This is a genomic window from Hamadaea sp. (genome assembly GCF_013362815.1).
Taxonomy (GTDB): Bacteria; Actinomycetota; Actinomycetes; order Mycobacteriales; family Micromonosporaceae; genus Hamadaea.
This window is the reverse complement of the sequence record NZ_JABFVK010000058.1, coordinates 1-55953: the sequence shown is the minus strand read 5'-3', so window position 1 is coordinate 55953 and position 55953 is coordinate 1. Positions and strand designations below refer to the sequence as shown.

56 protein-coding genes and 2 pseudogenes (1 of these 58 only partly in view) are annotated in these 55953 nt (G+C 68.7%); 25 read left to right on the top strand and 33 right to left on the bottom strand.

The window, feature by feature from the left end; all coding sequences use genetic code 11:
* The 6 genes from HOV77_RS25140 to HOV77_RS25115 all read left to right on the top strand — a co-directional run.
* Positions 1-3292, top strand: the 3' portion of a protein-coding gene (locus tag HOV77_RS25140; RefSeq protein ID WP_290865750.1) for a S8 family serine peptidase. 1043 nt of this gene lie to the left of the window's left edge; the window shows 3292 of its 4335 coding nt (coding positions 1044-4335); its start codon lies off the left edge, out of view; the stop codon is at positions 3290-3292.
* 248 nt (positions 3293-3540) lie between these two features.
* Positions 3541-5202, top strand: coding sequence for an HNH endonuclease signature motif containing protein (locus HOV77_RS25135; RefSeq protein ID WP_290865748.1), 1662 nt, complete (start codon positions 3541-3543; stop codon positions 5200-5202).
* Positions 5203-5323: 121 nt separating this feature from the next.
* Positions 5324-5866, top strand: a complete 543-nt coding sequence (locus HOV77_RS25130) for an RICIN domain-containing protein (RefSeq protein ID WP_290865746.1) — start codon at positions 5324-5326, stop codon at positions 5864-5866.
* 115 nt (positions 5867-5981) lie between these two features.
* Positions 5982-6413 carry a hypothetical protein gene (locus tag HOV77_RS25125; protein ID WP_290865744.1) on the top strand — a complete coding sequence of 144 codons (432 nt, stop codon included), beginning with the start codon at positions 5982-5984 and terminating at the stop codon, positions 6411-6413.
* 85 nt (positions 6414-6498) lie between these two features.
* Positions 6499-6969 carry a hypothetical protein gene (locus HOV77_RS25120; RefSeq protein ID WP_290865742.1) on the top strand — a complete coding sequence of 157 codons (471 nt, stop codon included), beginning with the start codon at positions 6499-6501 and terminating at the stop codon, positions 6967-6969.
* Positions 6966-7952: a hypothetical protein gene (locus HOV77_RS25115; protein ID WP_290865740.1), complete on the top strand. Its 987-nt coding sequence runs from the start codon at positions 6966-6968 to the stop codon at positions 7950-7952. The genes HOV77_RS25120 and HOV77_RS25115 overlap by 4 nt, the downstream gene beginning before the upstream one ends.
* Before the next feature lie 2 nt (positions 7953-7954).
* Here the strand turns inward: HOV77_RS25115 and HOV77_RS25110 are convergent, their stop codons facing one another.
* Positions 7955-8947 carry a DUF5937 family protein gene (locus HOV77_RS25110; RefSeq protein WP_290865738.1) on the bottom strand — a complete coding sequence of 331 codons (993 nt, stop codon included), beginning with the start codon at positions 8945-8947 and terminating at the stop codon, positions 7955-7957.
* 54 nt (positions 8948-9001) lie between these two features.
* Here HOV77_RS25110 and HOV77_RS25105 point away from each other — a divergent pair, with 54 nt between their 5' ends.
* Positions 9002-10201 (top strand): MFS transporter, encoded by a 1200-nt coding sequence (locus HOV77_RS25105; protein WP_290865736.1) that lies wholly within the window; start codon positions 9002-9004, stop codon positions 10199-10201.
* A 142-nt stretch (positions 10202-10343) separates the two neighbouring features.
* Here the strand turns inward: HOV77_RS25105 and HOV77_RS25100 are convergent, their stop codons facing one another.
* From HOV77_RS25100 to HOV77_RS25080, 5 genes are all read right to left on the bottom strand, one after another.
* Positions 10344-11870 carry an FAD-dependent oxidoreductase gene (locus tag HOV77_RS25100; RefSeq protein ID WP_290865734.1) on the bottom strand — a complete coding sequence of 509 codons (1527 nt, stop codon included), beginning with the start codon at positions 11868-11870 and terminating at the stop codon, positions 10344-10346.
* A gap of 70 nt (positions 11871-11940) precedes the next feature.
* On the bottom strand, positions 11941-12807 hold the full coding sequence (locus HOV77_RS25095; protein ID WP_290865731.1) for a hypothetical protein: 867 nt from the start codon (positions 12805-12807) through the stop codon (positions 11941-11943).
* A 13-nt stretch (positions 12808-12820) separates the two neighbouring features.
* Positions 12821-13669 carry a DNA-formamidopyrimidine glycosylase family protein gene (locus HOV77_RS25090; protein ID WP_290865729.1) on the bottom strand — a complete coding sequence of 283 codons (849 nt, stop codon included), beginning with the start codon at positions 13667-13669 and terminating at the stop codon, positions 12821-12823.
* Between the two features lie 33 nt (positions 13670-13702).
* Complete coding sequence (locus tag HOV77_RS25085) at positions 13703-14296, bottom strand: TIGR03086 family metal-binding protein (protein WP_290865727.1); 594 nt, start codon at positions 14294-14296, stop codon at positions 13703-13705.
* Between the two features lie 5 nt (positions 14297-14301).
* Positions 14302-14910, bottom strand: a complete 609-nt coding sequence (locus HOV77_RS25080) for an MBL fold metallo-hydrolase (RefSeq protein WP_290865725.1) — start codon at positions 14908-14910, stop codon at positions 14302-14304.
* A 221-nt stretch (positions 14911-15131) separates the two neighbouring features.
* Here HOV77_RS25080 and HOV77_RS25075 point away from each other — a divergent pair, with 221 nt between their 5' ends.
* Positions 15132-15356, top strand: a complete 225-nt coding sequence (locus HOV77_RS25075) for a hypothetical protein (RefSeq protein ID WP_290865723.1) — start codon at positions 15132-15134, stop codon at positions 15354-15356.
* 17 nt (positions 15357-15373) lie between these two features.
* Here HOV77_RS25075 and HOV77_RS25070 read toward each other — a convergent pair whose 3' ends face one another.
* Entirely contained in the window at positions 15374-16513 is a 1140-nt protein-coding gene (locus HOV77_RS25070; protein ID WP_290865721.1) for a low temperature requirement protein A, read from the bottom strand.
* Positions 16514-16802: 289 nt separating this feature from the next.
* Here HOV77_RS25070 and HOV77_RS25065 point away from each other — a divergent pair, with 289 nt between their 5' ends.
* Both HOV77_RS25065 and HOV77_RS25060 read left to right on the top strand, forming a co-directional pair.
* Complete coding sequence (locus tag HOV77_RS25065; protein ID WP_290865719.1) at positions 16803-17762, top strand: helix-turn-helix domain-containing protein; 960 nt, start codon at positions 16803-16805, stop codon at positions 17760-17762.
* A gap of 372 nt (positions 17763-18134) precedes the next feature.
* A complete protein-coding gene (locus tag HOV77_RS25060; RefSeq protein ID WP_290865717.1) occupies positions 18135-18647 on the top strand; it encodes a hypothetical protein in 513 nt (170 codons plus the stop codon).
* Positions 18648-18761: 114 nt separating this feature from the next.
* On the opposite strand, the gene HOV77_RS25055 is transcribed toward HOV77_RS25060, so the two are convergent.
* Positions 18762-19484 carry a class I SAM-dependent methyltransferase gene (locus HOV77_RS25055; protein ID WP_290865715.1) on the bottom strand — a complete coding sequence of 241 codons (723 nt, stop codon included), beginning with the start codon at positions 19482-19484 and terminating at the stop codon, positions 18762-18764.
* On the bottom strand, positions 19481-19858 hold the full coding sequence (locus tag HOV77_RS25050; protein WP_290865713.1) for a hypothetical protein: 378 nt from the start codon (positions 19856-19858) through the stop codon (positions 19481-19483). Before HOV77_RS25050 ends, HOV77_RS25055 begins: the two co-directional genes overlap by 4 nt.
* A 111-nt stretch (positions 19859-19969) precedes the next feature.
* Between HOV77_RS25050 and HOV77_RS25045 the strand changes: the two genes are divergently transcribed.
* Together HOV77_RS25045 and HOV77_RS25040 are read left to right on the top strand one after the other, a co-directional pair.
* Entirely contained in the window at positions 19970-22591 is a 2622-nt protein-coding gene (locus HOV77_RS25045; RefSeq protein WP_290865711.1) for a LuxR family transcriptional regulator, read from the top strand.
* Positions 22592-22754: 163 nt separating this feature from the next.
* Positions 22755-23108: a hypothetical protein gene (locus HOV77_RS25040; RefSeq protein WP_290865709.1), complete on the top strand. Its 354-nt coding sequence runs from the start codon at positions 22755-22757 to the stop codon at positions 23106-23108.
* 57 nt (positions 23109-23165) lie between these two features.
* Here the strand turns inward: HOV77_RS25040 and HOV77_RS25035 are convergent.
* From HOV77_RS25035 to HOV77_RS25015, 5 genes and pseudogenes are all read right to left on the bottom strand, one after another.
* A pseudogene (locus HOV77_RS25035) lies at positions 23166-23618 on the bottom strand (NUDIX domain-containing protein); the annotation flags it as partial.
* 24 nt (positions 23619-23642) lie between these two features.
* Positions 23643-24500 (bottom strand): annotated as a pseudogene (locus HOV77_RS25030) (1-phosphofructokinase family hexose kinase); the annotation flags it as partial.
* 79 nt (positions 24501-24579) lie between these two features.
* Positions 24580-25062 (bottom strand): GNAT family N-acetyltransferase, encoded by a 483-nt coding sequence (locus HOV77_RS25025; protein ID WP_290865707.1) that lies wholly within the window; start codon positions 25060-25062, stop codon positions 24580-24582.
* Positions 25063-25083: 21 nt separating this feature from the next.
* Positions 25084-25674: a TetR/AcrR family transcriptional regulator gene (locus HOV77_RS25020; protein ID WP_290865705.1), complete on the bottom strand. Its 591-nt coding sequence runs from the start codon at positions 25672-25674 to the stop codon at positions 25084-25086.
* A 14-nt stretch (positions 25675-25688) separates the two neighbouring features.
* Positions 25689-26930 (bottom strand): Ig-like domain-containing protein, encoded by a 1242-nt coding sequence (locus HOV77_RS25015; RefSeq protein WP_290865702.1) that lies wholly within the window; start codon positions 26928-26930, stop codon positions 25689-25691.
* A 1106-nt stretch (positions 26931-28036) separates the two neighbouring features.
* On the opposite strand from HOV77_RS25015, the gene HOV77_RS25010 reads away from it, so the two are divergent.
* The gene (locus HOV77_RS25010; protein WP_290865700.1) at positions 28037-28798 is read left to right on the top strand and encodes a helix-turn-helix transcriptional regulator; all 762 of its coding nucleotides are present in this window, start codon (positions 28037-28039) and stop codon (positions 28796-28798) included.
* A complete protein-coding gene (locus HOV77_RS25005) occupies positions 28795-29619 on the top strand; it encodes a class I SAM-dependent methyltransferase (protein WP_290865698.1) in 825 nt (274 codons plus the stop codon). Before HOV77_RS25010 ends, HOV77_RS25005 begins: the two co-directional genes overlap by 4 nt.
* 3 nt (positions 29620-29622) lie before the next feature.
* Here the strand turns inward: HOV77_RS25005 and HOV77_RS25000 are convergent, their stop codons facing one another.
* The 3 genes from HOV77_RS25000 to HOV77_RS24990 are packed head-to-tail and all read right to left on the bottom strand — an operon-like array spanning position 29623 to position 31779.
* Positions 29623-30645: a sugar kinase gene (locus HOV77_RS25000; RefSeq protein WP_290865696.1), complete on the bottom strand. Its 1023-nt coding sequence runs from the start codon at positions 30643-30645 to the stop codon at positions 29623-29625.
* On the bottom strand, positions 30642-31262 hold the full coding sequence (gene eda, locus HOV77_RS24995) for a bifunctional 4-hydroxy-2-oxoglutarate aldolase/2-dehydro-3-deoxy-phosphogluconate aldolase (protein ID WP_290865694.1): 621 nt from the start codon (positions 31260-31262) through the stop codon (positions 30642-30644). Before eda ends, HOV77_RS25000 begins: the two co-directional genes overlap by 4 nt.
* 13 nt (positions 31263-31275) lie before the next feature.
* Positions 31276-31779, bottom strand: a complete 504-nt coding sequence (locus HOV77_RS24990; RefSeq protein ID WP_290865692.1) for a CGNR zinc finger domain-containing protein — start codon at positions 31777-31779, stop codon at positions 31276-31278.
* 37 nt (positions 31780-31816) lie between these two features.
* Between HOV77_RS24990 and HOV77_RS24985 the strand changes: the two genes are divergently transcribed.
* Entirely contained in the window at positions 31817-32482 is a 666-nt protein-coding gene (locus HOV77_RS24985) for a hypothetical protein (RefSeq protein ID WP_290865690.1), read from the top strand.
* Positions 32483-32553: 71 nt separating this feature from the next.
* Here HOV77_RS24985 and HOV77_RS24980 read toward each other — a convergent pair whose 3' ends face one another.
* The 3 genes from HOV77_RS24980 to HOV77_RS24970 form a co-directional block, all read right to left on the bottom strand.
* A complete protein-coding gene (locus HOV77_RS24980; protein ID WP_290865688.1) occupies positions 32554-33363 on the bottom strand; it encodes an SWIM zinc finger family protein in 810 nt (269 codons plus the stop codon).
* Positions 33360-36317, bottom strand: coding sequence for a DEAD/DEAH box helicase (locus HOV77_RS24975; protein ID WP_290865686.1), 2958 nt, complete (start codon positions 36315-36317; stop codon positions 33360-33362). The genes HOV77_RS24980 and HOV77_RS24975 overlap by 4 nt, the downstream gene beginning before the upstream one ends.
* 103 nt (positions 36318-36420) lie before the next feature.
* Positions 36421-37659 (bottom strand): sialidase family protein, encoded by a 1239-nt coding sequence (locus HOV77_RS24970; RefSeq protein WP_290865684.1) that lies wholly within the window; start codon positions 37657-37659, stop codon positions 36421-36423.
* Between the two features lie 188 nt (positions 37660-37847).
* On the opposite strand from HOV77_RS24970, the gene HOV77_RS24965 reads away from it, so the two are divergent.
* The gene (locus HOV77_RS24965; protein WP_290865682.1) at positions 37848-39839 is read left to right on the top strand and encodes a family 10 glycosylhydrolase; all 1992 of its coding nucleotides are present in this window, start codon (positions 37848-37850) and stop codon (positions 39837-39839) included.
* Between the two features lie 88 nt (positions 39840-39927).
* Here the strand turns inward: HOV77_RS24965 and HOV77_RS24960 are convergent, their stop codons facing one another.
* From HOV77_RS24960 to HOV77_RS24950, 3 genes are all read right to left on the bottom strand, one after another.
* Positions 39928-40704, bottom strand: coding sequence for a metalloregulator ArsR/SmtB family transcription factor (locus tag HOV77_RS24960; RefSeq protein ID WP_290865679.1), 777 nt, complete (start codon positions 40702-40704; stop codon positions 39928-39930).
* Positions 40705-40954: 250 nt separating this feature from the next.
* On the bottom strand, positions 40955-41176 hold the full coding sequence (locus HOV77_RS24955; protein ID WP_290865677.1) for a hypothetical protein: 222 nt from the start codon (positions 41174-41176) through the stop codon (positions 40955-40957).
* 40 nt (positions 41177-41216) lie between these two features.
* Positions 41217-41864, bottom strand: coding sequence for a pentapeptide repeat-containing protein (locus HOV77_RS24950; protein ID WP_290865675.1), 648 nt, complete (start codon positions 41862-41864; stop codon positions 41217-41219).
* A gap of 161 nt (positions 41865-42025) precedes the next feature.
* On the opposite strand from HOV77_RS24950, the gene HOV77_RS24945 reads away from it, so the two are divergent.
* The 4 genes from HOV77_RS24945 to HOV77_RS24930 are packed head-to-tail and all read left to right on the top strand — an operon-like array spanning position 42026 to position 43766.
* A complete protein-coding gene (locus HOV77_RS24945) occupies positions 42026-42262 on the top strand; it encodes a hypothetical protein (RefSeq protein WP_290865673.1) in 237 nt (78 codons plus the stop codon).
* An 11-nt stretch (positions 42263-42273) separates the two neighbouring features.
* Positions 42274-42669 carry a hypothetical protein gene (locus HOV77_RS24940; protein ID WP_290865671.1) on the top strand — a complete coding sequence of 132 codons (396 nt, stop codon included), beginning with the start codon at positions 42274-42276 and terminating at the stop codon, positions 42667-42669.
* Positions 42670-42720: 51 nt separating this feature from the next.
* Complete coding sequence (locus HOV77_RS24935) at positions 42721-43326, top strand: GNAT family N-acetyltransferase (protein ID WP_290865670.1); 606 nt, start codon at positions 42721-42723, stop codon at positions 43324-43326.
* Positions 43308-43766, top strand: coding sequence for a GNAT family N-acetyltransferase (locus tag HOV77_RS24930; RefSeq protein WP_290865667.1), 459 nt, complete (start codon positions 43308-43310; stop codon positions 43764-43766). The genes HOV77_RS24935 and HOV77_RS24930 overlap by 19 nt, the downstream gene beginning before the upstream one ends.
* On the opposite strand, the gene HOV77_RS24925 is transcribed toward HOV77_RS24930, so the two are convergent.
* Both HOV77_RS24925 and HOV77_RS24920 read right to left on the bottom strand, forming a co-directional pair.
* On the bottom strand, positions 43759-44721 hold the full coding sequence (locus tag HOV77_RS24925; protein WP_290865666.1) for a 2-dehydropantoate 2-reductase: 963 nt from the start codon (positions 44719-44721) through the stop codon (positions 43759-43761). The two genes, HOV77_RS24930 and HOV77_RS24925, sit on opposite strands and share 8 nt — an antisense overlap.
* A gap of 4 nt (positions 44722-44725) precedes the next feature.
* Positions 44726-44917 (bottom strand): hypothetical protein, encoded by a 192-nt coding sequence (locus tag HOV77_RS24920; RefSeq protein ID WP_290865665.1) that lies wholly within the window; start codon positions 44915-44917, stop codon positions 44726-44728.
* Between the two features lie 235 nt (positions 44918-45152).
* Here HOV77_RS24920 and HOV77_RS24915 point away from each other — a divergent pair, with 235 nt between their 5' ends.
* Positions 45153-45794 carry a phosphoribosyltransferase family protein gene (locus tag HOV77_RS24915; RefSeq protein WP_290865664.1) on the top strand — a complete coding sequence of 214 codons (642 nt, stop codon included), beginning with the start codon at positions 45153-45155 and terminating at the stop codon, positions 45792-45794.
* Positions 45795-45821: 27 nt separating this feature from the next.
* Positions 45822-46259 (top strand): NUDIX domain-containing protein, encoded by a 438-nt coding sequence (locus tag HOV77_RS24910; protein ID WP_290865662.1) that lies wholly within the window; start codon positions 45822-45824, stop codon positions 46257-46259.
* Here HOV77_RS24910 and HOV77_RS24905 read toward each other — a convergent pair.
* From HOV77_RS24905 to HOV77_RS24885, 5 genes are all read right to left on the bottom strand, one after another.
* Positions 46240-46971: a protein phosphatase 2C domain-containing protein gene (locus tag HOV77_RS24905; RefSeq protein WP_290865660.1), complete on the bottom strand. Its 732-nt coding sequence runs from the start codon at positions 46969-46971 to the stop codon at positions 46240-46242. The genes HOV77_RS24910 and HOV77_RS24905 overlap by 20 nt on opposite strands.
* On the bottom strand, positions 46972-47361 hold the full coding sequence (locus HOV77_RS24900; protein WP_290865658.1) for a hypothetical protein: 390 nt from the start codon (positions 47359-47361) through the stop codon (positions 46972-46974).
* On the bottom strand, positions 47358-47639 hold the full coding sequence (locus HOV77_RS24895; RefSeq protein ID WP_290865656.1) for a hypothetical protein: 282 nt from the start codon (positions 47637-47639) through the stop codon (positions 47358-47360). Before HOV77_RS24895 ends, HOV77_RS24900 begins: the two co-directional genes overlap by 4 nt.
* A gap of 335 nt (positions 47640-47974) precedes the next feature.
* Entirely contained in the window at positions 47975-48688 is a 714-nt protein-coding gene (locus HOV77_RS24890; RefSeq protein WP_290865654.1) for an acVLRF1 family peptidyl-tRNA hydrolase, read from the bottom strand.
* A complete protein-coding gene (locus HOV77_RS24885) occupies positions 48685-49728 on the bottom strand; it encodes an aminotransferase class V-fold PLP-dependent enzyme (RefSeq protein ID WP_290865652.1) in 1044 nt (347 codons plus the stop codon). Before HOV77_RS24885 ends, HOV77_RS24890 begins: the two co-directional genes overlap by 4 nt.
* Positions 49729-49794: 66 nt before the next feature.
* Between HOV77_RS24885 and HOV77_RS24880 the strand changes: the two genes are divergently transcribed.
* From HOV77_RS24880 to HOV77_RS24870, 3 genes are read left to right on the top strand one after another with little or no spacing between them, the layout of a single operon-like run.
* Positions 49795-50469 (top strand): DNA alkylation repair protein, encoded by a 675-nt coding sequence (locus tag HOV77_RS24880; protein WP_290865650.1) that lies wholly within the window; start codon positions 49795-49797, stop codon positions 50467-50469.
* 20 nt (positions 50470-50489) lie between these two features.
* Positions 50490-51092, top strand: coding sequence for a DUF1349 domain-containing protein (locus HOV77_RS24875; RefSeq protein WP_290865648.1), 603 nt, complete (start codon positions 50490-50492; stop codon positions 51090-51092).
* Complete coding sequence (locus HOV77_RS24870) at positions 51082-52401, top strand: dipeptidase (RefSeq protein ID WP_290865646.1); 1320 nt, start codon at positions 51082-51084, stop codon at positions 52399-52401. The genes HOV77_RS24875 and HOV77_RS24870 overlap by 11 nt, the downstream gene beginning before the upstream one ends.
* A 220-nt stretch (positions 52402-52621) precedes the next feature.
* Here HOV77_RS24870 and HOV77_RS24865 read toward each other — a convergent pair whose 3' ends face one another.
* The 3 genes from HOV77_RS24865 to HOV77_RS24855 are packed head-to-tail and all read right to left on the bottom strand — an operon-like array spanning position 52622 to position 55695.
* A complete protein-coding gene (locus HOV77_RS24865) occupies positions 52622-52984 on the bottom strand; it encodes an STAS/SEC14 domain-containing protein (protein WP_290865644.1) in 363 nt (120 codons plus the stop codon).
* Positions 52985-53034: 50 nt separating this feature from the next.
* Positions 53035-53457, bottom strand: a complete 423-nt coding sequence (locus tag HOV77_RS24860) for a hypothetical protein (RefSeq protein WP_290865642.1) — start codon at positions 53455-53457, stop codon at positions 53035-53037.
* A gap of 36 nt (positions 53458-53493) precedes the next feature.
* Positions 53494-55695 carry a carbohydrate-binding module family 20 domain-containing protein gene (locus tag HOV77_RS24855; RefSeq protein WP_290865640.1) on the bottom strand — a complete coding sequence of 734 codons (2202 nt, stop codon included), beginning with the start codon at positions 55693-55695 and terminating at the stop codon, positions 53494-53496.
* Between the last annotated feature and the right edge of the window lie 258 nt (positions 55696-55953).

The window sequence follows — 55953 nt, the reverse complement described above, 5'->3', positions numbered from 1 at the left end:
GCAGGTCTACTCGGCGGGCGCGTACGACATCAGCGGGAACATCGCCTCGTTCTCCGGCCGCGGCGCGTCCGCGATCGACGGCGGGGTCAAGCCCAACATCTCCGCCCCGGGCGTGAATGTCCGCTCCTCGGTGCCCGGCGGCTACGGCTCCGGCAGCGGCACGTCGATGGCGTCACCGCACGTCTCCGGCACCGTCGCGCTCATGTGGTCCGCCGCCCCCGCCCTGCGCGGTGACGTCGCGGCCACGCGCACGCTACTCGACCAGTCCGGCCGCGACGTAGACGACACCAGCTGCGGGGGCACCGCCGCCGACAACAACGTCTTCGGCGAGGGCCGGCTCGACGCGTACCAGGCGGTCACCCTGGCTCCGCGCGGACCGTCCGGAATCGTGACAGGCATTGTCCGCGACGATTCAACTGGTACGCCGATCGCAGCGGCCACGGTCTCGTCGAGTGGCCGGTCCACCACCACGGCGGCGAATGGCACCTACTCGCTGACCTTGCCCGCCGGAGACCAGTCGGTGACCGCGAGCAAGTACGGATACCACGACGAGACGGTGACCGTCACCGTGCCCGAGAACGGCACCGCGACGCAGGACTTCGCCCTGGTCTCCGCGCCGATGGTGACCGTCAGCGGCAAGGTGACCGACGGGTCGGGCCACGGCTGGCCGCTGTACGCCCGGATCGACATCCCCGGCCGGGACCCGATCTTCACCAACCCGTTCACCGGGGCGTACTCGGTGACGTTGCCGGGCAACACCACCCACTCGCTCGCCACGAGCGCGAAGATCCCGGGTTATCAGACGACCACCACCGCGGTGACGCTGGGCGCCACGGGCAAGACGGTCAACCTGTCGCTGCCGGTCGCTCGGGACTGCACCGCACCCGGGTACAAGGTGAACTTCAGCGACCCGATCCTGTCGGAGTCATTCGACACGACCAGCACCCCAGCGAACTGGACCGTGGTGAACCACCAGGGCACCAACCCGGTCTGGGCGTTCGACGACCCGGGCAAGCGCGGCAACCTGACCGGCGGCACGGGCGGCTTCGCCATCATGGACAGCGACAAGGCCGGCTCGGGCAAGACCGAGGACACCTCGCTGGTGACCCCGGTGCTGGACCTGTCCGGGACGAACCTGCCGTACCTGCGGTTCAACAACGACTACCGGGCGTTCAGCAACTCGTTCGGCGACGTCGACATCAGCACCGACGGCGGAACCACCTGGACCACCGTCCTGCACCAGTCCACGACCGCGGCCCGTGGACCGCGCGTGGAGCAACTCGCCCTGGCCGGTCTGGCCGGTTCAGCCACCGCCCAGATTCGCTTCCACTACAAGGGCACCTTCGCCTGGTGGTGGGAGGTCGACAACGTGCAGCTGGTTGACCGTGGCTGCACGGCGGCCGACGGCGGGCTCGTCACCGGGTTCGTGACCGACGCGAACACCACGACCGGTCTGGTCGGGGCGAAGGTCGCCTCCGTCGACGTCCCGGCCGAAACGGCGACCTCGGTGGCCACGGCCGACGACCCGGCGGTCGGCGACGGCTACTACTGGCTGTTCTCCAGCGCGGTCGGCGCCCACTCGTTCACCGCCACCAAGAGCCCGTACAACGCGCTCACGAAGTCGGTGACGGTGGTGGCCGACGCCAACAAGCGGGCCGACTTCGCGCTGAAGTCGCCGCGGCTGACCGTCACACCCACCACGATCCAGGCGTTCCAGCCCTACGGCACCGTACGCAAGACCACGGTGACGGTGACCAACACCGGCTCGGCGACGGCCACCGTCGACCTGCTGGAACGGGCCGGCACCTTCGAGATCCTCGGCAAGAAGGGCGCCGACCTGCAGACGATCAAGCTGACCGAGAAGGCCAGCACCGCCTTGCGCGGCGTCAAGTCGACCACCGTCCCGGCCCGCGCGAGCGCGCCGAACGCGGCCTGGCAGTCCATCGCGGACTACCCGGACGAGGTGTTCGACAACTCGGCGGCCACACTGAACGGCAAGGTCTACTCGATCGGTGGCGGCATCGACACGGGCCTGGAGAACAAGGCCTTCGTCTACGATCCGAACGACAACACCTGGACGGCGCTGCCGAACATGCCGATCGGGCGAACGAAGCCACAGGTCGCCGCTGCTGGCGGGAAGATCTACGTACTCGGCGGCTGGTCCGGTGACGGTGCTCCGGTGACCACAGTGGACGTCTTCGACCCGGCCACGGGTAGCTGGTCCACCGTCTCCGGCGCGACCAACCCGGCCGCGCGGGCCACGGCCGGCGTCGGCGTCGCCAACGGCAAGATCTATCTTGTCGGCGGTTGCGGCGACGACTCCTGCACGGCCAGCGACGACGTGGTGGTCTTCGACCCCGCGACCGGCACGTTCAGCTCCGGTCCGGCGTACCCGTTGGACGCGTCGTGGATCTCCTGCGGCGGCATCAGCGGAAAGATCTACTGCGCCGGCGGCTCCGGTGACTCGGACTGGTCCAACGGCTTCGCCCTCGACCCGGCCACCGGATGGTCGCCGATCGCGGACGCGCCGCTGGATCTGTGGGGCTCGGCCGGGTCCGCCGCGGGCGGCCTGTTCGTCCTCGCCGGTGGCGTGACGGCGGGCTCGACCGCCATCACCAACCGCACGGTCGCCTACGACCCGGCCACCAACACCTGGTCCGACGGCCCGAACACCCAGTTCACCGTCTACCGCGGCGCCGGAGCCTGCGGCTTCTACAAGATCGGCGGCTCGCCGTCGTCCTTCGTCGGCTCCAAGACCTCGGAGACGCTGCCCGGCCTGGGCGACTGTGACGAGGCCGCGGACGTCCCGTGGCTGAGCGAGACGCCGAGCACCTTCACGCTGGCTGCGGGCAAGTCCCGCACCATCACCGTCACCTTGACGGCGACCGCCGCGGCGGGCGTGGCCCAACCGGGCAAGTACACCGCACAATTCGGGCTGCGAGCCGAAACGCCGTACCCGATCGCGCCGGTGAGCGTCGAGATGAACGTCTCGCCGCCGACGTCCTGGGGCAAAGTCCAGGGCACGGTCGCCGGCCTGTCGTGCTCCGGTACGCACGTCGGTGTGAAGGCAGTCATCCGCCTCAACCTCACGACCGACCCGACCGTCGGCTACACGTTGCACGCCGACGCCTCGGGCGCGTACGCCTGGTGGCTGCCGAAGGGCACCTACCAGGTGATCGTGGCCAAGGACGGCTGGATTCCGCAGGCGATCACGGTGAAGGTCGAGGCCGGCATCGTGCGTACGGCGGACTTCCTGCTGGAATCGGACCCACCTTGCCCGAGCGGCGTCTGACGCTTCTCGGCTCGTCGCTGATCCCCTAACCACAGCGCCCGCGGCCACCCCGGCCGCGGGCGCTGTCGTCCGCACCGCATCGAGGCCTTGGCGACGATCCGAGCCCGAGGCGTCAGACTCACCGCCTAAGGCGTCCTAGGAGACTATCTGATGTGGACGGGTCAAGGGGTTGATCGTTATCGGCATCTTGTGTGCCGGTTTGGGTTTTCCCCCGGTTAGTGGTCCGACAGGCGTTCTAACATTGGGTCATGAGCACGGGGGTGTTGGCGCAGGCAGAGGCGGATGTCGCCGAGCTTGCTGCCGCTCCCCTGTGGACGTTGTCCGACGCGGAGATCACCGACGAAGTCCGGCGCACGTTCGCGTTGATGCAACGGTTGTCGGCCCGAATGCTCGTATTGGTCGGCACCGCTGAGGGCCGGGAGGTTCCGTACACCGCCGGTGCGACGGGTACGGCGAACTGGCTGACGTTTCTGCTGGCGATCCGGCACCGTGACGCCGAACAGTGGGCCAAACTCGCCCGGCAGCTGCCCGCGGTCCCGGCAGCCGAGCAGGCCCTGTCCGCGGATCAGGTCAACGTCGGTCAGGCGCAGGTGATCGCCAAGACCGTGCACGATCTGCCGAGCGCCGTGGGCGACCTGGGCAAGGCCAAAGCGGGCGAGGTATTGACCAAGCTGGCGGTCGAGGAGCGGCTGCGGCCAGAGGTGCTGGAAAAGTACCGGTCGCAGATCCTGGAGCTGGTCGCCCCGGAGATCGCCGAACAACGCCTACGCAAGGAGCTGGAACGGGCTGAACGATCGGCGCACGACCGGCGAGACTTCACCCTCATCCCCTACGGCGAAGGCGAATACCGTATCCGCGGAGTCTTGGACGCGGAGATGGCCGCGATCCTCCGCGCCGCAATAGATCCGCTGTCGGCACCACGCCGCCCAGCACCAACTGCCGTCGCAGACCAAACGCTCAGCGCCGACCGCCCGGATCTGCCGGATCTCAGCGGTGGCCAGTCGGACCTCGGCGCACCGTACGGCGGCAACGGCGATCATTCGGCGTTCGGCGGGTCTGGCCCAGCTCTGGACGCTGGCAGTGGCGCTGCGCCGGACGTATACGCGCCCACTCTCGCCCGGGCGTCAGCCTCGGGACAGGACCCGATCGCAGGCAGCACGACCTCCACCGGCAGCGCGACTATGGCAGGCAGCCCGACCACGGCAGACAGCTCAGGCGTGGCAGGCGGCGGCGCGGTACCCGGCGTGGCGACGGCGGCCGAGGCGGATCCGGCAGGCGAAGCGCATCCGTCGCACGGCGCGAGGGGCCGGACCGGCCGGGTGTTGCCGGGTGATCCGGATCTGCGGTCGGCCGGTGCCCGCCGCGCCGACGCGCTGATCGAGCTGTGCGAGCGGATCCTGCACGCCGGGGAGCTGCCGGACAACGGTGGCGAGAAGCCGCATCTGACGATCACTTTGCCGTGGGAGCAGCTGAAAGCCAAGGTCGGTGCGGGACTACTGGACACCGGCGACCTACTGACGCCCGAGACTGTGCGCCGTCTGGCGTGTGACGCGATCATCATCCCGGCCGTGTTGGGCGGCGAGGGCCAGGTCCTCGACGTCGGCCGCGCCCGCCGCCTCATCGAGGGCCCACTACGACGCGCGCTTGTGTTGCGGGACAACGGATGCGCCTTCCCCGGCTGTGATCGCCCACCGCAGTGGTGCGACGGCCACCACGTCCACGCGTGGGCAGACGGCGGAACCACCTGTTTAGCGAACTCTGTCCTGCTTTGTGGCTTCCACCACCGCGAAATCCACCACGGACACTGGGAAGTACGCATCAGAACCGACGGCTTCCCCGAGTTCATCCCACCAGCCTTCATCGACCCACTACGCCGGCCCGTGCAGAACACCCTCCACCGACGCTGCTGAGAACAGTCACCCGAACATTGGCACGTTACTACGATCATAGCGCGCCGGTACTACGTTTATAGTAGTGCCCATCGCTATACGTCAATGATCGAAAGGCGTGGCCATGAGAATCCTTCGTCGAATGTCGATTGCCCTCACCGTGTGCGTGGGCTTGGCCATCGCGAGTCTCATCCACGCGTCGCCAGCTTCGGCTCTCACCCCGCCTTACCTCCTGCAAAGCCAGGACTCGCGGTACAAGCTCTGCCTGGAAGTGGCCTATGCAAGCACCGACAACGGTGCACGGATCCAGCAGTGGCCCTGCGATTCGGGGCCAGCCCAACTTTGGTATCCCATCGATAAGGTCGTCGTCGACGGCGTCTCCTATTACGGTCTGCTCAACGCCAACTCGTCTGCGGGCCAACCCATGTGCCTTGAGGTGCCCTGGGGAAGCCCGAACGCGGGCCAGGCCCTACAGCTGTGGGACTGTCTGGGGGCGGCGCGACAGCTCTGGTCGATGGACTTCGTGTCGGGCACCGACTATCGGACTCTAGAGAATCTTCAGACCAAGCAATGCGCCGAAATTCCGTGGAACACACCGACCGCCGGGGCCGTCGTGCAGCAGTGGCCGTGCTACGGCGGCGAAGCACAGCACTGGCGCTTCCAGATGCCAGCGCCGATCAGATGACGGACGCGGCCGGTCAGCAGGAGCCCCAGCGCGAATTTCCCGAAACCTCCTAATCATCGCGAAAACGGATGACAGGATCAATCGACTCATCATCCACTGATCAGGAGGAACCTGCATGCGACGCTTGCGGAGGACCGCCGCCATCGCCGCGACTGCCGTCCTGTCCGCCGCTGGGCTGGTGGCGTACGCCGATCCCGCAGCTGCGGACGGCTACGGGTACGGCTGTGCGGGCCGGCTCGTTCATTCGTTCAGCCACTACGACACCCGGGATGGCGAACTCGCTGCCCGCTCCTATGTCTACTGGGACGGCAAAGACAGCTGCGCCCGCCTGGTCAAGGTGAAGGATCGAGGCGCGCCCACGACTCTGCACCTCGACATCTGCGCTGACGGCGAGTGTGGTAACGACTGGGACCAGTATCGCTATCAGGCCGTCGCCGCGGTCAACGGCGATCACTGCGTCAGCGTGGAAGTCGCCGGGTTCACCGCCGCCGAGCAGGAGATCTACCACGATCGGCTGCCCGGCACCGGGTTCGCCCACTGCGACTGAGCGGCAACGGCGTCGATCCACCGCATCGGACGCCACCGTTGGCACATGCCACGGCGGCGTCCGATGTGACAATCGGATGATGTCAATGGATCAGTTTCAGGTCGAACTCGGCAACCTGGCCGAGGTCGCGTACTACCAGCTACCGCCCGCCTCCGATCAAGTCGGCCGGGCCGAGCTTCTGGTCGCGGGCTGCGATGGATTACGCAACAGGCGGCTGTTCATCGAACCCGACCAAGCCTGGGAGGCGTTGCGGGACGATGGTTTGCGCCATTCGTTGCGACAGCTCGCCGAGGTGATCGAGGCCACCGCGCAGGCGTTGCGCACTGTGCACTCCCGCTACGGCGGAGCCGATCAGAGCCAGGCGGCAAATCTGCAGGGGCTCACGGATCAGGCGCGCGGCCGTGCGGCCGAGGAGACTCGGATCGGCCGGCAGCGCGAGCTGGCCGAGGAGAGTTTCGGCAGCCGCGATCGGCGTACCGCCGACGAATTGAGCGACGAGGCCGTCCATGACGCGGTCGCACACGATCGCTTTCTTCCCTGGGAGCCGGACTCATGAGTTTCCATGATGAGCTGTCGCGAAAGGTCTACGAACTCGTCCAGATCGCTTGGGCCGGTCTCGCCTATGACGAGGACGACGAGGAGCTGCGCGACGGCGACGACCTCGCCGAAGCCCGCTTCATCAAGATGCCCCACCGGGACCCGGCCGAAGTCTGGGAGGCCTTCGAGTACTACTTCAACACGGCCAATCCGGAGGACGCCGCTGACGTCAGCAGCGATCTGGTGAAGGCCGGCAGAGAGCTGTACGAGGCGCAGACGCTCTACTTCGCCAAGATCAGCGGCCGGCTCACCGCTTGGGAGGGCACCGCGGCGAACGCCTTCAAACGCCATCTCGACGCCGTATGGTGGTCGGCCACCGTGCATCAGTCAGTCCTCGAGCAGGTGGGTGCGCTGTACGCCGCCTACGTCGACTTGATCGCGAAGGCGCGCCAAGACGCGATCAGCATCGCCGACGCGACCATCGACACACTCAAGGCCTATTGGCGTACCAAGGAACAGGCTCAGCACGACGCGAATCTCATCGCCGCCGGAGTCGTGGCCGGCGTCGCGGCGACCATGCTGACGGCCGGCATCGCCGCACCGGCGGTGGCCGCGGCCGGCACGGCTGCCGCCGAAGCCTCCGCCGAAGTCGTCATCGAAAGCGCCATCATCACCAGCGCCAAGGATGCCGTTGTCGGCCTGATGGCGGCGGACAAAGCGCTGACGGTCTCCGGGTCAAGCCCGGACGAGATCGTCGACGAGCTGCTCAGGCAGCTGGAAAGAGCGAGAACGGACGTCCGGAAACAAGGAAAGGCGATCGCCCGGGGTTTTCGCAAGGCGCTGTCGGTCCTCACCGAGCCGGACTTCGTCCCCCAGCCGCCGCGGGCCGCGTACGAGTCGTTCGATCCGGAACAGTTCCGGGTGATCTCCAGTGTCATGCCCGACAGCCTCGCCGTCGCGGCATCCCACGATCCGCTACTCGTGGCCCAGCCTCATCCATGACGTCAGGCGACGCCCGCCGCCAGCAGCGTGTCGGCGGCGGGCGTACGCATGTTCAGAACGGCGTGGCCGGCTCGGTGTGCGGTGATGAGACCGGCGGCCCGCAGCGCCGTCAGATGCTGGGAGACTCCGCCGGCCGACATTCCCGTCCGGCGAGCTAGGTCTGTTGTGGACAGTGGCGCGGCCAGTTCGACGAGGAGCTGCGCGCGGCTGCGGCCGAGGACTGCCGCGAGCGCGGCTGGTGCGGCGGCGGCGCTCTCCCAGAGCGTTGCGATCCCCCGCGCCGGGTACGCCAACTGCGGGTTCTCGGCCGACGTGACGGTACGCACCGCGGGCCAGACGAACACGGCCGGGACGATGAGCAATCCGTTGCCGGTCAACGGGATCTCGCCCCCGCACATCTTGTGGGCGACCGACAACGTGTCGTCCTGCCAGCCGATGGCATCGTGCAGTCCGTTGAGCAGACCGGCGGCGCCCTCCTGGGCGAGCAGCCGGGCCTGGTGGAAGACCTCCGCTTCCAAGAGCGCCTTCATCCGCGGCCAGTGCTCGGCGAGCGCGATGTCCCAGTACGCCGTGATCTCGTCGGCCAGCCGCCGCAGCCCCGTCGCCGGGTCGTCGTACAGGGCCTGGGCTGCTGCGTTGCGGGGCCACTCAACCAGGTCGAGCTCTGTGCGTACGACATCATGAGGCGTGGCGAGAAGGACCTGGACCTCCTCCGCGATGCTCGGGGCGAGCGTGGCCGAGGGTGGGGTCAGAAAATCGGGCATGTAGCGCGGACCGGGCGGAATGAGAGCGGACAGCAAGCTGCCGGGACCTAGACCCGCCGCCTGTACGCGCGGCTGGACCCGGGCGACCCACGGGCGCTGCACGACATGGTTCTCCGGGGCCTGGAGCACGTGGTAGCTCGACGCGGCCTCCCAGAGGCAGGACAGCGCGAACCGAATCCGGGCCACGTCCCCGGCGGAGAACTCCAGCGTGAGCACCACGACCTCCAACATTCAGCTCGGACTAAAACAGTACTCCAGCCCGGCGGATGGCCCGAGGCTACGATCATGGCAACCAGCACCATCCCCGCCCCCCGCACCAGCCTGTTCGGCGATCTGCCCCGCACATTCTGGATCGTCGCCGCCGGTACGCTCGCCAACCGGATCGGCACTATGGTGGTGCCCTTCCTCGTCTTCTTCCTGGGCTCGAAGGGCGTTTCGACCGCCGCCACCGGCACCATCGTGATCGCTCTCGGGCTCGGCGGCGCTGCCGGTTCGGTGGCGGGCGGCTGGCTCGCGGACCGGATCGGACCACGTTCAGCCCTGATCCTGGGGCTCGTGGCAGCTCCGGCAGCGCTCGGCGCACTTTACGTCGCGCCGACGATCGCCCTGATGACCGCGGCTGCCGTGCTCGTCGGGCTCACCGGCAAGCTGTATCCGCCGGCCGCCAACGCTCTCGTCGCCGGCTCGGTGCAGGGCGAACGGCGTACGCGGGCGTTCAGCCTGATGCATTGGGTCTTCAACATCGGGACGGCGGGCGCGGCCACGATGGCCGGGTTCCTGGCGGCCCACGGGTACGCCCTCCTGTTCGCCATCGACGCGGTCACCTGCCTTGTCTTCGCCGTGATCGCCGCTACGCTGCTGCCGCGGGTCGCCGCCGCCAGGCGCACCAGTGAACGCGGCGGCTATGGCGTACTGCTGGCCGACCGGCTCATGGTGATCTTCATCGGGCTCTCCCTGGCCCAGGAGATCGTCTACAGCCTCACCGAGTACGCCATCCCGCTGTCGATCCGGCTGGACGGCTTGAGCCCGGCGGTGTTCGGTGTAGTCGCGGTCGTCAACGCGGTCCTCGTCGTAGTGCTGCAACCGGTGTTGTATCCGCGACTCGCACGCTTCGGGCGGCTGCACGTGATGGGTTGGTCCTGGGTCGTCGTCGGGGTCGGCATCGGCACCACCGGGCTCGCTCACACTCCGACGGCGTACGCCCTGAGCGCCGTGATCTGGTCGGTCGGGGAAGTCACCGCGGGCATCGTGTCCGGCGGCATCGCCGCCGACCTCGCCCCGGCTCACGCTCAGGGTCGCTACCAGGGCGCGATGATCTGGGCCGGCTCGCTCGGGCGGCTCGCCGCCCCGGTCCTCACCACGTTCCTCTTCGCCACCGTCGGGCCGGCTGCGGTGTGGTGGACCTCTGCGCTCACCGGGATGCTCGGCGCTGTCGCTCTCGTTCGGCTGATGCCGGCGCTTAGGGTTCGGCTCGCCGCCGCGTAGCGCAGGGCGGACGTTAGCTGCAGATCACGGTTACGCAGGCAAAAAGTGCGGTCGGAAGCCTGCGTAACCGTGATCTGCACCCCACCGGGGCGGTCGGAAGCATGCGTAACCGTGATGTGCAGCCGATCGAAAGCCGGGAGAGTCAGGAAACGTCGCGAGACTCCAGCGAGCTCCCAGCGGGACCGTGCAGAACGTTGCCGTCCACATCGAACCGGGACCCGTGACAAGGGCAGTCCCACGTACGCTCGGCGTCGTTGAAGCCGACGGTGCAGCCGAGGTGCGTACAGGTGGCGGAGACGGCGTGCACCTTCCCGTCGTCGTCGCGATAGACGGCGCACCGTTGACCGTGTACGCGCAGCACCGCGCCCTGCCCGGGAGCGACGTCGTCCACACCGTCCACATGAGACGGTCGGAACCGGCCGGCCACGAATTCCTTCGCCACATACGCGCTGTTCTTGACGAATGCGGGCGCTTCGGCGAGGAGGTGCACGCGCTTCGGTGTGTAGAACTCCGCCCACGGCGGCGGCGTGACACCCGTGATGAGGGCCGTGAGCAACCGGGACGCCATCACGCCGTTGCTCATCCCCCAGCCGCCGAACCCGCCCGCGACCCAGGTGTGCGCCGCGCCGAGATGCAGCGGCCCGACGAACGGCACGCCGTCGGTGCTCGTGTTGTCCTGCGCCGCCCAGTGATAGGTGATGTCTTCCACATCGAAGGTCCGGCGCGTCCAGCCGACCAGTTTCCACAGCCGATCGGTGACGCCCGAGCTGCCCAGTGCGAACTTCTCGCCCGTCACGATCACCAACCGGCGCCCGCCGCCCAGCGGTGCCGTGCGTACCGAACGGGTGTCGTCCTCCTGCGTGATGAACATGCCCGCGGGATCGTCACTCTCCGCGATCACCCCGGCCACGACCAGCTCACGCTGCGGAATCAGGCGCGTCACCAGCAGTCCGCGGTCGAACACCGGGTAGTGGGTGGCCACGACCACGTCACGCGCGGTCACGGTGTGGCCGGTCTCCGTGGTCACCCGGCAGGTGTCACGCTCCTCCACGCCCATCACACGGGTACGCTCAAAGATCTGCCCGCCGCTGGCGACGAGGTCGGCGGCGAGCCGGAGCAGGTATTTGCGGGGATGGAACTGGGCTTGCCCGTCCACCCGCACCGCGCCCGCGATCGGGAACGGCAGCGTGCTGGCGGTGACGAACTGAGCCGGCAGCCCGGCGTCGAGCGCCAGCTCGGCTTCCGCCCGGACCGCGTCGACCCCGTCCTCCGAGGTCACATAGGTGTACGCGGGCCGTGTCTCCAGGTCGCAGTCGATCCCCAGTTGTCCGACCACGTCGCGGACGTGCTCGATCGCGTCCTGCTGCGACGACGCGTACAGGCGTGCCGCTTCGGAACCCAGGTCAGCGGTGAGCCGGCTATAGATCAGCGTATGCAGAGAGGTCAGTTTGGCGGTGGTGTAACCGGTGGTGTTCGCGACGATGCGGTCGGCCTCCAGCAGCGCCACCGAGCGACCGGCTTTGGCCAGCTCCCACGCGGTACTGACGCCGACGACGCCGGCCCCCACCACGGCGACGTCGACCTGGATGTCTTCGCTGAGCGCCGGGTAGCCGGTCGCCTCGGTGGAAGCCATCCAGTACGACTCGGCCCGGCCGGGCATGACGGTCATTCCGCCCAACTACCCCGGCCGGGCCCGGCCTACTCCCGCCTCATGCCGAAGATCGGCTCAGTCGTGAAGATCAACCCTTGAGATCGGCGCAGCCGGCCTCGTCCGGCAGCAGTGGCCGGAAGGCGACCGACCAGCGCTTGCCCTCCGACGTCCACGGCGTGGCAGTGTTCGCCTTCCGGGCGGCGGCGAGCGTCGCGGTCAGCTGGTCACCCGTGACGGTCACGCAGCCCAGGTCGAAACCGGGCCGCACCGGCTCGCCCGGCAGCGCCGGACCGGGCCAGGCCACCTCGGGCTGCTGGCCGACCCCGCTGGCGTCGGCGATCCACGGGCGGGACACGGCGGCGAGCGCCTTCGGCTCGAACGGCTTGGACTCCGAGACCGCGTCCTTGCCGAGCGTCTTCGGCAGGTCGGTCAGCTGACCCAGGTACGCCTTGAGCTTCGCTCGCGCCGCGATCTGCGGATCGGTCAGACCGTGGCCGTCGGCCTCGCCGAGGGCGTACACCTGACTCGTCTTGATCCCGGACGGCGTGAGCACCGCGAACTTCGTGTCCGGCACGTCGGTGATCCCCGGCCGGCCGTAATCGACGTTCGCGCCGACCCCCGCGTCGACGCCGAGCTGGACGAGCTTGTCCACATCGGCCACCGAGATCTGCGCCACCTGGACGTTCGGCAGAGCCGGTCCGGGATAGATCGCGATCACCGGACCCTCGGTCACGACCCGGCCGTCGCCGTACACGCTGACCAGCGGCAGGCGGGTGACGAGCATGTCGGGCGAGACGAAGCCACCGAGGTAGGAGACCTGGACGACGGCCGCGTCAGCGGCGTAGGACCCCGTGGAGCCGGTGTCACCGGGCGCGCCGAGGTCGGCCTTCGCGCAGCCGGTGCCCGCTACGAGCACGGCCGCGAGCAGCGGAAGGAGCAAGCGAGTTCCGTTCATGAGCCTGGGACGGTCAAGACCCGGCGGCGGTTCCCACCTGGCAGCGCGGACACCAGTAGGAGTTGCGCGCGGCGAGCGTCCCGCGGCGTACCTCGGTGCCGCACAGCAAGCAGGGCTGACCTGCCCGACGATAGACGTAGACCTCGCCACCGTGGCGGTCGACACGCGGCGCGCGGCCCATCGCCTCGGGCAGATGAGTGGCATGAACTGTGTCGATCCGGCCCCGGCGGACGCCTTCCCGCATGAGCTCCTGAAGATCCTTCCAGAGCCCGGCCCACTCGTGCGGGGTGATCTGCGTACCGGGGCGGGTGGGCTCGATTCCGGCGCGGAAGAGCACCTCGCAGGCGTACACGAGACCGCAGCCGGCCACGGTCTTCTGGTCCATCAGCAGCGCCGCGATCGCCGTCGAGCTCCGCCGGATGCGGGCGTACGCCGCCTCCGGGTCGGCGTCGTCGCGCAGCGGGTCGGCGCCCAGCCGCTTCTTCAGCGCCTCGACCTCGGGCGGATCGAGCAGCTCACACGCGGCCGGTCCGCGCAGGTCCAGCCAGTGCTCCGCCGACTCGAGCCGGAGGCGTACCTGGCCCACCGGCTCCGGCGCGGTGCCGGAACCGTCGGTGAAGACGCCGTACAAGCCGAGATGCACATGCAAGGTGTGCCCGACGCCGCGATCGTCGTCGCCTTGATCGTCATAGTGGTGCAGCAGATGCTTACCGTACGCCTCGGTCCGGCGCAGCACGCCCCCCGAGATCAGCTCCGCACCCGCCGCGAACCGTCCCTGCGGACTGCTCACCCGCACCGGCCGCCCGCCGAACAACTCCGCGTGCCGGGCGGCGAGCCGGTGAATCGTATGACCTTCAGGCACCCCGCGACGCTACTACAGCGTCCTCCAGCGTGATCAGGCCGCGCGGCGGCCCAGGTACGCCGCGACCCGGTCGGCCGGGGTCGCACCGGACGGCGGGAGCTGCTCAGGCGCGAAGTTGAAGGTCAGGTTCTCGCGGGGGTACTCGGCGAAGAACACCTCCCAGCTGCGCAGGGCCGGGCCGGCCCAGGCCGGGGCGATGTCGCTGCCCTGGCCGGTGCCTTGGGCGAGGTCCCAGCCGTGGACGATCAGCTCGTTGACGACGTGCTGCACCACGCTGCGACCCGGTTGCAGGCCGATCGGCGTCGGGGCGACCTCGTCGAGGTAGCCGGGCGCGGCGAAGGCGGCCCGGGTCGAGGCGGCCATCGCCGGGAACATCTCGACCGGGTTGTCGTAGACGCAGGCTTCTCCCTCGACCGGCGGTACGCCCCGGGCCAGCGAACCGTAGCGGTCCAGCGTCTCCACGAGGTGATTGAGAATGTCCGACACCGTCCAGTCGGCGCACGGCGTCGGGGCGGCGTACTGGTCCGGCGAGGTGCGATCGGCGAGCAGTCGCACCGCCTCCACGACGTCGTCGTACGCCCGCAGCGGATCGTCCAGGGTCACGTACCGTTCGGCGAAGTCGCTCATGAACCTCAGTGTGCCAAGGATTCGGGCAACCGCACGAACGGTTCGGACAAGTGCGGGGTGGCGAGGTTGCCCGCCGCGCCGAGCTTGCCGAACGCGGCCAGCCGGGACGTACGCGCCAACGCAGGATCCATCTCGTGTGCGTACTCGATGGTTGGTTGAAGCAGTTGTAGCGCGTGGACCAGTAGGTCGCCGGTGACCAGGAGCCGGTCGTGGACGAGCACGGACTGGTGACCGGGCGTGTGGCCCGGAGTGGCGATGACCTCGATGCCGGGCGCGAGCCGTGAGTCGCCGTCGAGCAGATCGAGCTGACCGGCGGCGGTGAGTTCGCCGGTGAAGGCGAAACGCGGCAGGTCGGCCGATTGCAGCAGGTAGCGCGCGTTGCGGAAGTAAGGCGTGCCCGCGGTGACCGCCCACCCGATGTGGTCGGTATGCACATGGGTGAGGACGACGGTCTCCACATCGTCCCGATCGATGCCCGCGGCCGCGAGTTCTTCCGGAAGCCGACCCGGGACCGGCGCCCAGGACGCCGAGGGCGCGTCGGCCGGGCCGATCCCCGCATCTACCAGCACGACTCGGCCGTCGGGCCGCCGCAGCGCGAAGCACCGGAACCGCAAGAACCACTGACCGTCCGCCGTACGCGCGCCCGGATCGAAGGCGTCGGCGGCGGCTCACTGCTCGGGCGTGGCGGTGAAGACCTCTTCCCGCGGTGAGAAGAACGGGCCGGACCCGTCCTCGAGCATGATGATCTCGATGTCACCGATGGTGATCGTGGGCGGCATCGGATGATCATGCCATTCGGGCGCATACGCCGCACGGTCGTGGGAACGTGAAGGACATGACCGTCGAAGAGATCGGCCACCTGCATCGCGCCCGGCAGGCCGCGAAGGAGTCGGCCAAGGCCGCCCGGCAGCTCGCGGAGTTCCTGGAGAACGCGTCCGCGGTGCCGGACACCGCCCAGCTCACCGAGTTCGTCACGTTGCTCGCCCGGGAGGAGGCGACCCGGGCCGAGCGCGATGAGGCGTGCGCGTCAGCCGGGTATCTGGCACCCAGCGTTGAATGAAACCCAGCGTCGAATAGTCACGTCAATCTTCGGACCGCCCAGGTCGTGATCACCGCCAGCACCGCGGTGATCAAGGCCATCAGCGGCACCGCCACCGGGGTCCAGGCCACCGCCACCACCAGCACCGCGGCCACCGGCGAGGCCGCGGCGGCGGGTCCGCGCACCAGTGGGCACACGTGCAACCACCAGACCGCGATCAGCCAAATAGCCAGGGGTACGCCGACAGCCAATCCCTTCTGCAGGTTGGTCACATGGGCGTGCCCGCCGAGCGCATCGCTGGACAGCGACAGCCCGGCGCCGATGGCGGCGGTCGAGGCGAAGATGAAGTAGTGGCCGTAGCCCCAGACGATCGCCGTACGCAGCGAGCGCAGCATGCGCTGGACGGTCTGGTCGAAGTAGAGCCACCACAGGCTGAAGACGAGCAGCAGTCCACTGCCGGCCAGTACAAGCAGGTCGGCGTCGACGCCGTGGCTCTCGTCGGCGGCGGTCTGGATCGCGATGGTGGCGGCCAGCACGGCCTCGCCGAGCACGATGAGGGTGAACAAGCCGTAGCGCTCGGCGATGTGCCCCGGATGCCACGTCGTCATCCGCGCCCGCTCGGCCCACACCGGGACCAGCAGTTCGCCGACGATCAGTCCCAGCCCGACATACAGGTATGCCGGTTGGTCGAGCAGCAGCCGCGCGACCCAGCCGATCTGCACGACGGTGATGCCGACGGCATACCTGATCGCCGTTGTGCGGTGTTCCGGATCAGCCTTGGCTGCCCGCAACCACTGCGTCACCATGGCCAGTCGCATGATCACGTAGCCGAGCGTGATGACCAGATAGTCCCCGGCGTACGCCCGGGGCACCCCGGCGGCGAGTGTGAGCGCACCGGCGATCTGCACCAGGGTGAGCAGGCGATAGGGATCGTCGTCGGTGTCGTACGCCGAGGCGAACCAGGTGAAGTTCATCCAGGCCCACCAGATCGCGAAGAACACGAAGAGGTAGTTGCCGACGGCGTGGCCGGCGTGCCAGTCGACCAGGTCGTGGTGCAGGACGCCGGCCGCCTGGGCGACGGCGACCACGAAACACAGGTCGAAGAAGAGTTCGAGGGGCGTGGCGGCCCGATGCGCCTCGTCGGCGCTCCGGGCCGTCATCCGGCGGCGGTAGATCACGCGCACATCATCGCGCGCGCCGCCCCGTTCGGGGCTGTGCCTGGGGACCGGGTCAGCGGGAAACTGGGTACCAGCGCTGGCCGTCCCGGCTGTCGGCCGTCCAGCCGGCGAGCCCGGCGATGGTGACGACGACCGTCGTGATCAGGACGAACAACATGACGAAAACCGTCCATTCGGTGAGGTGGGAACCCTTGTGACAACAATTCTCCCGCCTGAATGCTTCCGCATACAGTGGCCGGATTGACCGCCCACCTCGAAATCCTGCCACTATCGCGGTAGCCTGGGTCACATGCCGCTGCAGAAGGTCGCCGTGCTGGCCCTCGACCAGATCGCCGCCTTCGAACTGGGCACCATCTGCGAGGTCTTCGGCACCGATCGGACCGACGACGGCTTCCCGCCGTACGAGTTCCAGGTGTGCAGTGTGGACGGCGGCCCGGTGCGTACACGGTCGGGGTTCGAGCTGACCCCGCACGCCGACTTGACCCCGTTGGCGTACGCCGACCTCGTGGCGGTCCCGGCCCACCCGATCGACTCCGTCGTCCCCGAAGCCGCCGCAGCAGCCCTCCGCGACGCCCACGACCGGGGCGCGATCGTCCTGTCCGTCTGCTCGGGCGCGTTCCTGCTCGGCGAGGCCGGCCTCCTCGACGGACGAGCCTGCGCCACCCACTGGAAGTACGCCGACGAACTGCAACGGCGCTTCCCGCTGGCCGAAGTGGATCCCCGAGTCCTCTACGTCGACGACGGCAACCTACTCACGAGCGCAGGCACCGCCGCGGGCATCGACCTCTGCCTCCACCTCGTACGCCGGGAGCAGGGCACGGCACTCGCCACCAAACTGGCCCGCCGCATGGTCGTCCCACCGCACCGCGACGGCAGCCAGGCCCAGTTCGTCGACATCCCACTCCCCGAAGAACGCGACGCGCCGACGCTCAGCCCGCTGCTCCAGTGGATCTCCGAGAACCTCGGCCGTACGCACAGCGTGGAATCGCTGGCGGCCACGGTGTACATGGCACCGCGGACGTTCGCCCGGCGGTTCAAGGCCGAGACGGGCACCACGCCACACGACTGGCTCACCACCCAGCGGATCCTGCTCGCCCGCCAGGTCCTCGAACAGACCGACCTCGGGATCGACGCCGTCGCCGTCCGCTGCGGATTCGGCGACGCCGCCGCCATGCGGCACCATTTCGCCAAACGGCTCGGGACCACTCCTCAGGCGTACCGGGCGACCTTCCGCACCGTCGCCGCCTAGATCCTTCGCTTGCGCTGCGCTTCGTTGCGCCGCGCGTTCGTTGCGCCGCGCGTTATCCCGCGATAATGCGGTTATCCGCGCATTCTTAGCAGCGTTATCCCGGGATATCGCGCTCACTCATACCGCATATTCCATTGTGGAATGCGGCATCGCGCACATACCAGACCCAGGCGTGCTCACGCAAAGGCCATCTGGGTTGCCCCATGAGAGCAGAGAACACCACCGCCGAACAGAATCTCATTCTTGTCACCGAATGCGGGAGTGTGATTACACCGCGTGACACGTCCTGGTCTTACTGAACATTGAATTGACGTGGCAATCCGTCCCGAGTAGACCGTGCACGTGGCTTGTCACGTATTCGCGGACGAATCGGTGCGACGCTCGTATCTGCTCTGCGCGGTAAAGGTCGATCCGGCATCGCTGGACGCAACCCGGCGAGCACTCCGGCGGCTCTGCCTGCCTTCGCAACGGCGGCTGCATTTCGAGCGGGAGCAGGATGCGCGTCGACGGCACCTCCTGGACCAGATCACCAAGCTCAGGATTCAGGCCACGGTCTATCAGTGTGACGATCCGAACCAAATCGCCGCTCGGATGGGGTGTCTTCGGCAGTTGCTAGTCGACGAGTCGACTGCGATGACGCGGCTGGTGCTGGACGCGTGCGAAACCATGGATCACCGGGACCGACGGCTGATCTATCTGGCCGCCCGCGACATCGGCATGGCTCCGACGTTCACTTACGAGCATCTTCGGAGTTTCGAGGAGCCGTTGCTGTGGGTGTCGGATGCCGTCGCTTGGGCTGTTGGAGCAGGACGCTCATGGCATACGCGCGTCACTGACGTCGTCGCAGTGGTCGTCGAAGTGAAACCGGATTTCACAGTGAGATAGCACAAGCCGAGATAGCGCAAGACCCGGTTGCCCACCGTCCGGTGACCATCCGGGTCCACTTCCTTCGGCTAATGCCGTCAGCGTCTCAATGGTCTCGTAACGAAGGGTGGTGTGTCAAATGTGGCGGGCCAGGATCAGGGTGTTGTGGATCGTCATGTCGAGGCGATCGGCGTACGCGGTCGTGATCTCGCGCATCGCAGTCAGCTTCGCCCTCTGCTCGGCCTCCGGAAGCATGCGGTACCACGACGTCGTCTCGTGCAGCGCCACGAAGCGCTCCGGCGTCGCGGGGTCGATCCGGTCGAGGACGCGTACCTCGATGTCGGTGAGGTTCGTGTGATCGCGCAGTTCGTCGACACCCCAGCCCGAGATCGGCGGGCGAGGCTTGTCCGGGCCGAAGAGCGGCTCCATCGCCGCCTTGACGTCGGGGTCGGCGTAGGACGAACGCGCGGCGATGACGGCGAGCGTGCCACCGGGAGCCAGCGCCCGTTCGGCGTGCTGAGCGCGGACGACCGGGGTGAACCAATGCCAGGCCAGCGCCGCGTAGAGCAGCGACACTCCACCGGCCGGTGGCTGCCAGTCTTCGAACTTCGCCACCTCGATCGCGACCTCGGGCACTCGGTCGTCCAGGACGGCCGCCATCCGCGGATCGGGTTCGACGCAGGTGATCGGGAAGCCGCGTCCCGCGAACAAGACGGTCGCCTTGCCGGTGCCGGCACCCGCCTCGACGGCGCTTGAGATATCTCCTGCGTAGGCGAGGACAAGCTCCGCCAACTCCGCCGGGAGTTGCGGGCGTACTTCGTCGTAGAGATCGGCGACCTCACCGAATTGTGTGCTCACGCGCGCCTCCAGACGCCGGCGATCAAGAAGAACTCGATCAGGGTGACAAGGGACAGCCCGATGATCCACCAGGCGGCGAAGTCCGCGAAGACGGAGGCGATCGTCAGGCCGAGGCCTAGGCCGAAGCCCGCGCCGACGCCGAAGAGCGCGCCGCCCGGCAGTCGCGCCGCGGCGAGCCGGCTGAAGATCAGGTAGAGCAGCCAGAGGCCGCCCGGCGTCAGGAGCACGATGCCGGCGAGATCCAGAAGGGACGGCCCGTGGCCGGGCCCGAAGCGGATCACCTGCGGGCCTTCGAGCCCGGCCGGCAGCGCCAGTACGCCGATGCCGCAGACGACGAGAAGGAGCGCGACGACGATCTGACGGCGTACCGGCATGGACCCGATTATCGGTCAAGGTCGACACGCCGTGTTACCGCATTTGAACTGACCGGAATGTCCATACGAACGGACGAACCCAAGGATCTCTAATGTCGGTACTCTGCACCGGTGGGCGAACCGTGGCAATTTGTCGGTCGCCACGCTGAGCGCGACGCGGTGCTGAAATCGGTGACCGTGCAGACCCCGCGCGGCGTGGTCCTGAGTGGAGCCGCCGGCGTCGGCAAGAGTCGGCTGCTGCGCGAGGTGCTGAGCAAACTCGACCGTAACCGGTATCCGTATCTGGCGGCGGCCGCGACGGCGGCGACGGCGAACCTTCCGCTGGGCGCGTTCGCCGAGATCCTGCCACCCACCCCGCCCATGGGCGCGAACCCCACCCTGCTGCTGCGCTGGGCGCTCGACGCCATCCGCGCGCAGGGCGGCGACCACCCGACGATTCTCGTCGTCGACGACATCCACCTGCTCGATCCGCTGGGCGCCACCGTCGTGCTGTACGCGTGCCGCAGCGGAGCGGCCACCCTGATCGCGACCCACCGCTCGGAGACTCCGGTGCCCGAGGCGATCAGCACCCTCTGGAAGGACGACCTCGTCGACCGGATGGAGGTCAAGGCGCTCGACGAGCAGCAGACGACCGAGCTGCTCGGCACGGTGTTGCAGGGCCCGGTGCAGCAGGCGAGCGCGACTCGGCTGTGGCAGATCACCGAGGGCAACGCACTGCTGCTGCGCGAGGTGCTCACGAGTCTGGAGGGCACCGCCGAGCTGAGTCAGGAGCACGGCAGCTGGACGTGGAGCGGCAAGCTGCCCACCGACCCCGCGCTCAACCAGCTCGTCGACGAACGCATCGGCCGCCTCGAAGAACCCGTACGCAAAGTACTGGAACTGGTGGCGCTCGGTGAGCCGATCGGCCTGAGCCTGATCCAGCGCGAGTGCGGCGAGGGCCCGGTCGCCGAGGCCGAGGATTCGCTGCTGATCCGGATTCTGGAGGACGGCAAGCGCCAGAACGTACGCCTCACCCACCCGATCTACGGCGAGGTGCTGCGGCAGAGCATCAGCGTGACCCGGGCGCACAAACGGCGGGCGCAGCTCGCCGAGCTGATCGAGTCGACGGGTGCCCGGCGTCGGCAGGACTTGCTGCGAGTGGCCGTACTGCGGCTCGACAGCCGGACCGCGACCGACCCGATGCAACTGCTGCGAGCCGCCGGGCTGGCCTTCGCCGACCTGGACACACGGCTGGCCGCCCGGCTCGCCGAGGCCGCCAGCAACGCCGGCGCGGGCTTCTCGGCCCAGGAGTTGTTCGCGACCGCCGTCGGGCTCAACGGCGATCCGCAGAAGGCCCTCGAGCTGCTGGACGAGGCGGCGCAGGAGCATACGAGCGACTGGGAGGTGGCCCGGATCGCGGTCGCCCGCAGCGTGCAGCAGATGACGGCGATCGACGACTCCGACCCGCTCGCCGTCCTCGACACGGCCATCGAACGGGTCACCGACCCGACGACGCGCGCCTGGATCCGGGCGCACATCGCGCCCGAGCGGATGTTCTACGGGTTCTACGAGGATCTCGACAAACTGCTGGCCGACATCAACGCCGACCCGTACTCGTCGGCGGCGGCCAAGCAGTTCGCGGTGACACTGCAACTGGCGATGCGCGCCTGGCGCGGCGAACCGGTGATGGCGCTGCGTACCGTCGCGCCGATGGAGCGGAGCAGTCTCGCCCTGATCCCGGAGATGCCGTACCTGAGCAACTCGATCCAGTACACGCTCGGCCAGGCCTCGCTGCTCGCCGGGGACGTCACCCACATCCAGGGTGCGCTGGACCAGCCAGGTTCCACCGCGGTGCAGTTCTTCCCGGTGCTCGAAGGCCAGCAGGTGCTCAACCGGGCCCAGGCGTTGCGGTTGCTCGGCAACACCCGGCAGGCGCAGCGACTCGCCCAGGGCGCGCTCGCTCATCTGCACACCGGTGGCCGGATCTTCCTGCCCGCCGTCTACGCCGAGCTGGCGCAGTGCGCCGCGGTCAACGGTGACGGCGCAGCCGAGGACTACCTCGCCGAGGCGGAGCGGACGCTGACTCGCGCCCGGCAGAACCACCTGCCGTGGGTGGGACTGGCCCGCGTACAGGTCGACGCGAGTGCCGGCCGCATGGAGGCGGCCCGGGCGGCGGCCGACGATCTCATCGGGGACTTGCGCCGCAACGGTTTCTCCGCGCTCGAAGTGCTGGCGCTGCACACGCTGACCCGGGCCGGGCTCGCCGACTCCGACATCGGCGACCGGATGGCCGAACTGGCGTCCAAGGTGGAGGGTCCGCTGGCCCAGGCCGCCGCGCGCCACACGCACGCCCTGCTCACCGGCGACGTCACGGAGCTCAAGTCGGTCGTGGAGGAATACGGCCGGCTGCGGCTCATGCTCTACGCGACCGAGGCGGCGGCTCAGGCGTACCAGATCAAACCCAGCGACGCGATCGCCTTCCGCCTCGCGGACCTGCTGGCCCACTGTGAGGGCGTCCAGACGCCCGCGCTCAGCCTGGGCATGGCCGCGCTCACCGAGCGCGAGCTGGAGATCGCGGAGATGGCGGCCAAGGGCATGTCCAGCCGCGCGATCGCCGATCAGCTCGTGGTCTCGCACCGCACTCCGGACAATCATTTGTTCAAGGTGTACGCGAAACTGGGCATCGCCGGCCGCACGGAACTTCCGGCGCGGCTGCGGCTCTACAAGGCACTGCATACTCAGCGGGGGAACTGACCCTACGCGACCGTGTTCGCGTGGTCACTCAGTACCGCGTTGGTGATCGCACAGCTCTGCAATTTGCACGTTGGCAGTGGCATGCTTCTCGTGCCGGCCGTCCGGTGCCCTCACCGGCCTTGACGGCCGGTCCACTTTCTCCCCACCCGAGAAGAGGACCGGCATGTCCTTACGCCTCCAGCGGTGCTTCGCCCAGACCCTCGGGGTCGGTGCTCTGTTCTGGCAGGCGGCCTCGGGGACGAGTTCGGCGGCGATCTGGATGATGATCATGACGCTGGACGAGTACGGCGTCGAGCAGCAAGCCGACTACTGGCGGCGCATTCTCGCGCAGGACCCGGCGACCACCTTCGACCTGGCGGCTGAGCTGGCTGCGGTTGGGGCGTACCGGCCCGCGTTGCACTGGGCGGCTCAGGCGCGCACCGTCGGGCACCCGGAGGCGGCCGCCCTTTGCTCCGACATCAAGCGACGGTTGGCCGGCGTTCCCTTTGAGGGCGCGCGCTCGCGTTATGCGGGGTAGCGCGGCTATTTCGTCGGCCGAAGCAGCGTTATCTCGGGATAACGCACCCCGGCGAAGCTAAGAGCGCGGGCGAAGCTCGTCCGGAGCGAGCCGGCGTACGACGTAAAGTAGCTGCGGCGGCTCAAGGCGGCCGGACAGCGACCCCAGCTCCGACCAGTGCACCCAAGCCTGCTCGACCAGGGAGGTCTGCTCGCCCGGGGTGAGCTTGGCGGGCTTCACCGGCGGCTGCGAACCCGGGAAACGGGCCAGGTAGAAGGGTTCCACGCCGACCCAGCGGCGGCCTTTCCACTGGCAGTCCCGGTGCACGGCGACGTTCTCCGGGCGGATCTGGTCGGGGTCCAGACCGGTCTCCTCGACGAGTTCGCGGCGGGCGGCGGCGTACGGCTCCTCGCCTTCCTCGACTCCGCCGCCGGGCGGCTCCCACAGGTGGTCGCCGGTGACCGGATCACGCCAGTGCTGCAGCAGGATGCGGCCGCTGTCGTCGAGGCAGATGATCCGAACCGCCTCGCGATGTGCGAGCTCCTCTACCCGTACGGCGTCGCGGAAACGCTGGTAGGACGGCTCGTCGATGTGCCCGGCGACGGGCGAGGCGACCGCTGCGGCCGACACCGCGACCGCGTCCGCCACCACGTCACGCCAGCCGATTCCGGCCGCCAGCCCGCGGGCGATCGCGGCGACACAGGAGTCACCGGCTCCGGTCGGATTGCCGAAGACCCGCTCGGGCGGCAACGCTCGCCAGGTGCCCTGGGCGGTCACGGCTTCCATGCCGTCCTCGCCCCGGGAGGCGACGACGGCCTTGGCTCCCTGCGCGAGCAGCTCCCGCGGAGTGCTGTCGCCGAGTTCGTCGCGGTTGGGCTTCACGACGTCCGGTCCAGCGGCGATGCCCAGGGTCAGCGCCTCCCCTTCGGCGTCGAGCACGCTGATCACCCCGGCCTCCCGGGCGAGCGCGACGAGTTGCGCGTACGCGTCGACGGGTACGCCTTGCGGCAGCGAGCCGGACAACGTGACGACCTTGACGCCGGGCAGCAGGGACGCGAAGTGCGTCCGGAACTGCTCCCATTCGGCGGCGCTCACCTCGGGACCCGGTTCCCAGAACCCGGTGGCGTCCTGCGCGTCGACGATGGCGACCGTACGCCGCGTCTCCCCCGCGACCGGCCAGAACGAATGCTCCACGCCGTCGAGCAGTTCGGTGATCCGAGCGCCGGTCGCCCCACCGAGCAGCCCGGTGGCGAGCACCGGCTGACCCAGTTGCGCGAGGACGCGGGCGACGTTGAGCCCCTTGCCGCCGGGGCGCTCGGCGACTTCGCGTACGCGGTGCGAGGTGTGCGGCCGCATCGCTTCGACTCGATAGGTGATGTCGAGCGCCGGGTTCAGGGTCACCGCCAGGATCATGCGGTCATCCTGCCGGATCGATAGGCGTGAAGACAGCCCCGGTCCAGCCGGAACGCGTGCCGATCACAGGCTGAGCCGACTAGAGATCGCGCGTGTAGACCTGACCGACGAGGTGACGGCCGAAGGAGTCGTGCTCCTCGGACTCGACCAGCGCGAAGCCCTCGGCCAAGTAGATCTTGCGGGCGGCGACCAGCGGATCGTTGGTCCACAGCATCATCCGGGTGTAGCCGGCCGACCGGGCGAACTCGATGCACCTCCGGACCAGCCGCTGTCCCACTCCCCGACCACGGGCGATCGGGTCGACGAGCAGGATGCGGAGCTGTGCGGTCTGCTCGTCTTTGCGTACGCAGAAGACGCATCCGGCGCGCCGGCCGTCGACCTCGGCGATCCACGCGTTCTCCCGGGCGGGGTCGCGCTTCTCGGCGTAATCGGCCACGATGCGCGCCACCAGCGCCTCGAAACTCACGTCCCAGCCGAATTCCTCGGCGTAGATCTCGCCATGGCGCTGCACGACCCAGCCCAGGTCGCCGGGTCGGTCCAGGTCGCGGATCAGCTCGCTCATGCCTTGAGTGAAACACTCGTTTCAGTCTGCTGTCAACGCCGTGCCGTCCAGGCCGTGCAGAAACATCTCGATCGCCATATCGGTACGCCGAGAGTCGCCGGTCGCCAGCCGATCCAGGAGTAGTCCGCGCAACGTCGCCAGCAGCAGAGTCGCCGCCACCTCCGGGTCTGCGCCGGGCATCAGACGTTCGGCGACCGGGCGCAGCTGCGGGAGCCACTCGGCGACACTGGCCGCGCCGTAGCCTTCCCACGCCCCCGGTTCGGCCCGCAACGACAGCGCGTAGCTCTCGAAGAACAGCCGCTCGACGTGGGCGTTGTCCGGGTCGGTCAGCCACTGCCAGAGCCGGTCCACCGCCGACTCCCCAACGGAATCCTCCGTCGCGGGATCGATCAGCTCCGCTTGCACCAGGCTGACCTGTTCACGGCGACTGTGCGCCACCACTTCGCGTACAAGTTGATCTTTGCTTGTGAAGAAGTAGAGCAAGACCCGCGGACTGGACCCGACCGCGGCGGCCAGGGGACGCAGCGACATGTCCGCCAGGCCGTGAGCGCGCGAGTAGTCGACCAGCTTGGCCAGCAGTTCCGCACGCCGTGCGCTGTCGTCGCCTGTCATGCGACGACGGTAATCTACGACTCCGGCAGCATCTTGGACCAGGCGACGTCCCAGACGGCGCCGGCGCTGTCACCGATGAGCTGCGGACGGCCGGTGCCCTTGACGATGACCGGGTCGCCGAGCCGGAAGTTGTCGTAGAACCACTGGGCGTTGCCGGTCGAGATGTTGATGCAGCCGTGCGAGACGTTCTGCTTGCCCTGCGCCCACACGCTCCACGGCGCGGCGTGCACGAACTCGCCGCTGTAGGAGATGCGGCAGCAGAGCTTGATCAGATCGTCGTAGTAGTTGGGGTTGTTGGGATCGGTGACGCCGTAACTGGCCGACGTCATCCGGTGCTCCGGCTCCCGCGACATCACGACGTGTGTGCCCGAGCGGGTCGGGAACAGCACCTTGCCGCCGTCGGCAGTGGTGACGTAGCCGCTCTTGCCCATGCTGATGGGGATGTTCTTGACGAGTACGCCGTCGACGGTGACCCGCATGTAGTGCGTGGCGTTGTCGGCGGTCGCGATCCGAGCCGGCCCGATGTTGAACGAGATCGACTCGTTCTCGCCCCCGTAGACGTTCTTGCCCAGATGTACGCCGTGCAGCTTGGCATCGACCGACACCTTGGTGCCCTTGGTCCAGAACTTCTCGGGACGGTAGTGCGCGGTGCGGTTGTCGACCCAGTACCACCGGCCCTCGACCTGCGGCTCGCTGGTCACCTTGATCGCCGCCAGCGCCGCCTTCTTGTCCGTGGGGGCCTTGCTGAACTTCACGATGACGACCTGGCCGACGCCGTAGGTGCCGCCGTTCTTCATCCCGGTCATGGCGTTGGCCTGGAAGGTTATGCTCGCCGTGCCGGACGGCTTCAACGTCGTGAACGTCGCCGTCTGCTCCAGCGGCTTGCCCGCCGAGTCGACGCCGCTCGCCGTCACCTGATACGTCTTGCCGAACTGCAGCGCCGACGTGCTCCGCCAAGTGGTCTTCTCGGCGTCGAGCTCACCGGCGACCGCCTTGCCGCCGGTCGTCACCGAGACCGTCTGGAGCGTCGCATTGACAGCCGTCACCACGACGGGCTCATTCGGCGCGACGCTGGCTCCCGGCGCGGGCGCGATCGTCAGCGTCGGCGCGTTCGGATCATCATCGGCGGCGGGCGAGGTGCTCGGCGAAGCGCTCGGCCCGCTCCAGGCGACATCCTTCGAGTCGTCCTTGCAAGCGGCAAGCAGAGTGCCCGCCGCGGCAGTCGCGGCGGTGGCGAAAATCGTGCGGCGGCGCATGTCGGATCGTTTCCTCCCGCGGTGAGGGTACTCAAGGAGAGACGCTTCGCGACACCCCGTGGATGCCTTCCGGGCGGCTTGGAGATCTTCCTGGCCGGACGGCGGATGGTCGGCTGACCGAACCGCCAGTACGCGGCCCGCTCCTGCGGCGCTCCCGGCCGCACTCCGCGTCGGGGCTACGCGTCGGGCTTACGCGTCGGGCTCGCGCGCTGGGCTTACGCGGCGGGCTTACGCGTCGGGCTTACGCGTCGGGCTTACGCGGCGGGCTTACGCGGCGGCACGGCAAGATCGAGTTCCCCTCGTCAGCGCTCGGCGGCCGATTCCGGAGATCAAATTCCCGTTATCAGCGCTCAGGCCCCGGTTTTGCGCTGGCCATGGGAACTTGATCTCCGATTCGAGCCGTGAATCGCTGACGGAGGGCACTGGATCAAGCCGAGCCTGCCGCCCGGGCGACACGGACGGGCGACGCGCCGCCGTGACACGGATGGGCGACGCGTCCGCTATGGACCCCGCTCGCTATCGAGCCCGCTCGCACTGGATCCCGCTCGCTCCGGACCCGCTCGCGCTGGATCCCGCGCGCGATATCCGGGGATAACGCGGCCTCGTGCGCTCCGATAACCGCGATATCCCGGGATCCTGCGCAGAAACCAGCGGAACCAGCGCGCGGAAACCAGCAGAACCGGCCCGCGGAACCAGCGGAACCAGCGCGCAGAAACCAGCAGAACCGGCCCGCGGAACCAGCGGAACCAGCGCGCAGAAACCAGCAGAACCGGCCCGCAGAACCAGCGGAACCAGCGCGCAGAACCGAGCAGAAACCAGCGGAACCACCGAGGGCGATCATGCCGCAATGTCCCACCACTAGTAGCGCCCACCAATGCGCAATAGTGCGCTCCAATAGCGCGCACTACCGCATTGCGAAGCCGCCGATGTCTCCTCATAAGACAGTGCGGTCCAACACGGCATCGAACCAGGTAGACCCCCGAAAAACGCCGGTTTTGCAGGTTCGGATCCATGCGGTAAAAACCATGTCGGGGATTTTGTTGCAGTGCCCGTTTGGACATTGATATAACCGCGTGGTGGATTTGGACGGATGGCGGGGAGGACCCATGCGAAACGAACGACTGCGCGAGGCCATTCGGGCGAGCGGACTGGCGATCACGGAGCTCGGCGGCGCCGTCGGCGTGAACGGCAAGACGGCGCAGCGGTGGGTCTACGAAGGACGCACGCCCCGCCGCAAGACGGCCGACCGGGTTTCCCGGCGGCTGGGCGTACCGGTCGACTGGTTGTGGCCGACCATCAGCGGGCCCGACAACGGACCCGAGAACCAACCGCGAGACTTCGTCCGGCTTTACGCGCATCGGGCCGAAGCACCCCGCCAGCTCTGGCACGAGCTGATGCGTGGGGCGAAGTCGACCATCGACATCCTCTGCGTCACCGGGCTGTTCCTGGCAGAGGACAATCCCAGCGTCGACGACCTCCTGGCGCGCAAGGCCGGGGACGGCGTACCGATCCGGCTGGCGATGGCGCACCCGACCAGTCCGGCGCTGCGCCGCCGGGCGATGGAACAGCGGCTCGTCGGAGCACTCGCCGCCCGGGCCCGGGCGGCGATCTCCTACTACGAACCCCTGGCGGCGATCCCAGGGGCGCAACTGCGGACCTACACCCTCACCGCGTACTCGTCGATCTTCCGGTTCGACGACGACCTCCTGGTCAGCCACCATCTCTACGGTGTGCAAAGCTTCCTCGACCCGCTGATGCACCTGCGGCGGGAGACCGAAGGCGGCATGTTCGACCTGATGACGACCACCTTCGAACGGTTCTGGCTGGACGCGCAGCCGACCGGACAGGATGAGGAGCGCCTGCCATGACCGATCTCGCGGCGATCGCCCGCCGGCAATACGCCAGCCTGGATCCGCTTGCCGTGCGGATTCGCACGCACCAGCGGTACAGCGCCCGGCCGGACGACGTCGACGCGGCGGTCCGGGCGGCGGTCGGCCTCAGTCCCGCCGACGACCTGCTCGACGTCGGCTGCGGCACCGGCGCCTTCCTGCTGAAGCTGGCCGGGGAGGGACACCTCGGCCAGCTCATCGGGCTCGACGCGGCGCCTGCGGCAGTGACCTCACTCGCCGCGACGCCTGGGGTCACCGCGGTGGAGGGCGACGCTCAGCGGCTGCCCTTCGACGACGCGACGTTCGACGTGGTCACCGCGCGCCACATGCTCTACCACGTGCCCGATCCGCTGCTCGCGCTCCGCGAGGCCCACCGGGTGCTGCGGCCCGGCGGTCGGTTTGCGGCCGTGGTCAACTTCGAGACCACCACGCCCATTCTGATGGGGCTGCTTCAGACCTCGGTCGGCGCGCACGGCTTCGCTCGGCCGCGGCCGAGCGGCGAGGTCGGCCGGGGTCCGCGCATGGCCAGCGTCCACGACGGCAATCTCCCCACGCTGGTCCAGCAGATCTTCGGGTACGCACAACCGCACCGCCACGCCAACGAGCTGGTCTTCCCCGATCCCGGGCCGATGATCGACTACGCCGTCTCGTCTTTGACGGGCTGGGGAGTGGCCGATGACGACCCTCGTCGGGACGACGTGATCGCGACCCTGACCGAGAACGCGGCGGCCTTGTTCGCCGACGGCGGTCCGGTACGCGACCCGAAGGGCTACGTGATCGTCACCGCCACCAAGGTGTGACTCCTATCGGCTGACGTCCGCCACCGCAGTCGTGGCGAGCGCCGCCACCTCGGCCAACGTGGCCATCGAGGTGTCGCCGGGAGTGGTCATGGCGAGCGCCCCGTGCGCGACGCCGTACTCCACGGCGAGGCTCAGATCGAGTCCGGTCAGCAGCCCGTAGATGAGACCGGAGGCGAAGCCGTCGCCGCCGCCGATGCGGTCGAGGACGGCGAGACCTTCCCGCAGCCGCGATTCGGCGAACTCGCCGTCCCGCCAGGCGATCGCACCCCAGTCGTGGACGTTCGTCGAGTGAACACGGCGCAGCGTGGTCGCCACGACGCGGAGCCCTGGTAACTCCTTGACCAGGTCTTCCACCTGACCGGGGAAGGTCGCTGCTGAGACCGGTGCTTCGGTGGGGAGGCCGAAGAGCACGTCGACCCCGGCCGACAGCAGACGGCGGTTGACCTCCTGGGCCCGTTCGCGGCCGCCTCGGCCGTGCCACAGGCTGGCCCGATAGTTCAGGTCGTAGGAAACGGTCGCGCCGTGCCGGTGGGCCGCGTCGATCGCCGCCTCGATGAGATCCGGCGTGGTATCGGACAACCCGGCGAGGATGCCGCCGGTGTGCAGCCAGCGTACGCCGCAGCCGAAGAGCGCTTCCCAGTCCACATCGGAGGGACGAAGCCGGGCGATGGCGGTGTGCCCTCGGTCGGAGACGCCCAGCGGGGCGCGTACGCCGAACCCGCGCTCGACGAAGTTGAGCCCGTTGCGCACCTCGCGGCCGATCCCGTCGTAGGGCAGCCACCGCACGAAGGAGGTGTCGACGCCGCCGGCCAGTATGAGGTCTTCGATTAGGCGGCCGACCTCGTTGTCGGCCAATGCCGTGACGACCCCCGTACGCAGTCCGAAGCACCGGCGCAGGGCGCGCGCGACGTTGTACTCCCCGCCGCCTTCCCACACGGCGAAGCTGCGCGCTGTGCGTACGCGTCCCTCGCCGGGGTCCAGCCGCAGCATGACCTCCCCGAGGGCGACGACGTCCAAGCCGGTCATCGGGCGGCCAGTTCGAGGGCGGCGGCCGAGCGCCGGGTGATCTCCGCGAAGTCACGCCGAGCGAGCAGGTCGGACGCGGCCACCCAGGACGCCCCGACCGCGAGCACAGCCGGTTCAGCCAGATAACCGGCGAGATTGGCGAGCGAGACGCCACCAGTCGGCACGAACTTCACCTGGCCGAACGGTCCGGACAGCGCCCGGATGCCGGCCGGGCCGCCGAGCTGCTCGGCGGGGAAGAACTTGACCGTCGTGATCCCGGCCGCGAGCGCCGTCTGCAGCTCCGTCGCGGTCGCGATCCCCGGAATCACCGGTACGCCGACCTCCCGGCAGCGGTCCACCACCGCGGCCGAGAACCCGGGACTGAGGACGTACTTCGCTCCGGCGTCGACAGCGGCGTCCACCTGATCGGCAGTGAGGACGGTGCCCGCCCCGACGAGCAGGTCACTTTTCTCCGCCAGGCTCGCGATGGCGGCGAGGGCAGCCGGCGTACGCAGCGTGATCTCGATCGTCCGGATGCCGCCGGCCCACAACGCCTGACCGAGGTCGAGGGCGAGCCTGGCGTCGGGCAACGCCACGACCGGAATGATCCGTGTTCCGCCTAGCTGAACGTCGTTCACGCCAGCGAAACTACTACACGCGATTCCGCGCGCGATAGGCCGCGACCGTCGTCCGGCTGGCGCAGGTGTTCGAGCAGAACCGCCGAGTCCGGTTCTTCGACTGGTCGACGAAGAAGTTCTCACAGCCCTCGGCCGCGCAGCGGCCCAGCGTCAGGCCGGGATCGCCGGTCGCGACGTGCGCCAGGGCGGCCCCCACGGTCTGCCCGATCCAGCGAACCGGCTCGTCACCGTTGCGCGCGAAATGGATGTGCGGATGATCGGCGCCGTCGTGATCGGACAGATGCATGCGCGGCGGATACCGCCGGAGCAGCGTGTCGACCGCTTCCACCGGTACGCCGTCCACGATCTGGCCGAGCGCCTCCCGGATGAGTTTGAGCACCGGCTCCACCTCGGCCGCATCCGGCGCGGCGACCTCGTGCTCCGTGAGCATCTCCTGGTCCCCCGGGACCGTGGCAGGCGTGTTGACCAGGCCCACCGCGAACCGGGTTACGTTGCCCAAGTAGTCGACGTATTCCACTTGACCACCTACATCGCTGATCCCTATCGTAGGTCCCATGGTAGCAAAAGACCCCTACATCACCGCGCTGCACCGGCTCGGCCACTTCGCCGAGGCGCAGGACCGGGCCGTCGAGCTGGGCGAAGCCGCCGAAGTCCAAGCGGAGCTGCTGATCGACCGGTTCTTCTGGCAAGGCGAGGAACACGACGCGGCGCAGTACGCGGTAGACGCCCTCGAACCGGCGTCGACGACTGGCCGATACTTGACCGCCCGTCATGCGTACAGCCGCTTGTTGTTCGATCACGACGTGCGGCCGGACGACCAGGCCGTGGTACGCGTGGGCTTCGAGGCGGCCGCCGCGGATCCGCAGCTGGCCGGTTGGGGCGAGTTCTACCTGGGGGTTTTCGCGGACAACATCCTGGAAGATCCGATCGCCGCGAAGGCGCATTTCGACCGGGCGGCGACCCACGACGACCCGCTGGTGAAGTCCTATGTGGTGCGTCATCTGTCGATCCACGAACCGGAGCGGGCTGAGGAGCACCTCCGGCACTCCCTTTACCTGCGCGCCACGCTCGGCTACCGGCCGCAGACTGCCGCGGCGATGCTCGCGCTGGCCGACGGGCTGCCCGAGGGGGCCGAGCGGGACCACCTTCGCGCGGCGGCGCTCGTCACCGCTCGCGAGCTCAAGCTCTCGTGGCTGCTCGGCGCCCTCACCGAAGCGTGAAGCGCATGATCAGCGGAGCGTTCGGGTTATAAGCACCGCAAGACTTCCGCTGATCATGCGAGCCACCACGATCATCCAGGCCACACGATGCGGCCGACCGAAGCGGGCGGAGTGCCCAGCTGCCGCGACAGCGGAAGGTCCGGCAGCCCGACGGGCGGAGCCGACGGCAGGGGAACCGGCGGCGACCACCACCGCGACACCGGCACCTCCTGCGACGGCGACGACGGCGACGGCGACGAGAGCGAGCCGAGCGCCGCCGCCGTCCCCACGACCGGCGCGGCCATCCCGGAACCGCGTTGCAGCTGCAACGCGTCGAGCAGGTCGGCGCGCGTACGCCCACGCCACAGCAGCAGGGTGAACGGGTCCTCGTCGAACCGCTCGGCGAGCAGGTAACACGCAGCGGCGATGTGTTTGCACGGCCAGCCCCAGTCGGGGCAGGAGCACTCCATCGACACTTCGGTGGCCCGGGTCGGGAAGAGCGGCGCGCCTTCGGCGGCGAACAGGTCGACGAGTTCGTGCGGCACTTGCCCGGCCAGCAGGTGCGCTGCGAACAGCGCCTGCGAGGCGAGGCGCTGCTCCAGGACCGACCAAGTCGCGGCGTCGAGCGGCGGGAACCCGAGCACGACGGCGTACGGGGTCGCGCGGGAACCCTGCACGGACGCGGTCACCAGGCCGGGGGCGACGTCGAGCGAAAGTACTTGCCCGGCTCGGGCGTACGACCGGCCCCGGGTCAGCCGACCCTTGTCGGCGAACGACTCCAGCGCTCCGATGAACGCCTTCGACCACCAGGTGTCGCCGATCGCGCCCTTCGTCGACCGCGCCTTGATGCCGCCTGCCACCTTGCGCGGACGGCCGAACTCGTTCCACTTCGGAGCGGTCATTCCACCACCGCCGATTTGTCGAGGGCGAACAGGTTCCGCAGGTCGTCGGTGCTCAACTCGGTGATCCAGCCTTCGCCGGTGCCGACGATGCGGTCGGCCAGTTCGCGCTTGTCGGCCAGCATCGCTGAGATACGCTCCTCCACCGTGCCCGCGCAGACGAATTTGCGTACCTGGACGTTGCGTTTCTGCCCGATGCGGAACGCGCGGTCGGTCGCCTGGTCCTCGACCGCCGGATTCCACCAGCGGTCCACGTGGATGACGTGATTGGCCGCGGTCAGGGTCAGACCGGTGCCGCCCGCCTTCAACGAGAGCACGAAGATCGGCGGCCCATCGTCCGACTGACTGCGCTTATGGTCCAAGGCGTGACCGCCTTGGAACCTCGCCACCATGTCGTCGCGGTCGGCCTTCGCGACGCCGCCGTGGAGGAACAACACTTCCCGCCCGAACCGCCCGGTCAGGTACGCCTGCAACGCCCCGCCGAACTCGGCGTACTGGGAGAACAGGAGCGCCTTCTCCCCCGCCGCGAGCACTTCTTCGAGGATCTCCTCCAGCCGGGCGAGCTTCCCGGATCGCCCGGCCAGCCGCGAACCGTCGCGCAACAGCTGCGCGGGGTGGTTGCACACCTGCTTGAGTTTGGTCATCGTGGCCAGCACGAGGCCCTTGCGCTCGATCCCCTCCGCACCCTCGATCGCCGCGATCGCATCGTCCACAATGGCCTGATAGAGGGTCGCCTGTTCCGCCGTCAGGTTGCAGACCACCTCCATCTCCAGCTTCTCCGGGAGATCCGAGATGATCGACTTGTCGGTCTTCAGCCGCCGCAACACGAACGGCTGAGTCAGCCGCCGCAGCCGCTCGGCCGCCTGCTGATCACCGTGCCGCTGAATCGGCTCGGCGTAGGCGCGCTTGAACTCCGAGGCCGGTCCGAGCAGCCCCGGATTGGCGAACTCCATGATCGCCCAGAGGTCCGCGAGGCGGTTCTCCACCGGCGTACCGGTCACGGCGATCTTGTGCCGCGCCGGCAACGACCGGATCGCCACCGCCTGTCGCGTCGCCGCGTTCTTGATCGCCTGCGCCTCGTCGACCACGACCCGATGCCACTGGATCTTGCTCAGCGCCGCTGCGTCGCGCGCCGCGAGGGCATAGGTCGTCACAACCAGGTCCGCTTCCCGCACGGCCCGCACGAAACGCTCGCCTTGCGCCCGTTCAGCTCCGTGATGCACGTGTACGCGTAAAGCAGGAGCGAATTTGGCGGCTTCTCGTTCCCAGTTCCCGACCAGCGACATGGGACACACGAGCAACGTGGGCCCGGAGCCGGACGGGTCGTTGAGCATCACCGCCAGCATCGTCGCGGTCTTGCCGAGACCCATGTCGTCTGCGAGTACGGCACCAAGCCCGAATCGCTCCAAGAACGACATCCATGACAGCCCGCGCTGCTGGTACGGCCGCAGTGCGCCGACGAATCGCGACGGCTGCTCAAGTTGACTGATCTTCTCGCCGTCCAGCAGTCCGCGTACCCAACCGGAAGCCTGAACCTCGACCACCGGTAACCCGGCGGACGCCGCCGGAGCGCCCGTGAGCAGGTCGAGCACGCTCATCTGGCCCTTGGTCGCCATGAGCGCGAGGCCGGCGGCGAGCCGTTTGGCATCGAGCTCGACCCATTGCCCCCGTACGCGCACGAGCGGCGCCTTGACCTTGGCCAGGCGCTTGAGCTCGGCTTCGGTGAGGGTGTGGTCGCCGAGGGCGAGTTGCCACTCGTAGTCGATCATGGCGTCGAGCCCGAGCGTGGTGCTGTTGGCGACGGTCGCGGGCGCGGTCGGCGACTTGGCGTTGAGCCGGGCGCCGATGCGGGCCGCCGTCTTGCCCCACCACTTGGGCAGCAGTACGCCGAACCCGGCCCCGGCCAGCAGCGGAGCCGAGTCGCGGAGGAACGTGTGCGCCTCGGCGGTGTCGAGTGGCAGGTCGGCCGGGCGGGCTTCGGCGAGCGCGCGATCGAGGTGCGGCCAGAGCCGGGCCGCCCGGCCGAGCTCGGCCAGGAACGTCTCTTGTGGAGCATCGAGGTAGCGGGCCAGCGCCTTGTGGCCGCGCTGCGACTCCCAGATGTCGGCGGCCGGGACGACGAGGCTCGGTTCGTCGGCGGCTTGCAGCGACAGCTCCACCCGCCACGGATCGTCGTCGGCCTCCGGGTCCAGCGGTTCGACCAGGCGGAAGAAGGCGCGGACCGAGCCGGCCGCCGCGTCTCGCGTCCACTGGTCGAGGTCGCTGCGCAGCCGCGCGAGCTGCACCGGTTCGGCGGTGAAGGTGCGGCGCGTCCCCGTCAACGCGGCGGGCCAAGTGTCCCCGTCCTGCGGCGGAAGCGTGGCGCGCGCTGCGGCGTCGGCCAACGCGTCGAGCGCCTGCGCGAAGACTTCCTCGGCCGGGCGGAGTTCCCCCGTCTCCGACGTACGCCCGACGGGTGGCATCGCATGCAACAGCGCTTGCGCCCAATGCCGGTCTTCGCCGGTGAGCACCGGCCGCCACAGCGCGAGCGGGGCGTCGTCGGTCCCGCCGACGGCTGGGACGACGCGTCCGCGGGCGACGAGGTCGACGGCGTACCGGGCGACTTCGGCGAGGTGGCGGAGCGTTCCGCCGAATTCGGTCCCGCCGGCCTCGTCCGGTGGGGTCAGCAGGAACAGCAGCGCCTCGTCGACGTCGAGGTCGATGACCGGAACCCGCCACGGCGCGAGTTTCAGGGTGCGATGAGCCGGGGCGTCCTCGCGGAACAACTCCGGGGACTCCAACGGCCGCCCACCGGCACTGGGCAGCAGGAACGTCGCCTCGCCGGGCTTACCGGGGACGTCCGGAGCGACGGCGTACGGGTGGATCTTGCGGCTCTTGCCGGACGCGGGCAGGGCCGAATCCTCGGCCCAGAGGGCGAGCCCGCCGATGGCACGCCACACCCCGTGCATCACCAGCATCCGCCAACCCCCAACCGCAGCCCCCAACGCGCCACTGCCAGGAGATTCTAGGAGCCGGGTCCGACAGCCGAGCACGGGCACGCCCGCCGGACCCGGCCGCCGATCACGGCTCGGTCTGGCCGTTCAGGATCCACGGCAGGTTGACCTTGCGGAACACGATCGACCGGTGCGACGTGCTGTTGGCGTCCGCGTTCTCGTTGACCTCGATCAGCGCGCCCACGTAGTAGTCGGCGGTCTTGGCCATGCTGCTGTAGCCGCCCTCCTGCACGTTGGCGGTGCCGAGCCCGGACCAGGCGGGCAACGGGGCGTCGCTGGTCTTACGCCAGATCGGCCAGGTCTGGCCCTCGTCATAGCTGATCCGGAACTCCATGTCCGTACGCGTGACGGTGCTGGGCGGGTTCAGGAAGACGATCCGGGTCGGGTCGTCGGTGTTGTAGCGGATGATCGAACCCTCGCAACGTGGGTCGAGCAACGTCGAGTCGGCGGCGTACGCCCCGAACCCGCCCTCGACGGTGCCCCGGGTGACCCAGCGCCGCTTGGCGATGTTCCAGAGCCCGTCGGAGGCCCGGTCGTTGCGGTAGAGCCGGCCATCGGACAGTTCGAGGACGGTGCCCTCGTTGGTGCCGTCCTGAACGCTGCCGTCGCTCGGGTCGGTGATCAGGGCGTACTTCCAGGTCGCACCGTGATCGTCGCTGTAGATGTTGCGGTGCAGCGCCGGGATGACCAGCCGACCGGCGTGCACACCGACGGTCAGCTGTACGCCGGCTCCCGGCCCCATCGCGTCCCACACCCAGGTCGCGCCGTTGAGCGTCTTCGGCTTGAGCGACTCGGTGAGGTCCTGCGGCGTCGTCCAGGTCAGCCCGTCGTCGGTGCTCTTGGAAAGGAAGACCTTGCGGTCGCTCCAAGCGGTCATCTTGGTGGTGCCGCCCCCGCCGTTCTCGCTGACGTCCGCCGGATTCCAGCTCAGGAACAGGAAGATCGCGCCGGTCGTACGGTCGACCACGGCGGTCGGGTTGCCCCAGGTGCCGAGGCCCGAGCCGACCACCTCCCGCAACGCGGACCAGGTCACGCCGTTGTCGGTCGACCGCTTGTAGACGAGGTTGATGTTGCCGTAGTCGACGTTGGCCGAGGCCCGGCCTTCGGCGAAGGCGAGCAGCGTGTTCTGCGTGGTGCGGATCAGGGAGGGGATCCGGAACGAGTGATAGGTGATGCCGTTGAGGACCTCGCTGCCACCCCCGTCGAACAGAAGCTTCTCGGTGTGGACGGCGGTGGCGGCCTGAGCCGGCGCGACGGTGGACAGACAGGCCGCGGCCGCGATCAAGACGGCGACCAGCCCAGACATAGGACGTGGGATGTTAGGTCTGTGCACTGCGTTCCTCCTTGGAGACGCGTGGGCGGTGAGAGCATCATCCGCGCTTCGGCGGCAAAGTCAAGGGGCCAGTCAAGTCTTCACAAGACGATGCGCGCTGTGGTAAATCATTCACACCACATCGACGACCGCACCAGCATCGATCGAGAGGATCCCCCCGAATGCGCCGTTTCACGGTCTCGGTCCTGCTGGCGACGGCCGCCGCACTGCTGGCGTCCGCACTGCCCGCCTCCGCCAATCCCGCGCAGCCTCGGGTCGGCGGCGGGCAGTCGGACACTCTCGCCGTCGCCGCAGCGTGCACGCCCGACTCCAACACCCCGTTGCGTCAGCTCCGTGCGATGTGGATCGCCAGCGTCACCAACATCGACTGGCCGAGCGCGACCGGCTTGAGCGTCGCGACCCAACAGGCCGAGTTCAAGTCGTGGCTCGATCTGGCGGTGCAGCGCAAACTGAACGCCGTCGTAGTCCAGGTACGCCCGTCGGCCGACGCGTTCTGGCCGTCCTCCTATGAGCCCTGGTCCCGCTACCTGACCGGTACGCAGGGCGCGAACCCCGGCTACGACCCGCTGGCCTTCATGGTGAGCGAGGCGCACGCCCGGAATCTGGAGTTCCACGCCTGGTTCAACCCCTACCGGGTGGCGCTGACGACCGACCTCACCACGTTGACCGCGACCCACCCCGCGCGGGTGCACCCCGACTGGACCTTCACCTACGACGGCCGCCGGTACTACAACCCGGGCATTCCGGCGGTGCGGACGTTCGTCGAGGACGCCATGATGGACGCGGTCACCAAGTACGACGTCGACGGCGTGCACTGGGACGACTACTTCTACCCGTACCCCGTCTCCGGAGTGTCCATTCCGGACTCGGCGACGTTCGCGCAGTACGGCGGCGGCTTCTCCGACATCGGAGACTGGCGGCGGAACAACATCGACCTGCTCGTGCAGGAGATGTCGCAGCGCATCCACGCCGCCAAGCCGTGGGTCAAGTTCGGCGTCAGCCCGTTCGGCATCTGGCGTAACGCGAGCACCGACGCGCTCGGTTCGCAGACGAGCGGCCTCCAGTCCTACGACGCGATCTACGCCGACTCCCGCAAATGGGTGAAGTCCGGCTGGCTCGACTACATCGCCCCGCAGATCTACTGGCACATCGGGTTCACCACCGCCGACTACGCCGTCCTCACTCCCTGGTGGGCCGGCGTGGTGGCCGGCACGAACACCCAGCTCTACATCGGGCAGGCGGCGTACCGGGTCGGGGCGTCGGGCCAGGCCGCCCAGTGGCAGACCACGACCGAGCTGACGAGTCACCTCATGCTCAACCGCAATTACTCCGAAGTGGACGGCGACATCTACTTCAGCGCCAACGACGTGCTCGCCGACCGGCTCGGCTCCATCACGCGGCTAGCGGCCGACCATTACACCCGGCCCGCGCTACTGCCACTGTCGGTGACAGGTTCGGCGCCTGCTTCACCCTCGATTCCCACTGGTACGCGAGTAAGCACCGGCGTCCAACTCAGCTGGACCGGATCGGGCACGTCGTACGCCGTCTACCGGATCGCCGGAGCCGGACCGGCCGACGCCTGCGCCTTCGCCGACGCGACGAACCTGCTGACCACGGTACGCGGAACGGCGTACCTGGATAAGTCGGCGGTCGCCGGGCAGACCTACACCTACTACGTGACCGCGTTGGACCGCCTGCAGAACCAGAGCGCGCCCAGCGGCGGGCGTACGGTCAGCGGCGGAGCCTTCAGCGTCATCGTCGACAACACCGACAGCGGCCGGTTCACCGCCAGCGCCAACTGGGGCAGCTCGGCGTACTCGGCCCAGCGGTACGGCGCCGACTACCGGTTCGCCAATCCGCAGTCGATCGCCGACGCCGCCTGGTGGAAGGCGGACATCCCGGCGACCGGCAGCTACAAGATCGCCGTCTGGTACCCCGCCAACAGCGGGTACAACAGCGCCACCCCGTTCCTCGTCGCCACCACCACCGGCAACGTGACGGTCACCGTCGACCAGCGGTCGAACGGCGGCACCTGGGTGAACCTCGGCACGTTCACGCTGGCGGCGGGCGATCACAACGTGGTCGGCGTCAGCCGCTGGACGACCGGGACCGGCTACGTCATCGCGGACGCCGTACGCATCACCGCTGCGTGACCCCCCTCTCGACGCAGCGCCGCAGCCGCCCCGGCCGATCGCCGGGGCGGCTGTGCATCTCAGGCTGTGCATCTCAGGCTGTGCAGTCTCAGACCGCCAGCGGCTCGCCCGTTTCGAGCAGCGACTTGAGGCTCGACAGCAACGGCGGCCAGCCGCCCCGGATGCCTTCGAGCACCTGACTGCCCGGCTGGAAGCCGTCGTGGACGACGGTCAGCTTGACGACGTCACCCTGCGGCTCCAGCTCGAACGTCACCCGGGAGCGGGGCTCGGCGGCCATCTCCGCCGGCATCCCGCCCACGAGCTCCTGGAACTCCGGCGTGAAGGTATGCCACGTGTAGGAGAGCCGCCGATAGGGCTGCGATTCCAGGATCACCTGCTCGGGATCTTCGATTCGCAGTCCCTTGTAGACCCAGGTGATCGGCGAGTCCTTCTGCCAGTCGCTCTCGAACACGGTGTCCCAGTATCGGCTGGTGAACGCCGGGTCGGTCAGCGCCTGCCACAGCTTCTCCGGCGTGGTCCGGATGTAGGTCGTGTACACGAACTCGGTGTCGCTCATGGGTTCTCCCTCCAGGGCCCGCTTCAGGTCGGCCAAGGCCTGCGCGCGCGCCCGGTCGTACTGCCCGATCCACCGGTCGGCGATCGCGTTGATCGGCTCGGCGTTGAGGTAGTGCACCTTCTCCCGGCCCCGCCACACGGTCGTGACGAGGTTGGCCGCCTCCAGCACGGCCAGGTGCTTGCTCACCGACTGGCGGGCCATCCGCAACCCGGCGCACAACTCGCGCAGCGTCTGCCCGTTGCGCTCGTTCAAGCTGTCGAGCAGCTGGCGTCGGCTCGGATCGGCCAGCGCCCGGAAGACCTCGTCCAATTGCCCCCCAACATGCAGCCTTTTAGCTGCCTTTTACGATAGGCAGCCGTCCGGCTGCATGTCAACTCGCCGTTCGCGCCGCCGCCCGCCTGGGCCTGCGCTTCGGAAATGACCTTGGCGAGTTTCGGCGGCTATGGCGACGTTTTCTCGCCTAGATCATCTATCGAGGCCGCGATATCCCGGATAACGCGCCGCGCCGCGACAGCCCGCAACACGCCCGCGACGATTCCGCACGCCCGCGACGGAGCCGTCAGTCGGCGGCGACCGCGATCAGGCCCACGATCGTGATGACACCGCCGAGCACGGCGAAGGCGATGCCACCCAGACGTTCCTCGCGCCGGGACTCGTTTCCCGGGCGGCGCGACCGCCAGAGGAGCCCACCGCCGATCGCCAGCAGGACGAGCCCGAGTAGTGGGTATCCCCCGGTCGACAGCGGGTTGATGGCGAGCGGGCGCGCGGCGAGGGAGAGCACGGGCCGAGGGTACAAGTCCAGCGCCTCAGCGCTCTACGACTCAGCGTTCGACGGTGATCCCGAGCGCGTCCGCCAGCAGCTCGGTCAGCACGAGAAGGTCGTCGGCGCGTACGGTCGCGCCGGCCAGGCTCGCCACCCCGCCCAGCCCGCTGAGATCGCAGTCGGCGAACCGAGCGCCGTCGAGTTTGGCGTTGCTGAACTGCGCGCCGGTCAGATCACAGCGTTCGAACAGCACCCCACGCAGGTCCGCACCGAGGAAGTCAGCCCGGCGCAGATCGCAGCCGAGGAACGCGACCTTGGTGAACGTCGTCGCCCGCCAGGTCGTCAGATCCAACCGGCAGTCGCGCAGCGTGACATCACGCAGCGCGCCGCCGATGTAGACCATCCCGGTCCCCCGGCACTCGACGAGCTCCACTCGTCGCAGGCCACACCCGTCGGCAGTCAAGTTCGCCAGGTCGCAGTGGTGCAGCGCGCAGTCGAGGAAAGTCGCCTTCTCCAGGCGTACGCCCCCGAGCCGGACTCGGGTGAACCGGCTCTGCTCCACCTCCAGCCCGGCCGCTTCGCCCTCGAACACGTCACCGGCGAGGTCGAGCTGCCACCACTCCTCCTCGTCGTCGAGGACCGGCGTCCCTCCCGACCACGAGGCGGGCAGGTTCGGCGGCGCGGGCTGCGAAGCTTTGGTCGTCACGCGCCCGAACCTACTGCAAACCACTGACAAGATCGAAAAATCTTTCAGTGGAAATGCCGTCGTAATGCGGTAACGCCATGCGATCGAATGAATACATGACCACTCTCGCACCACCCCGGCCGGTCGCGACACCACGTGCATACACGACGTATGCTCGCCCCATGGCGTACACGTCCATCCGCGTCACCACCGAAGTCCGGGACCGGCTCGCGTTGATCGCCGATCAGCGCGGCATCAGCCTCGGCAAGCTCCTCATGGAGTTCGCCGAGAAGACCCTGACCCCCGAAGAGCTGAAGGCTCGTGGCGAAGCCGTCCGCGAGTTCTTCCGCGAGACCTACGGGCAGGTCATCACCGATGAGGGTCTCGCCGAAGCCAACAAGTGGTTGGACTCGCTGTGACCGATGATCGCGTGAGACCCCTGCTCCTCGACACCTCGGCACTACGGGCTATCGGGCAGGTTCAGTGGCTGTCCACGCTGCTGAATCAGGCCCACTTCCGGCCCGATCGACCCGTCTTGGCCCCGGTCGTGTGCCTTGCTTACGCGGGCCGTGACCGTCCGCATCTCATCAAACACGTCGGCCAGTTGCCGGCCGTCTCGGTCATCCCGTTCGACTTCGGGGACGCGCTGTCCTACGAGGAATGGCGAGCGGGACAGGGATGGCAGAAGCCCGACTTGGACGTCGCCCATGCCGTCTCGGCGGCACTACCCGGCCCGGAATACCCGGACGGGGCAGCGATTATCACGGATTCACCCCAGCTCTACCACGCGTGGCCGGAGATCAAGACGAGACGTCTGGAATCCTGAGGTCAGGGCCGGGAGGTTGACAGGGAACGCGAGAGGATTTCGAATACTCCGGTGATCGAGATCCGCCCCGCCGTCCCGGCCGACCTTCCGGCTCTGGCGGCCACCATGGCCGACGCGTTCGACGGCGACCCGGTGTGGTCGTGGATGCTGCACCACGACCGGGACAGCCCGGGTCGCCGCCGTCGGCGGCTGGCGGTGCTGTTCGGCGCGCTGCTGCGGCATTCCGTGCCGAAGGGACGCGTGTTCACCACCGCCGACCGGCAGGCGCTGACGATCTGGTCGCCGCCCGGTGACTGGAAACTTCCCGCCCCCGCCATGGTGCGGGCCGCGCCGTCGATCGCGCGGGCGGCGGGCGTACGCCTGCCGAGGGTGCTCGGCCGGCTCGGGGATGTCGAGAAGCACCACGACAAGCAGCCGCCGCAGCACTGGTATCTCGAGTTCATCGCGACCGCATCGGCAGCGCAGGGCGGTGGACTGGGGTCGGCGCTGCTGCGCGCCGGGCTCGACCGGTTCGACGCCGACGGCGTACCGGTGTATCTGGAGTCGTCGAACCCGAAGAACCTGCCGTTCTACGAGCGGCACGGGTTCGAGGTGACCGGGAACCTGCCGGTGTCGGCCGGTCCGGAACAATGGACGCTGTGGCGGGATCCCAAGTGACACCCGGGTACGACGTGACACCGGGTTACGAGGTCGACGACGACCCGGCCCGGATCGACGTCGACGCGGCGTACGCGTTCTTGTCGACCGAGGCGTACTGGGGCCGATGGCGTACCAGTGAAGACTTCGCGGACCAGGTGCGGAAGTCGTGGCGAGTGGTCGGCGCGTTCGATCCCACCGGGCAGATGGTCGGCTTCGCGCGGGCCTGGTCCGACGGTGTGGCCTCGGCGTATCTGGCGGACGTCTATGTGGACGCCGCGCACCGCGGGCATGGACTGGGTGTGGCGATCGTGCACAAGATGATCGAGGACGGACCGGGGCGCGAGTTCCGGTGGCTGCTGCACACGAGCGATGCGCAAGGCTTGTATGAGAAGTTCGGGTTCGGGCCGAGCTCGGCGATGGAGCGGCCCGCGGGCCCGAGCCGCCCGCCGATCAGCTGAGCCACTCCTCGACCGGGAGCGTGCCCGGTTCTCGCCGTTCCACCGCGAACCGGGTGGCCCAGCGCTGGGCGCGCTCATTGAGCGGCGCGTCGCGGCCGAGCTCCCGGGCGAGTTGGACGATCTCGCCGTTGAGGTAGTCGGCCTCGATACTGCCGGTGCCACGCCGCAGGCTCTGCCAGGACGAGCTGCCCGAGCGAGGGCTCTTGAGCTGGAGGATGTCGCCCCGACGGCGGCGGTCCTCGGCCTCGGACACGTACGCGATGCCGGCCGCGTCGAGAACCGCAGCCGCCTCGGCCCGCGCCTCGGCGACGATCTCATCGACCCCCTCGGAGGGTACGCACACCGCCCGGATGCCGTTGCCGAGGTTGACCAGGAGTTTGCAGTACTTCCACGGCATCACGCGTTCGCGGAGTTCACTGTGGAACCCGGCGCTCCGCAGATCCGCCGAGATCACGGCGGCCTGATCGTCCACACCGGATGGAATGCGCCCGATGTCGAGGATGCCCGGGACCGGGGCGCAGTCGGCACGGACGACGCCCGGTTCCAGGTGAGTCGCGGGCAGCATGACGCAGATGCCGTAGACGTCGGCGAAGTACCGCAAGGCGAGGCGCTCGTTGGCTACCCCGTTCTGCAGGCATACCACCGTGATCCCGGGTACGCCGGTCCGGGCGAGGCTCTGCAGGGCGGCTTCGGTGTCGTTGCCCTTCACCGCCAAGAACACCACATCGTGCGTACGCAGCCCCAGTTCCCCGGGATCGGCGGCAGCCGCCGCCTTGACCTGGTGAACCGCGTCGGGCGTCTCGACCCGCAGCCCGTCACGCTGGATGGCCGCCAGGTGCTCGCCCCGGGCGAGGAACGCCACCTCGTGACCGGCCACGGCGAGCAGGCCGCCGACCACCCCGCCGACCGCACCCGCACCCAGCACCACGTAACGGCGCGGGTGCGGGTCGGTCATCGGATCAGCCCGCCCGGCGGTTCGACCAGATGCGCTGGGCCTGGCCCTGCGAGTTCTTCGGGACGAAGTGCTGCTTGCCGTGCGCCTGCTGCGCCTGGCCGCCCTTCTTGCCCTTGGCCCGGCGCTCGGCGCGGGTCAGACCGGCGTCGGGGTCGGGGGTCTCCGCCGCCTCGTTGTCAGGAGTCTCTTCTCGCATGACGTCTCTCCTCAAAAGTGATCGGACGCAGCTCGGCGCCCGGAACGGACCGATGACTGCTGGAGATGCCGCAGGCCGTGAACCGAGTCCGGCTCGAACGGCGGCGGCGAGACCTCACGCGATGTACATGTCCGCGAGCGTAACAGCCCGTCGCCGATCTTGTGCAACTCATTTTCCGGCGTTCCGCCCGGACGGGAAGCGCACGCTGGGCAAACCTGCGAGAGACAATGGCCGGGTGAGCGCGTTTCGCGATCGGGCCGACGCCGGGCGCCGCCTGGCCGCCCGCCTCATGGAGACGGGAGTCGACGGCGACGTAGTGGTTCTGGGACTGCCCCGTGGGGGCGTACCGGTGGCCGCCGAGATCGCCGCCGTCCTCGGCGCGCCGCTCGACGTCATCGTCGTCCGGAAACTCGGCCATCCCGACCAGCCCGAGTACGCCTTCGGAGCGATCGGCGAGGAGGACACCCGAGTGCTGACCGGCGGATCCCGGATGCTCTCCGCTGCCCAGATCGAGCGCGTCGGGGCAGCCGAATCCGCCGAGCTGGACCGCCGAGTCCGGCGGCTGCGCGGAGATCGCCCGCCGGTGCCGCTGACCGGCAAGACCGCCCTGATCGTCGACGACGGGATCGCCACCGGCGCCACCGCCGCCGCGGCTTGCCAGGTCGCCCGAGCGCGCGGCGCGACCAAAGTCGTCGTCGCCGCCCCGGTCGCCCCGCCGGGCGCGATCACCGACCTGGCCGACCCCGAGCGCCTCGCCGACGAGGTCATCGCCGTCGTCACCCCGGAGACGTTCAGCGCCGTCGGCAGTTGGTACGACGACTTCTCCCCCACCACGGACGACGAGGTCGCCGTACTCCTGTCGGCGTGGACCGCCTGACGGCGTACTCAGTGGCATGATCACCCGATGGCGACCTATGAAGTAGCCGCGGTCCTGCTGGTCGACGCCGACGGCGCCCTCCTGATGCAGCTGCGCGACGAGCACGCCCCCGTCTCGCCCAGTCAATGGGCGCTGCCCGGCGGACGCATCGAGGCCGGCGAGACGCCGCTCGCAGCCGCCCATCGTGAGCTGCTCGAAGAGACCGGGCTGACCGCCGACATCGAGCACTTCTGGTCCGGACCTCGTCCGTACGAGGAAGGCTTCCCGCACCAGGTGACCTTCCACGTCTACGCGGGCTACACCGACGCCAAGCAGGACGACGTCGTGCTCGGCGAAGGGCTCGCCATGGTCTTCGTCCCCCGCGACCAGGCCGCCGACCGCGATCTCTCGGCTTCAGCGGCGCTGCTCGTGCCCATGTTCCTCGAGTCCGAGCGCTATGCCGAACTCACGCGGAGGGGTGCATAGGCGTCTCGCCCGCCACGACGTCCCAGGCCACGACGGTCGCGCTGTCCACACCGCGGCCGTCGTGCACACGCTGCATCAGCTGGGCGACCGCCGTGCCGAGCGGTCCGTCGTAGGGGTCCGCGAAGAAGTCCAGCACCCCATCGGTCACCAGGGCGATTCGCGTACGGCCGGGCCGGAGCGCGTGCACTCCCGTGGCATGACTCGGCACGTCCAGCCGCAGGCTGTCGACTCGCCCGACCCATTCGTAGAACGACCGCTGGTTCAGCGTCCGCTGTCCCAGCCGGGCCAGCTCGGGATGCAGCACGAACGCAAGGTTGTCGCCAACGTTCAGCCACACGGCGTACCGGTCCTTGCGCGCGACCAGCAAGACGGCCGCTTCACCTCGCAGGTGGTCCAGCTCCGCCGCTCGCATCCGCTTCACCATATGAGTACGCACAACGCTGAGTGCGTCCGCAGCAGGCCGGCTCATGATGTCCACCAAGTCGGGGTCGTCATGCAGCAGCTCGATCAGGAAAGCCGCGCTGTCGGCTCCGCCGTGGCCGTCGGCGACCACCGCCAGCTCCCAGTCCTCGCCTTGGAGAAGCAGCGCGGCGTCCTCGTTCTTGTCCGCGCCCGCGTCCGTACGCCCGCCGTACCGCCCGAGCACCATCCGGCCGGCCGTGACCGCCGACGGCTCGTCGAGGTACGCCTCATCCGCCCCCGCCCACCGCACCTAATTCATCCGCTCCACCAGCGCTGCCTCCAAGACTCGAAGCGCCGCTTCAGAATCCGTCGTCATCACCGGCACATTCGAGCCGAGCGCAAGCATGCACGCGTGGGCCAGCCCAATCCGGCCCACGCGCTGCGCGACCAGACCCGTGACCCTTGCGTCGTCCTGTTGCAGCGGCTCGACTTGGACGGCAGGCAGGTTGACAAGGACGTCCAATAGGTGGGCGGCGTCCTCGGACGCAGCTCGATATGCCTCCGCAAGACACGCGGCCGAGACGACCATCGACTTGTGATCTCTTTCGCACGCAACAAGCTCACGACCGAGCACAGATGAGGTCTGCTCGGCATAGGACAGCAGAACACCAGTGTCTAGTAGCCATTGCACCACCGTCACGGGATGATCCCCTGCCGCCAGCGCTCCAGCGTCGCGGCGTTCTTCGCCCGGAATTCGGGATCCTCGCGCATCGCATCGATCTCACGATGACGCTTGATGATCTTCGCGTATTCCTCCGGAGGGATTTCGTCGATGCCGGCCTGGTCAAGTGCGCGCTGGAGCGCCTCCGACCTGACTCGCTGACGCAGAGCCTCGGCTATATAGGCCGATGTGTTCGGCTGCCCCTGCGCGATCGCGGCCAGATCGTCGGGAAGGCTGATGGTCAGCTTCACGGTCATACCACCTGACGCTAGTTGGTGTTACCGAAGCGGTCAACCAACTTCACCACCAGACCGGCAAGCTGTCTAGGTCATTCCGGGGAAAGTTATGTCCTGGCAGGTCGCGGCCCTGCGATATGTGGAAAACGGGCCCCGGCTCGGATGAGTCGGGGCCCGTTCACGAGGGCGGTGCCGCCGGTCGCCTCTCGGCGCGTGGCGCAATACGGCTCCAGCCGGACGGTATTCCGTAAAGGCATTAGGTGAGGCCCGGGGACACTGTCGCGGCACCAGCAGGCTCAACGATAGGGACTGCGGTTGGATTCCCCCAGTGGTGTGGATCACTACTGACTGAACTCCTAGCGGCTCGCGCCAGCGCTCCCCGGCGAAGCGACGGGATCGACTGGATCCACCACGTGGACGGGGACGGCCCGGGCCAGCGGGATGGCGTCCAGCAGGACGGCGTGGCGCGGTTCGGCGACGTCGAGCAGCCGGCCTTGACGCAGTTCGGCCAGCTCGGTGAGCCGCTTGTCGGCCAGGATCGCCTCCACCGTCGGGCGGTCGCCGCCGCAGACGAGGGCGGCCATCTTCCCGGCGTACGGGAGGAGGATGCGGGCCGCGACGTCGGCGGCCTCGCGTACGCCGGCCGCCGCCTGGTTGCCGCGTCGCCGGGCGTAGCGCTGCTGAGACCACCCTCCGGCGGCCGTACGCGCCTGGACGTAGAACGTCTCGACCTTGGAGGCGACCAGGTCGGGGCCGTCCGCGACGCCGATCGCGGCCGCGTTTCGCCGGGCGAGGAGCAGGCCGAGGACGCGGGGTTCCTGAGCGGCGGCGACGAACCGGTCGAGGTCCAGCAGACTGGCGTCGGCGGAGAGCTGCGGCAACGCCATGCCGGGAGCGAGATGGAACGTCGCGATCGACCCGTCCGCGCCCGTCAGCGAGATCCAGCCGTCCTGAGCCGGTGCGACGGTGACCGAGCCGTGGCGCGTACGGAAACCGGCGATCCACTTCGAGAGCCGGTCCGGCGCGACGTCGACCCAGCGGCCACCACCGGCAGCGGGACGGGAACTCATCCGAGCAGGGCCGCGACGGCGGAGTCCACGTCGGCGTCGGTGCTGTAGACGTGGAACGAGGCGCGCACACTGCCCGCGCGTACGGCCGCACGGATGCCGGCTCGTTCCAGCTTCTGCTGGGCGTCGGGCACGTTCACGGTGACGATCGCCGAATCGCCCGGCTCCTGCCCCAACTCCTGCAAGAACCGATTGGCCAGGCGCAGGTTGTGCGCGTGGATGCGCTCGACGCCGATGCCCTCGATCACTTCCAGCGCCGGGGCGGTGCCGACCCACGGGAACCACGCCGGTGACAGGTCGAACGCGCGCGCGTCCTTGGCCAGCCGCAACGGCATGCCGTAATAAGACCCGTGCGGGTCGTCGCCCGCGTACCAGCCGGCCAGGATCGGCCGCACGCGCTCACGCACCTCCGGCGCCAGGTAGGCGAAGCCCGTCCCTCTCGGAGACATCAGCCACTTGTACGCACCGACGGCAACGACATCGGCGGCGGACCCGTCGAACGGCAGCCACCCGCAGGCCTGAGTGGCGTCGACCACCACGAGCGCGCCGACTGCCCGAGCCGCGGCCGAGATCGCGGCCAGGTCCGCGACGTGCCCGTTGGCCGACTGGACCAGCGCGAACGCGACGACGTCGACGCCGGGGACGATGGCCTCGAGGTAGCCGTCGAGCGGAGCCGTGCGCACGGTGACGCCACGGTCGGCGTGCACCGCCCACGGGAAGACGTTCGAGGTGAACTCGATATCGGGGACGAGCACCGTCGCGCCGTCCGGCAGGGCGGCGGCGATCGGCGCGAGCAGCTGCGACACCTGCGAGCCGACGGCCACGTCAGCGGAGTCGACGCCGATCAGCCGGGCGAACGTCTCGCGCGCCTGCTGAGTCGCGACGTCCCAGCCCTCCCACGAAGTCCGCCCGGTGCGCCAGTCGGCCTGGGCGGCCTGCATCGCCTGCCAGGCGGGCTCGGGCGGGAGGCCGTAACTCGCGGTGTTGAGCCAGCCGGGCTCGGGTTGCCACAGCGCCGGCGGCGTCCAGTTCGCGGTGTCCACGCCCTGAGTATGGCAGTCTGAACGCAGGGTGATCACGGCCAATTCGGGGAAGGTGGCATCTGACGGATGTCGGAACTTGCGACCGCCTTCCTGACGCGATTGCGGGACACACTGCCCCGGCACGCGGACCCCGAACGGGCCGCCGCGATGGCGAAGTACATGCGTGACCAGTTCCCGTTCCTGGGCATCCCGAGTACGCCGTTGACCGTCCTGCAGCGGGAGGCCGGGACGGGTCTGCCCCGGCCGGAGTCCGCCGACGCCGCCGAGATCGCGCTCGGCTGCTGGGAGTTCGACGAGCGCGAGTACCAATACGTCGCCTGCTCCTACCTGCGCAAGTACGCCAAGGCGCTGGACGAGGACTTCATCGGGGTCCTGCGCGAACTGATCGTGCAGAGATCCTGGTGGGACACCGTGGACGCCCTCGCAGCTCACGTCGCCGGTCCGCTCGTCTCGGCGTACCCGTCGCTGGTGAGCGTGATGGACCAGTGGGCCGAGCAGGAGGAAATGTGGCTGACCCGGACGGCGATCCTCCATCAATTGCGGTACAAGGGTGAGACGGACGTGGACCGGTTGTTCGGCTATTGCCGGCGGCAGGCCGGTCACCCGGACTTCTTCATCCGCAAGGCCATCGGCTGGGCCTTGCGCGAGTACGCGAAGACCGAACCGGACGCGGTCCGGAGGTTCGTGGCCGCGACCGAGCTGTCGGGGTTGTCACGCCGCGAAGCCTTGAAGAACCTATGAGTTACGGGCACGCTTCTGCGATGGAGTTCACCCTGCCCGCGGTGCCGCTCGATTTCGAGTGGATCGTCCCCCCGACCGAGTGCGGCCTGAACGACGGCGTGCTGAGCGCCTCCGCCCCCGCCCACACCGACCTGTTCATCGATCCATCGAGCTCGGAGACCAAGCTCACGGCCCCGCGCGCGCTAGCGGCCGCCCCCGATGGCGACTGGCGGCTGTCCGCCCGGGTACGCGTCAGCTTCCGCGACGCGTTCGACGCCGGAACGCTGCTGATCTGGATCGACGACACGCATTGGGCCAAGCTCTGCTTCGAGGTCTCCCCGAGCGGCGTGCCCGGCGTAGTCAGCGTGGTCTGCGACGGCGTGGCCGACGACGCGAACGCTTGGACCGTCACCGATCCGCTCGAAGGAGTGTGGCTGCGAGTCACCCGGCACGACGGGGCGTACGCCTTCCACGCGGGCACCGACGGCAACCGCTGGGAGTTCGTGCGCAACTTCTCCCTCGGTTCGGGTGCTCCGCAGGTCGGCTTCGTCGTGCAGGCCCCGACTGGTTCGGGATGCACCGCCGTCTTCGACCACATCGCGTACGCCGACTCGGCACCGGGCGATCTGCGTGATGGAAGCTGAGCTGTCAGCCCGGCTCGACTCGTTGATGCCGGGCGTGCGGGCGGATCTGGAGCGGCTCGTCCGCATCCCGAGCGTCTCTGCGCCCGGCTTCGACTTCTCCCCCATCGACTCGTCCGCCTCGCTGGTCGCTTCGCTGTTGACGGACTGCGGGCTGACGACCCGCGTCGTGGCGTCGTCCGGCCGACCGGCTGTCCTCGGCACTCGGCTGCGGCCGGGCCGTCCCACCGTTCTCCTGTACGCCCACCACGACGTCCAGCCCGCCGGTGATCCGGCGCTGTGGACCAGCGATCCGTTCGGACCGGTCGAACGCGACGGCCGCCTCTACGGTCGCGGCGCAGCCGACGACAAGGCCGGGATCATGGTCCATGTCGCGGCTCTCCGCGCGCTCGGCGACGATCTCGGCGTCGGCGTGGTCGTCTTCATCGAAGGCGAAGAGGAGTACGGCACCGGTGCCACTCCGGTGTTGCTGCGTTCGCTTCGCGACGAACTGCAGGCGGACGTCGCCGTCGTCACCGACGTCGGGAACTGGGCAGTGGGCGTACCGGCGGTCACGACGTCGTTGCGCGGTCACGTCACTGCGCTCATCGAGGTGCGTACGCTGTCGCACGGTGTCCATAGTGGAATGTATGGCGGCGCGGTGCCGGATGCGGTGATCGCGCTGTCCCGAGTGATCGCTTCGTTTCACGACGACGCGGGCGATGTGGCGATCGACGGGCTCGCCGTTGAACCCGAGCCAGCGATCGAATATCCCGCCGACCGCCTGTACGCGGAGACGGGCGGCACCCCGTTCGGCAGCGGCACCGCCGCTTCGCGCATGTGGAGCCGCCCGGCAGTGAGCATCCTCGGTCTCGAAGCGCCGCCGATCGAGGGCGCGACCAGCACCTTGACCCCGGTCGCCCGGGCGCTGATCAGCTTGCGCATCGCCCCGACCGAGGATCCGTCGCGGGCGTTCTCGCTGCTGGAGGCGCACGTCAAGCGAAACATCCCGTGGGGCGCCTCGGTCACGACCACCCGTCGCGGAGCCGCACCCGGGTTGGCCGTCGACTCCGCCGGCCCCGTCTACGACCTCGTACGCACAGCGCTCCGCGACGCGTGGGACGGCGTCGACCCGGTCGAGACCGGATCCGGCGGCTCGATCCCGCTGCTGCTGCACTTGGCCGAGGTCATCCCGGACGCGACCATCGTCCTCAACGGCGTCGAAGACCCCGACAGCCGGGCGCACGGCGTCGACGAAAGCCTGCACCTCGGGGAGTTCCGGCGGGCCTGCCTGGCCGAGACGCTCTTCCTGCACCGCCTCGGCGCTCGCTGACGCTCCTCGTTGACCACCCGCTACTCCGCCCCGCTCGCGGCCGCCTCGCTCTGCCTTCGCTCGCCGCCGCTCACTGAGCGCCGCCATGATCGTCGGCTTCCGAGATTCATGGCGCTCGCGGGTTCCATGATCGTCGGAAGCCGACAATCGTGGCACGATTCGTGCACTGATCGTCGGAAGCCGACGATCTTGGGGCGGGCCGGTAGCCGTTGCGGCGTCGTCAGTTCGTGAGCCAGGCGACCGCGTCGTCGTACTCGGCGTTGGGGTAGACCTTCGCCTCGCCCGGGATCATCCAGCTGAACGCCTTGATCGCGTGCGCGATCCAGTCCACGTCGGTGACGACCGCGACCCGGTCGAACGACTTCAGATGGCTCGCGCCCAGCTTGGCGTCCTGCCACATCGCGTCGCCTTGCATACCTTGGTAATCGGGGCCGAGCCGGTAGACCATGCGCAGCTTGCCGCCGCCGGAGAGAGCCTTCTCGATCGCCGGCACGAGGACCTGACGGTAGTCGTCGGCGGTGATCTCACCAGTCGCGTCGGCCCCGAGGACGCCTTCCGGCAGGCCTTCGATGATCGTGATCATGCGCCTGAGGTTACCGGCGCGCGACCGGGCATGACCGGTGTTCGCGCAGATCAGAGCAGGTCTACGCCACGCCGCCGAAGCCGATGCAAGCCGTACGCGAGGGCCGCCGCGAAGCTGGACAGGACGATGACGGGACAGAGGCAACCTCGCACGAGGGCGAGGTGGTTGAACCTGGCGGCGCTCATGAAGAACGCGCCGCCGATCGCGCCCGCTGCGAGGACGACATTCAGTCCGTACCGCACGGCGACGGGGACTTCGGCGAAAACCTGCTTCAGCCCGTCCCGAGGCACGCGGTTCGGCCCGCGCCTGGCGAGCGTATAGATCACCGCGATGAGGCTGCCTATCGCGAACGGCATCGGAAGAACCAGCTCGAGGCCGTCCGGCAGCAGCAGACCGCCAGGTCGGAAGGTGTCCGCCACCACGAGGATGCCCAGCAGAAACCCGGTGACGCCCGCCGCCATGACCCAACGCATACGCGGAGGGTAACGACGGCGGGCCAACTCATCTACCTATTTCCAGGTGTTGCTGACGGCGTACCCGGCCGACGATCCGGTGGTGTAGGACCGGTTCGCACCGCTCTCCCAGGTCACATTCCCGGCCGCGTCCTTCTTGATGTACTTGTACTCGAAGTACGTGTTCTTGGGCAGGATGACCAAACGCTTCCACGTCGGGTACGCCGCGGAGGACAACGGGATCGCGTTGACCGGATCCCACGAACCCAACGAGGCGATCGAGCCGACGACGTAGACGTTGGTGCCGGTCGTCGTGGTCGCGTACTCGGCGAAGGTCAGGTCGGTGGCGTCGGCGTTCGCCACGCTCCAGGAGTTGTCGAGCGTCTGGGCCGCCGTCCCGGTGGTGAACGTCCGGTTGGCGTTGGTCTCCCAGGTCACATTTCCGGCCGCATCCTTCTTGATGTACTTGTACTCGATCGAAGTGTTGACCGGCAACGCAATCGCGCCGCTCCACAGTGGATATCCTGAGGCGGACAGCTTGATCGCACTCGCCGTGTTCCAGGAGCCCAAGGCGGGGATGCTACCGACGACGTAGACATCGGTGCCGCTCGCCGTGGTCGCGTACACGTTGAACGTGTCGGAGACGGTCGTGCCGGTCGGCGAAGCGCTAGGCGACGCGGACGTGCTCGGGCTCGCGGACGCCGTGGGGCTCGCGGACGTCGTCGGGCTGGCGGACGTCGTCGGGGACGCGGTGCCGCCGCCGGAGCGGGCGTTGACATGGAGCGCGACCGCGCTGTTGGCCGGGATCGTGACCGACGCGGTGCCGCCGGAGACTGTGATCGCGGTGCCCGCGCAGCCGCCGGCCGTCGCGCCGCCGGTGATCACGTCGCAGTAGGTGCCGTTGGCGAGCCCGGTGGTGTAGGTCGCGGTCGACGCGCCGGCCGATGCGTTGATTCCGAACCAGCCCAGCGACCCCCGGTGGAACCCGATGATGTTGCTCGCAGGCGCCGTGAAGTCGCTGACCGTCGTGACGGAGGCGGTTGCGTTGTGCCAGCCGACCATGCCCTTGACGCCGGTCGACTGCGTGATGCACTGCCACGCGCCGGAGGTGCAGCTCGTGTCGGTCACGTATCCGTTGGCGTCGGCGGGCGGCGACTGGCCCGTGCTCGACCAGGTGAAGCCGTCGTAGATGGACGGCTGCCCGTACGGGTACGCCAGCAGGAAGTAGTTCGCCAAGGTGTACTTCGTGCCGTCCTGATACCGCAGGGTCGTGCCGTCCCGCTCCAGGTCGTGATTGGTGACCATGGCGTACGTCTGATCGCTGGTCGCGTCCAGGGACCAGGACGGGATCGTCGCCAGGTTCGCCAGTGTGCCGTTGGCGAACTGCGACTTGAGGCCCATCGCGTACGAGAAGCCGAGGACGTCGCCGTTGGACGTGAACGCCGCCGGCTTCAGCTCGCTGTTCGACGCGCCGGTGAAGATCTCCTGCGCGATGTACGGCGCCTTGTTCTCCGCCGTCGTGTTGTTCAGAAGCGCCCGGATCGCGGCGAAGTCGGCCACCGACACATGCTTGGCCGCGTCCACGCGGAAACCGTCGACTCCCAGGCCGATCAGATCGTTGAGGTACGCCGCGATCTTCGCCCGCACGGTGGTGCTCTGCGTCTTCAGGTCCGACAGCGACAGCAGCATGCAATTCTGGACCTCGGCGGTGTTGTTCCAGTCGTCGATGACACCGTCGTCATCGGCGCAGTAGCCGTCGTTCGGGTGATGGAAGTCGTCGTACGCATAGGGAACGGACGGATACGTGTAGCCCGTCGGGCTGAACGTGGAGCCGCCGTACGTCGTGGTGAGGGTGTTGTTCGCACCGGCCATGTGGTTGACCACCGCGTCGGCATAGACGCGTACGCCCGCGTTGTGGCAGGCGGTGACCATCGCGGCGAACTGAGCCCGGGTGCCGAAGCGGCTCGTCAAGTTGTAGGACACCGGCTGATACACCTCCCACCACGGATGTACGCCGGCATCACTGGTCGCGAGGCTGACCGACTCCGCCGGTGGAGCGACCTGGACCGCGCCGTACCCGGCCGGGCCGAGCTGGTTGGTGCACGCGGCGGCCACCGAATTCCAGTTCCACTCCCAGAGGTTCGCCGTGACGTCGCTGTCGTTGAGCGTCACTGCCGCGTTCGCGGTCAGGCTGGGCACGGTGGTGGTGACGAGGACGGCCGCGATCGTCGCGATCACGGCGGCTGTTCGGAGTTTCATGGGCACGGACATCCTTCTGCGAGCGCCTGGGTGGAGAGGGGCTTGCATCCGTTGAAGGAGAGGGTGACCGAATATTTCAGATGCGTCAATAACTTGCTGCAAGACTTTTCAAGCGTGTTACGGGTTTAGCAGGTCGGGAGCTTTCTTGTTTTGCGGCGCTCGCCTTCGACCTCGTGGCGGCGCGCTCGCCGTCCCGGGCCCGGGGCGTGCCCGCCCCGTCACGCGCCCGCCCCGCGTCACGCGCCCGCCCCGCGTCAC

What these genes read in the sequence shown, in the direction of transcription:
- HOV77_RS24980 (WP_290865688.1), bottom strand. Translation starts at nt 33,363, where the DNA reads ATGACCGCTCCGAAGTGGAACGAGTTCGGCCGTCCGCGCAAGGTGGCA.
- HOV77_RS25100 (WP_290865734.1), bottom strand. Translation starts at nt 11,870, where the DNA reads ATGACCGTCATGCCCGGCCGGGCCGAGTCGTACTGGATGGCTTCCACC.
- HOV77_RS24880 (WP_290865650.1), top strand. Translation starts at nt 49,795, where the DNA reads ATGTCGGAACTTGCGACCGCCTTCCTGACGCGATTGCGGGACACACTG.
- HOV77_RS25005 (WP_290865698.1), top strand. Translation starts at nt 28,795, where the DNA reads ATGACCGATCTCGCGGCGATCGCCCGCCGGCAATACGCCAGCCTGGAT.
- HOV77_RS24890 (WP_290865654.1), bottom strand. Translation starts at nt 48,688, where the DNA reads ATGAGTTCCCGTCCCGCTGCCGGTGGTGGCCGCTGGGTCGACGTCGCG.
- HOV77_RS25025 (WP_290865707.1), bottom strand. Translation starts at nt 25,062, where the DNA reads ATGAGCGAGCTGATCCGCGACCTGGACCGACCCGGCGACCTGGGCTGG.
- HOV77_RS24925 (WP_290865666.1), bottom strand. Translation starts at nt 44,721, where the DNA reads ATGACCGACCCGCACCCGCGCCGTTACGTGGTGCTGGGTGCGGGTGCG.
- HOV77_RS25135 (WP_290865748.1), top strand. Translation starts at nt 3,541, where the DNA reads ATGAGCACGGGGGTGTTGGCGCAGGCAGAGGCGGATGTCGCCGAGCTT.
- HOV77_RS25125 (WP_290865744.1), top strand. Translation starts at nt 5,982, where the DNA reads ATGCGACGCTTGCGGAGGACCGCCGCCATCGCCGCGACTGCCGTCCTG.
- HOV77_RS25010 (WP_290865700.1), top strand. Translation starts at nt 28,037, where the DNA reads ATGCGAAACGAACGACTGCGCGAGGCCATTCGGGCGAGCGGACTGGCG.
- HOV77_RS24945 (WP_290865673.1), top strand. Translation starts at nt 42,026, where the DNA reads ATGGCGTACACGTCCATCCGCGTCACCACCGAAGTCCGGGACCGGCTC.
- HOV77_RS25110 (WP_290865738.1), bottom strand. Translation starts at nt 8,947, where the DNA reads ATGTTGGAGGTCGTGGTGCTCACGCTGGAGTTCTCCGCCGGGGACGTG.
- HOV77_RS24910 (WP_290865662.1), top strand. Translation starts at nt 45,822, where the DNA reads ATGGCGACCTATGAAGTAGCCGCGGTCCTGCTGGTCGACGCCGACGGC.
- HOV77_RS24895 (WP_290865656.1), bottom strand. Translation starts at nt 47,639, where the DNA reads ATGACCGTGAAGCTGACCATCAGCCTTCCCGACGATCTGGCCGCGATC.
- HOV77_RS24855 (WP_290865640.1), bottom strand. Translation starts at nt 55,695, where the DNA reads ATGAAACTCCGAACAGCCGCCGTGATCGCGACGATCGCGGCCGTCCTC.
- HOV77_RS25130 (WP_290865746.1), top strand. Translation starts at nt 5,324, where the DNA reads ATGTCGATTGCCCTCACCGTGTGCGTGGGCTTGGCCATCGCGAGTCTC.
- HOV77_RS24870 (WP_290865646.1), top strand. Translation starts at nt 51,082, where the DNA reads ATGGAAGCTGAGCTGTCAGCCCGGCTCGACTCGTTGATGCCGGGCGTG.
- HOV77_RS25115 (WP_290865740.1), top strand. Translation starts at nt 6,966, where the DNA reads ATGAGTTTCCATGATGAGCTGTCGCGAAAGGTCTACGAACTCGTCCAG.
- HOV77_RS24975 (WP_290865686.1), bottom strand. Translation starts at nt 36,317, where the DNA reads ATGCTGGTGATGCACGGGGTGTGGCGTGCCATCGGCGGGCTCGCCCTC.
- HOV77_RS25075 (WP_290865723.1), top strand. Translation starts at nt 15,132, where the DNA reads ATGACCGTCGAAGAGATCGGCCACCTGCATCGCGCCCGGCAGGCCGCG.
- HOV77_RS25095 (WP_290865731.1), bottom strand. Translation starts at nt 12,807, where the DNA reads ATGAACGGAACTCGCTTGCTCCTTCCGCTGCTCGCGGCCGTGCTCGTA.
- HOV77_RS25015 (WP_290865702.1), bottom strand. Translation starts at nt 26,930, where the DNA reads ATGCGCCGCCGCACGATTTTCGCCACCGCCGCGACTGCCGCGGCGGGC.
- HOV77_RS25040 (WP_290865709.1), top strand. Translation starts at nt 22,755, where the DNA reads ATGTCCTTACGCCTCCAGCGGTGCTTCGCCCAGACCCTCGGGGTCGGT.
- HOV77_RS25065 (WP_290865719.1), top strand. Translation starts at nt 16,803, where the DNA reads ATGCCGCTGCAGAAGGTCGCCGTGCTGGCCCTCGACCAGATCGCCGCC.
- HOV77_RS24965 (WP_290865682.1), top strand. Translation starts at nt 37,848, where the DNA reads ATGCGCCGTTTCACGGTCTCGGTCCTGCTGGCGACGGCCGCCGCACTG.
- HOV77_RS24860 (WP_290865642.1), bottom strand. Translation starts at nt 53,457, where the DNA reads ATGCGTTGGGTCATGGCGGCGGGCGTCACCGGGTTTCTGCTGGGCATC.
- HOV77_RS25050 (WP_290865713.1), bottom strand. Translation starts at nt 19,858, where the DNA reads ATGCCGGTACGCCGTCAGATCGTCGTCGCGCTCCTTCTCGTCGTCTGC.
- HOV77_RS25085 (WP_290865727.1), bottom strand. Translation starts at nt 14,296, where the DNA reads ATGAGCGACTTCGCCGAACGGTACGTGACCCTGGACGATCCGCTGCGG.
- HOV77_RS24970 (WP_290865684.1), bottom strand. Translation starts at nt 37,659, where the DNA reads ATGTCTGGGCTGGTCGCCGTCTTGATCGCGGCCGCGGCCTGTCTGTCC.
- HOV77_RS24865 (WP_290865644.1), bottom strand. Translation starts at nt 52,984, where the DNA reads ATGATCACGATCATCGAAGGCCTGCCGGAAGGCGTCCTCGGGGCCGAC.
- HOV77_RS25105 (WP_290865736.1), top strand. Translation starts at nt 9,002, where the DNA reads ATGGCAACCAGCACCATCCCCGCCCCCCGCACCAGCCTGTTCGGCGAT.
- HOV77_RS25000 (WP_290865696.1), bottom strand. Translation starts at nt 30,645, where the DNA reads ATGACCGGCTTGGACGTCGTCGCCCTCGGGGAGGTCATGCTGCGGCTG.
- HOV77_RS25120 (WP_290865742.1), top strand. Translation starts at nt 6,499, where the DNA reads ATGGATCAGTTTCAGGTCGAACTCGGCAACCTGGCCGAGGTCGCGTAC.
- HOV77_RS25020 (WP_290865705.1), bottom strand. Translation starts at nt 25,674, where the DNA reads ATGACAGGCGACGACAGCGCACGGCGTGCGGAACTGCTGGCCAAGCTG.
- HOV77_RS24920 (WP_290865665.1), bottom strand. Translation starts at nt 44,917, where the DNA reads ATGCGAGAAGAGACTCCTGACAACGAGGCGGCGGAGACCCCCGACCCC.
- HOV77_RS24875 (WP_290865648.1), top strand. Translation starts at nt 50,490, where the DNA reads ATGGAGTTCACCCTGCCCGCGGTGCCGCTCGATTTCGAGTGGATCGTC.
- HOV77_RS24985 (WP_290865690.1), top strand. Translation starts at nt 31,817, where the DNA reads ATGGTAGCAAAAGACCCCTACATCACCGCGCTGCACCGGCTCGGCCAC.